This window comes from Epilithonimonas sp. 33E (assembly GCF_059372615.1).
The window spans coordinates 749,730-807,400 of record NZ_CM182009.1; the positions used below are offsets into that span (position 1 = coordinate 749,730).

Sequence of the window (57,671 nt, forward strand, 5' to 3'; positions counted from 1 at the left end):
AATAATCCCGACATTTTTTCCTTTTTCATTGCCCGATAATTCGGCGGCCATTGGCAAAATAACCTGCGCTGCAACGGCAGTCAAACCAAGCAATAAACTGAATAAAAAGATGAAATAATAATTGGAAACAATTCCGATTCCTGCAAGAATACAGAATAATATAGCCAGCAAAATCAGGATCAGTTTTTTACGATTAACTTTATCGCCTAGCGGAACCAAAGTCAATAATCCTGCGCCATAACCGACTTGTCCCAAACCAACCATAATGCCCATTTTACTTTCGGAAACTTTGAATGTCTCTGCAATCTGATGCAGAATCGGCTGTGCGTAATAGATATTGGAAACGCAAATCCCCGCAACGACAGCCATTCCGAGAACCTGAAATTTGGAAAGTTGAGACTCGGAGTTTAAAGAAATGTCGCTCATTATTTTAAAAATTCTTTTAACGGTTGGATGAATCGGTCAAAAACCTCGATGTGTGGCAGATGTCCTACATTGTCCAGTTCCACCAGTTTGGAGCCTTTTATTTTCTGTTGCGTAGCTTTGCCTAACAAGTCGTATCTTCCCATTGAGTCAGCCACTTTTTTATCTTTCACATTGGCTTTTCCAATCGCTGTTCGGTCTCTTGTTCCGATGATTAACAGCGTAGGGACATTCAGGTTTTGAAATTCATAAACCACAGGTTGCGTGAAGATCATGTCAGAAGTTTTGGCGTTCACAAGAGCGACTTTTGGATAATCCGGTGATTTGGTCCAGCCTGTCAAAAGATAAACCCATTCGTCATATTCGGGTTTCCATTGGTTGTCGTAGTAGAAATTACTTTGATATTTTTTGGCAGATTCGTAATCGGCTTTCAGTTCGGTTTCGTAATTTTTATCGATAGAAGTATAAGGCGCAACCAATTTCCAATCTTCCAAACCGATTGGGTTTTCAAGGATTAATTTCTCCACCATTTCAGGATACATCAATGCAAATCTTGTTGCCAGCATTCCGCCCATCGAATGTCCGAGAAGATAGATTTTATCGATTTTCAATTCATCCAAAACTGCTTTCGTATTTTGAGCCAATTGCTGAAAAGTGAATTGATACTCCGTCGGTTTGGACGATTTGCCGAATCCAATCTGGTCAGGAACAACGACCCGAAATCCTTCTTTGGTCAATGCCTGAATCGTTGTTTTCCAATAAGCACCATTGAAGTTTTTGCCGTGAAGCAGAATAACCGTTTTCCCATTGGCTTTTTCCGGTTTGATGTCCATATACGCCATCTTCAAATCCTGATTTTGACTTTTGAAATCAATGAATTGAACTGGATAAGGATATTGATAATTTGTCAGCATAATATCCGGAACCGGACGTTTTTCCTGACTTAATAAAAGAACTGAAATAATAAAGAATGTGAGGGCGAAAAACTTTTTCATAAAGCAATAATAAAGCTTTTCTGCAACAATAATGGTGCCTTGCAGATTGATTAATACATTGCGGATGATTCATAGAATCTAACTCAAGGCTTCAATACATTGTTCGCGGACTTGCCATAATTCTTCCAGGGAATATTGGATTTGAGGATTTTTCGCAAGCCAGTTACTGAGATAATTTTTATGAAATTCGATTTTGAATTGGTTGATTTGATGAGGTTCGATTTCGATTTCCTCCATAAGATCGTCAATAAAATCATTTTCTGACGAATTCTTTTTTGTGAAATCCAGAATCTGATTTTTGAATTTCAGATAATTATGCGCTTCCGGAATGTAATCAAGATTATACGTTTCTAAAACCGATTTGATTTTAGGCGTATTGTTTCCGTTCATCTTGAAAATTCCGAGAATCAATTTAAAATCTGTCTGATTATTTTCTTCTGCTAACGTTTTCAGAATGGCGTGTTTCGTACTGCAAGTTCCACATTCATCAATGAAAACTGTCGCAAGATTATCTTTGTTTAGGTTTCTTCGGTAAGGTAAATTTCTGATAAACTCTGAAGCCGAAAGAAAATTTGAACATTGATTTTTCAGGAACAATTGCGAGATTTCGCCATTAGAATGGATTTCAAAATTGTAATTCATTTGATAATTTAAAAAAAGACACTTCGACTCCGCTCAGTGTGACACTTCTAATATTAAACGTTAATCGATGCCAGGCTGAGCGGAATCAAGGCTTTATATAATGTCAGGCCAGGCTCTCGAAGCCCTCCAAACAAATTACCTTTTAGACTTCATCGCCTTAACCTTTTTCACAGCATCATCTTTCAACAGTTGCTGATATTCCTCCGACTCAGCAGGAATCAAACTGACTTTCGAATCCTCATTATGAAAAATACCGAATCCATTTTTCTTGGTCAATGGCGACGTGCGCAAACAAGCTTGTCCTTTGGAGAAAAACTTTTGTTTTTCTTCCTCCAATTCTGAGGGCGAAATATCATTTCGTTCCGCAAAAATCTCGAACAGCAATTCGTCGGAAGTATATTTCAAAGGATGTTTGGAAAGTTTCTCGTATTGATAATGGGCAATCGTCTTTTTATCATTTTTCACAACCGGAATTACCGATGCAGAAACCGGAGAATCTTCTGCGATTTCTATGAGGGTGTTGGCGTAATTGGTTGTGTGGGTTTTCATTGGTATATGCCTTAATACAATTATTTTAATTTAAATGTCCGCGCAACTTTTTTATAAACATCTAGATTTTTTTCTTTGTCGTCTTTTGCTTGTCCAACAATTAAATAATACTCATTAGTTGGAGTAAATAACATAACTAAATAAATCAGTTGTTTACTGTTATCTTCAGCAACAATTTCATAACCTTCCATATCAGAAATGGAAACCTTATCAATTGTTTTGATTATTGAGTTACTTGCGTCAGGTAATTTTTTTAATCTCTCAACAGAAAACTGTTTGTAGTCAGAATTTACTTTATGTCCTAAAGAATATGAAACTCCTATTAAACCTTTATCCGTCGGAATTTTATCATCTTCACTATATAGTAAAGACCCAGCCAAGGATTTTACAAGTTTATAATCTGTTCCATCAACATTAATTGAAAAATTTACTGATTTCAAAGGCTTTTCAACTAATTGTTCATTTCGTTCAATAGTAAACAATGATTTTTTTATTTCATTCTCACTATCCTTTGATTGTTCAGGATAAATACCATTAACCATAACAGTTATTTTTTTATCACCAAATAATAAAACTTGCTTTAGATAATTAATTCCATTTGCTTTTTGGCTAATTTTAAAAAGCATTGCATCAGAGTTCTTATACTTAACATTTTCTTTGGATAATAAGTCCATTCCCTTGGTTTTTAAGGCGTCTTTTGTAAACCCTTGTAAAAGCGAGGAATAAGAAGTTGGAATATCCATAATCATTATTGAAGCACCAGTTTCATTATTTTGGAATCCAGAAAAACTGGTAGAAAGTGCAAACCCTTCAGGAGGAATAATTGAATATTTTGTTCCAGGAATTAATACTGACGTTGTTTGTCCAAAGTTTATGATTGAAATTAAGAGTAAACTAAAGAGAATGATATTTTTTTTCATAATAATTTTAATAGTAATTTTAATTATTGAATTTCGGCTCTACTTTCAAAGTTGTTAGACCTAACCATCCACAACCCAACAAACGTAAAAAATCCATTCAGGATAATCAGCTCCACACCAATTCTGTAATCCGTGTTATTCGTTACCAGATAATTGATCAGATAAGTCACTACAGGCGCCAAAATCGTCACCGCCAAAATCGAATATTTCTTTGTGATTTGATATTTCGTCAAAATACCGAAAGCAAACAGTCCCAACAGCGGCCCATAAGTATAACCCGCTATTTCCATTATCAGGTAAACAATTGACTTATCATTCAACGCTTTGAAAACCATTATCAAGACAAAGAAAATCACTGTAAAAGTCAAATGAACTTTCATTCTCAAACGTTTCTTTTGTTTCTCGGTTTTTTTCTGGTCTTCGTTCAGGTTTAGCAAGTCCACACAATAAGAACTCGTAACGGCTGTCAAAGCCCCGTCAGCAGAAGGAAACAGCGCCGAAATCAAACCGATGATGAAAATCACAGAAAGTGCCATTGGAAAATGATTCAGAGACAACGCAGGAAATAGATCGTCACCCATTATATTTTTGATTTGACCAGCAGAATCTTTGAAACCAAAAGTATTCGTAACCACTTCTTTTCCATCCACCATCGTCGAGATTTGTCCGTAATCTGCACCGTGCTGCATTGCAAAAAGATAAAGCAGACCGCCTAAAAACAGGAACGCCAGATTCACAAAAAGCAGCGTTCCGGCAAACGTCAGCATATTCTTTTTCGAGTTTTTCAGGTTGTCCACAGAGATATTTTTCTGCATCATTTCCTGGTCCAGACCCGTCATCGCAATCGTGATGAACATCCCGCCCAGAATCGTTTTCAGGAAAAATGTTTTGGAATTAATATCCGTATTGATAAAATGCGTGTACTGCTTCTGCTCCAGAATCGTGAAAGCTTCTCCAAAAGACAGGTTAAGATTGGATAAGATATAAACAATGCACGCAAAAAGACTGATAATCATAAATGACGTCTGCAAAGTATCCGTAATCACAATCGTCTTCACACCACCTTCAAACGTGTAAAGCAGAATCATCAGAAGCAGTACAAAAGCCGTTACCCAAAACGGAACGCCCAGACTTTCAAGTAAGAAAATCTGAAGAATATTCACCACCAGATACAATCGCGCAGTCGCTCCGATCGCTCTCGAAATAATGAAAAATACAGAACCGATTTTATGCGCCTCCACATTGAACCGTTTCCCCAGATAGGTATAGATCGAGGTCAGATTCATCCGGTAATAGAGTGGGAGCAGAATGCCAGCAACAATGAAGTAGCCGATGAAAAACCCGATCACCATCATATAATATTCAAAGCCGCCGTATGGATTTTCGCCTCCCAAAAACTTCCCGACCGTTCCCGGAACCGAAATAAAAGTCACGCCGGAAAGCGACGTCCCGATCATCCCAAACGCCACCAGCCACCATTTACTTTTCTTATTGCCGATAAAAAAAGACTGGTTGTCGGAGTTACGACTCGTAAAATAAGAGATGACCAAAAGCCCGATAAAATAGGCAAAAACGAATAATAATAAAACTGTTCCCGGATTCATTGTTCAGATTTGAGTGGAACAAAAATAGTTTTTTTATTGATTTGTGAAGTAATTAATTACGGAGAACGCATCAGCCTGTGCACAATCCGACCAAATGCCACATCGATCAAATAAAATCTAAAAAGTCAAGACGTAATTTAATATTCTCACGATGCTGCCGGATATTCTCATGATGTTGCCGGATATTCTCGCGATGTTGTCGGATATTTTTACGATGTGATAATATATTCTTCCATTGTAACTGGATATTCTGGCATTGTAAAGAGATATTCTCGTGATGTGAAGTTACATTTTTGCAATGTGATTGAATATTATTATGATGTAAAAGTATATTCTTGTCTTGCGACTGAATATTCTTCCATCCTTAGACAATATTTTCGTTACTGCAAACAATATTCTTACAACTACAGTTGACAAAGTCTTCGAATCAGCTCCATAGGATGGCTCTGTTAATAGAATAACAAAAACCAACAGAATCCCAGCTCCGTAGGAGTGACCTAATAATGATATTCCAAACGAAAAAAAACTAAACAATCATTATCTGTTCGGAAGCATTTTCTTCACAACAATATAAAGAAGAATAGCTGACAAAGCCAGAACCGCAAAAGAACCATACCACAAACTGTCAAATCCGAATCGGCTCACCACATAAGTTCCCAAAAACGGTGTAATGATAAACGAAAACGAAAAAGCAATCCCATTCAGTCCCATATAAGCACCCTTGTTACCACCTTCCGAACGCAGCGCCGTAACGGTTGACATAAACGGAAGCGCCCAGATCTCTCCAACACACAAAACGGTCATCGCCACAATCAGCCAGGAGATATTACTCCCGAATACCATCATCAGGTAAGATAACCCGGACAGAAAAACACCGGCAAACAGAATCTGCGGAATCCTCATTGTCCTTTCAGCAATGCTTACCAAAGGCATTTCCAGCAATACAATGATGAAACCGCTGTAACCCAGGATGAACCCAATCGTGCTCTGGCTCAGCTTGGCAACATCTTTATAAAATAGCGGGATTGTATTGAAAAACTGGAAAAAACAGATCGCAAACACAGTACACAAAAAGCTGTAAACCAAAAACGGATAATCCTTGTAAGGGGATTTTCCTGTTTCTTTAATGACTTCAGCAGTTCCAGATTTTTTTTTCTCCCGGAAGATTTTATTCCGCTTTCGGAAAAAGATAACGTAGATAATTCCTGCAATCATAGCTCCACAGAAGTTCACAACGAAAAGAAAATTATAGGATATCCCGGAAAGGATTCCACCCAAAGCCGGGCCAATAGAGAACCCAAGATTGATGGCCATTCTGTTCAATGAAAAAGCTTTCGTAAGGTTTTCAGGTCTTGCGTATTTGGTAATCGCCACAGAGTTAGCCGGCCGGAAGGTATCACTGATCGTACTTTGAAGAAATATCAGGACAGCCATCATCTCAACACTCGGAAAAAAAGGAATGATGAGGAATATAGGCGCACTGAGAAACAAGCTCCAGGTCTGGATATAATATTCCCCGAATTTATCCGTCAAAAATCCGCCCAACCACGATCCGGCAACAGAACCAATGCCATAAAAGCTTAAAACGATTCCCGCATGTTCCAAAGAAAACTTCAAATGGTCTGTCATATAAACACCCAAAAACGGCAATACCATTGATCCGGAACGGTTGATGAGCATCACAATGGACAGCATCCATGCTTCTCTGGAAAGGCCTTTGAAAGTGTTGATGTAATAGTTGAGGAATTTCACTGGAACAATTTAGATTGCAAAAATATTACTTTGTTCCTACATTCAGAATGAATTTTAAAATAAATAAAAAAGACTTACCAAATTTCGATAAGTCTTCTTTTTCAATTATATAGTTAGTTTTTGGGAATTGTTTTTTTGAATTCTTCCAGGGTAGCTGTGTTTGGCAAACCTTGGCTATTACTTACTTTTGAGATATTAGTTATTATTTTTTTTCTGTTTGGTATACTTGCAAGCATCTCTTCTGTACTGGCAGTATTTGATAGCAGTTTACCGGGAGTGGCTTTCGATACAGAATTTGAATTTTGTTTTTTTTGATCAAGCCCTTGTTGAGAGGCTAATTTTCCATTAGAATCGGATTTCGTTGCTTTTTGAGATTCATTCATCTGGGCAAATTTGCCTAAAGTTTCCTGTATATCGCCTTGCTTTTCCTCCTGCTTGTTTTGCTGTGCAAAAGTTAATGTGCTTCCTGCTAATATTAGAATTGTGATGTATAATGTTTTCATTTTGCTTAATTTTTATTTAATACTTATTAATACTTTGATTTTTCCGATAGACTGCGAATCATAATCCTGAAGCGCTTTACCCAAAACTTGCCCGATTTGTAATTTTTTCGGATCGGCTTTCATTGCAACGCCTGCAATAGATGAGGTTACCAATAGATCTCCTCTTTTGATTGTACCTCCTTCTAAGCAAACTTTTGTAGGAATTACTCCGATGACACCCATTGGAACTTTTCCAGAAATATCGGTGTCGACACTTTCCTCAGTTAAAAGGACACCCGGCTTTGTAGCATAAACACCAGCCACCAGATTAGAATATGGTTGGGATGACTTTTCGACAGTTCTGTCGGAGTCTTGTGAAATTACTAATATGTCTCCAGCTTCATATTGAGAGATATTTCCTTCTACATCAAAAGCTTCTGCAACATCTGCCCCGGAATTTTGTGTTCCACCATTGAAAAAACCTCTTCCTGCCATATTGATACGCGCCATATTTGAGCCCGAAGTCTGGAAAACGGCGAGATTCCCAGAAGCTCCGGTATGATTGACCAAGAGATCACTTCCTGTTCCTGCATTTGTTATTGTAACAGTAGGATTACCGTTAGATGTATTAAAATTTCTAAAATTTCCTGCCTTTCCGGTTCCAAAATTTGGTACCCAACCATAAATTGCCGTTCCTGAACCATCAGTGGTAGCTTCAACAGCATTTCCGTCATTGGCATTGGCAATAATTCCTTCTCCGGTTCCATCTGTGAGTGCAATTAATGCAGGTCTTGGATTGGTTGTATTTGAAATATAAAATAACCCTGCGGTAGCTCCTGTTCCGTCTGCACGACCATATACGCCAGCAGTTCCAAAGTTTGCAAATTTAGAATTAACCACACCCATGACTCCGGCAGAAGTTCCATTCGTATTATCTACAATAAAGTCTCCCGCATTACCATTACCTGTATTAGTTGATGTAACTACTGTATTATTATTGGATGTATTGAAATTTTTAAATTCTGCCGCCTTTCCACCACTGAAAGAAGGTACCCAACCATAAATAGCTCGCCCAGTGCCATCAACATTGGCTTCTACAGCGTCACCATTTTTTCCTGCATTAGCTAGAAAAGCATCGCCGTTTCCATCTGTGATCGCAGTGAGGGCTCTGCCATTTCCATTAGTATTGGACGCGTAGAACAATCCTCCAAATCCTCCAGTTCCTGAAGATACTCCAAAAATACCGGCTGCACCAAAGTTTCCGAAAATGGTTTTAACTTCCCCTCTGACAGCTGCACTTACACTATTCGTATTATTTGAAAGAAAAGATGATACATTTCCTAATGTATTATCAGGAATGTTTCCTAGACTGTTAGACTCTACTTCGAATGTGTTTTTATCATTAGAAGTATTGGTATTTTCAAAACGTCCCGCTCTACCAGTACTACCATTAATCCCAACTTGTCCGTAAACTCCAATTGCGTTGCCAGAAGTATTAGTAGCAACAAATCCTCGCACACCATAACCTCCACCGTCATTCCGTCCTACAACGGCGCCAGCAATATCACTATTTGTTAGACCTACAACAGCCTCACCCGCACCGTTATTACGGCCAATAACACCCGCTGCAGTTTGTGCAGCAGTAGCGGCATCAATTCCTGAACCTCCAGTACTGCTGGATTGTATTGCTGTTCCGTTGCCTGTTGATGAGGCGTTGATTACATTTCCATTACCAACAGTAGATGCATTCAAAGCATTGTTGTTGTTAGCATTATTGAAAACAGCAATACTGGCCGGATTTCCGTTCACGCTGGTTGCTGTAAGACCAGTCCCGGAATTACTATTGGCGTAAACTCCAGTTCCTGCTGCTGAAGAATTACCATAAACTCCTAACCCGCTTGGTGTAACCCCATACACGCCCCAACCAGAACCTGCCTGTGAGCCCCAAACTCCAATTCCTAATCCGCCGGTTCCATTATTGATACCTCTGACTGCTGAAGAAAATCCACCAGGAGCTGTATTGGTTACTTCTCCTCTTATTGCGGAAATACTGGATGTAGTGGTAGAATTTTGCCCGACAATAGAACTACCATCACCATTGTTAGCCAATGTAAAAAGATCAGAAGCATTGGTTAGAGTGTTCGTATATGGCAATGTCACACCGCCTCCGCCACCGGAGGATTTTGCGTATAAAGCATAAGGAACGCTTAATAATTGACTTGTGCCCGTAATAGTATAATTGGTTCCGCCGGCGGGATCGGTTTCGGTTTTGAGATAATAAGAATTTCCACCCCAATTGATGGTGTTGAATGTTCCACTTAAAATTGTTCCGGATCCTATTTCTAGACTAACAAGACCATTAGCGTTTGTCGTTCCTGTTATTCTTTCTGAGTAAACAGCTGTTCCTCCTGCTGAACCTTGTAATACACTTATTCTTACGGCAACATTTTGATTGGTTAAAAGTTGTCCGGAATTATTTCTGATAATAGCCTGATAGCTCATTTTTTCCGGAGCCTGAGCAGAAACCATGTAAGTTCCTAAGGCAAAGGCTGCAATTAATACAATTTTTTTCATAAATATTATTTTTTGATGATTTTAAATGTTTTGATAGTTTGATCGTTCTGGAAAACCCTGATGATATAAACAGAAGAGGGTAACAATGAGAAATCCAGCTCAGATTTTTGTTGATTCAGGTTTCCTTTTTTGATCAGTTTCCCTTGTGAGTCAAATAGGGTATAATTTGAATTTTGATAATTTTTATTACTGAATTCAATCCATAAAAAATCTTTCACAGGATTGGGATATAAGAGTATATTTCGCTCTTTGTTGTTCAAATCTTCTACAGCTAACGTTATGATTTCATAAGCATGCTGAACACCCTCCATTACCTCGGCATTAGCTCCTTTTTGCCGGTAATCTATCTGTCCGACGGTATAGGATGAACTGCCACCGCTTCCAATAGCAGTAATCCCCGTCGAAGCAATTGTTTTTTGTGCTTTTAATAATCCAGTCGGTGCAATGAGCAGAATTAAAAAGCGAATTAATATTTTATTTTTCATAGAGTGAATTTTTCTATTCCAAAGGTAAAATGAGAATGTACTGATGAAAAGATGAAATAGATAAACGACAATTTTAATAGACCAATGACATTTATTAAAAAATAATTGTAGCTTTAATAAGATATTATAAAGTCTTATCGGTGAGGAAAATATGGGTTTTCATAATGTTGAATTTGGTATTGTTTCTATTCTCACAGAAACAACCTGATCTTTTGCAGTATAAAACCAATGATCAAAAGATCAAAGCCTGGGATGCTTACTGTAATTCATTAACAGAAACTGAAAATTATCCTTTATTAATCAAAGAAGCAGATATCGGAATTGCGCTTTCAGAGAATAATAAAAAATACTTGTCAAAATTCTATTTCTACAAAGGCTATGGTTATGAATATACCAATAACCAATACGAAAAAGCAACAGTCTACTTTGAAAAATCACTGCAACTCGCACAAAATAAATATTTGGAGCAAGAAGTTTTAGCATTGATGAGGCTCAATTATATGTATTATTCTATAAAAGAATACAAGAAAGGAGAGGAACTCATCAATTATGTCAAAAAGATTGTCGACACGGTTAAAGCTAAGAACTTAAAAGCCACACTTTTAGGGAGTATCGGAGAATATTATCTGGATAGATCTGAGTTTGAAAATTTCATTAATTATAAGCTGAAAGCTATTGATTATTTGTTGCTGGATAAAAAGAAAAAAGAGACCAGAAATAATATTGGCATCTCATATCTACAGATTGCCGATGCTTATAATGATATGAAACAATATGAAAAGGCTATAGAATACACAAATTATGCTAGCTCTTATCTCAAAGATAGGTCAGATGGAATTGCTTTTTTATACAATACTTATATCGAGGCTTACACCCATTTGGGGAATATCGATTTAGCGAAAAAATACTATTTAGAGTTATATGAAATCGGACAGCACAACCAGATGCTTTTCCTTAATGTAAGCTATGCAAACCGGAATATGTCTGAGTTTTATCTTGAGAAAAACAGATTGGAACTCGCAGATGACTACGCTGATAAGGCCTTGCTTTTCGCCAAAAAATCTAACGATGAAGAGATCCTGATGGAAGCCAATACAGCCAAAGGAAAAGTATTGGTTGGACAAGGAAAATACGCGGAAGCGATTAAAATCCTTAATAAAGCGTTGAACTTTGCTTACATCTATGACAAACGTTTTTTTGCAGAGATCAATAAAAAGTTATCTGAAAGTTACGCCGCTCAAAAACAATGGCACAAGGCCTATCAATATTACAAAGCTTACAGTCAAACCAATGATTCTCTTTCTATAGAATCTGGGAAGCAAAGTCTTGCTAATGCTGAAGCAAAATTTCAAAATAAAAGTAAACAGCAGGAAATCAAATCATTATTGAATGAAAATACTATCCATGAATTGACAATCAAAAATTCTAAAAAACAACGAATTTATCTGATTTCAGGTTTAGTTGCTATTGCTATTATTGGAGGGTTACTTTATTATCAGAGTCGGAACAGAAAGAGAATCAATCAGAAATTAATGTTACTTAATTCAGAATTGGATAAAGCTAATAAAACCAAAATGCAGTTTTTTGGAATTCTGAATCATGACCTACGGAGTCCTGTTATTTCCTTGATTAATTTTCTCCATCTTCGGAAAGAAGCACCCGAAATGATGGACGAAGAAACCAAAGACCGGCTCGAGACACAAACTACAAGAGCAACCGAGCAGCTTCTGGAACAGATGGAAGACCTTTTGCTTTGGAGCAAAGGACAGATGGAAAATTTTGAGCCGTCGTTCAGAAATTATAAGATAGAAGAGATATTTTCCGATGTTAAAAAAGAATTTGTTTGGGTCAATGACATTCGGATTTCCTTTAACTTCTCAGAAAATATGTGGGTTTTTACTGACAAAGAATATTTGAAAACCATCATTCGAAATTTGATCAATAATAGTGTAAAAGTAGTACAGGGAAAACCTGACGCTCATATTATTTGTAAAGCCTGGGAAGAGAATAATGAAAGCTTTATTGAGATCTCCGATAACGGAGGCGGCGCAAATCTTGAAAAATTCAGAGCTTTATACGAAGATCATACAAGTATAGGCATCAAAAAAGGTTTGGGGTTACATGTGATTCGTGATCTTTGTAAATCAATCCGATGTAATATCGAAGTTAAAAGCAATCAATTGATGGGCGAGACTCAAGTCATTTTAAGATTCAAAAAAGCTTAGATTTTCTTTGTAAGCTCTGCCGATTGGTAGATTGATATTACTATTGATAACAACTTCGTAACTGTTTTTTCTGGTAATAAGATGTTTTGGAACGGCGTAGCTTTTATGGATCCTGACAAAATTTGAAAAATGGTCGTCTTTTAAAATCTGACCGATTGATGATAAAACGCAATGTTTTTTTTGTGTAGTGATCAGCCTTGTATAATCTTTCAATGCCTCCAGATAGATGATATCAGAAATTTTTATCTGTACAACATTATGGCCTTCTTTTATTTTTAAAAATTGAGAACCGGTAAGAATATCGAAATATTCAGACTTTTCTTTCATACTGAAAAAATCCAATAACTTATTGATAGAATAATCAAAACGTTCTTTTTTTAAAGGTTTTGAAATGAAGTCCAGTGTGTCGAGCTCAAACGTTTCAATGGCATATTCCGGGTGCGAGCTTATGAAAATGCAGGCAGGAATTTTTTGATAAGATTTTCTGATTTCTATTCCTGACATTTCCGGTAAATCAATATCAAGAAAAAGCAGATCTATTGAATCATCAAGAAAGGGTTTTGCGTTTTCAGCAGAATCAACTGCAGCAACAAGTTCCAGGATACCATGTTGCTTGATGAGATGTTGTAACATCAATCTGTCGATTTCCTGATCTTCTATTACGATGCATCTTATTTTTTTCATACCATTGATATCAACCAAAGTTAGAAAAAATCCATATAAAAAACCCAACCATTCAACAGGTTGGGTTTTTGTTTTTATGTTTTGGAGAATTAAGGCATTTTAAAACCTCTCGTGGTAATTCTGCCGTAGCTGTCTACATATTTTACCTGGACATTACCTTTATATCCGTTCAATATTTTTTCGACATCTTTTTGAGAATTAACAGGTTTTCCATTGATCTCCATTACGATGTAATTATCCACTACACCAATTTTATCCATTTCGCTGCCTTCTATCACATTTTTAGCGATAACACCGCTTTCCAGACCATAATCGGTTTTCACTCTGTCGCTCAGTGGCTCGAATTCCGAACCGATCTTTTCAGTAACAGTCAGGTCTTCTTTACTTCTTGAAGAAGTTCCGCCTTTCTGGTCTTTCAGAGTAACAGTTACTGTGTTTGGTTTCCCGTTTCTGGTATAAGTTACGGACACTTTATCACCAGGTCTTCTACTTCCGATTGCGAAAGATAGGTCTGCAAAGCTGCTGATATCTGTATTATCAATTTTAGTTACAATATCACCTGTTTTGATTCCTGCATCTTCGGCACCACTTTTTCCTGTGACTTCAGTCACATAAACACCGTCACCAACTTTTAAGTTAGCTTTGTTTTTTTGGTTATAAGCTGCAACCTGCATATCATTAGACAGATCTAAGCTTCCGATTCCGAGGAAACCTCTTTGTACCAATCCGAATTTCTTGATATCCTCAACAATTTTTCTTGCTAAGTTGGAAGGAACTGCAAACCCATAACCTTCGTAGTAGCCTGTTTTGGACTGGATTGCTGTATTGATCCCGATCAGATCTCCGTTGACATTGACCAAAGCACCACCACTGTTTCCTGGGTTGATCGCAGCATCCGTCTGGATAAAGCTTTCGATTGGTGTTCTGGATTGCTGGCTCAGGATATCAATACTTCTGCCTTTTGCAGAAACAATTCCTGCTGTAACCGTAGAATTAAGCCCAAGCGGATTACCTACCGCTAAAACCCATTGTCCTACTTCTACCATATCAGAGTTGGCAAAGTTGAGGTAAGGCAGACCTTTTTCTTCGATTTTTAAAAGGGAAATATCCGTGTTGGGATCTGTTCCTATTAATGTTGCGATATAAGATTTTTTATTACTTAGAACCACTTCCAGTTTATTAGCACCAGCAACGACATGATTATTGGAAATAATGTAACCATCTGGTGAGATAATGACTCCTGAACCTAATCCGGAGGGCATATTCTTAGGGGGTTGCTGTTGTTGCCTTTGTTGACCACCACCAAAAGGACTGTTGCCAGGTCCGAAGAAAAAATCAAACATATCATTGTCAGGCATTCTTTGAGTTGCTCTGTCCTGATAATTTTTGATTGTTACAACCGCAGGAACCGTGGTTTTAGAAGCCTTAACGAAGTCGTCTCCAACTGCAGAACTCATTCCGGCAAATGCAGAATTTTTAGAAGCTTTTGTAAAATAAGAGAAATCTTCTCCATTGTTTTCTGAACTGAAATATTGACTCGCTCCGAAAACCGTTGCACCGGAAATAACACCGGTCAATGCAAATGGCATTAGTTTTTTTAATGTATTCTTCATTTTAATATTCTTTTCTTTTTTTGATTTCTGTTAGACAAATTTAATGCTAAATTAGTATGAACTAAAAAATTAGTGTTACAGTTTTAACGAAGTTTAACCAATTTTAAAAATACATTAATAAAAATCTGGTCCAAATAGTAAATTAAATGTTTGAATTGTACTAAAATTAACAGAATTATTGTTGATTTTGTTATTGATTATCAATTTGGTATAATCAGCATTGACAAAATGTCACTTATGTCACTAAAGTTTTCGAATTAATTTGAAACTTCTTAAAATTTTAAAATTCTATTTGGCAACAATTTTGTTTTTCAATTCTTAAAAATGAAAGATATGAAAAACAGTGTAAAAGTAGTTTTAGGTTTTCTTGCAGGCGGAACTTTAATTTTAGCAGGTCAAATCATCAGAAATAAAAGAAACAAGGAAAAGCTTTTTACAGCTCCGGATGGAAATTCTTACAAAGAGAACGAGATGTACAGGAATTCTCAAGGTGAGATTTTCAAAAATGGTAAGCAACTTCATTTTGAAACGCCGGAACTTCTTTCGCAGGCAAATCATCATATTGATACATACCAGAATCAAACTAAGGCTACCCCAGGAAGCCAGCACTTTAAAAATGCCAATTATCATCATAAAGGTGTAAGACACCATTAAGTTGATTTCAAGTAAATGTTAATTACAAAAAATAAATTATGGAATCAGAAAATATTGTAGAAAGACTTACAAAATACGAATTTGAAAATACCAATCTTTACACAGGTTTTAATTCTGTTGGCGAAGCGAAGAAATTTGCAGATGAAAGGAATGGAAGATTAGTCGAAGTTGGTTTTTTGGACGGAAACGATAACCCGGTTGAAGATAATTCTCAGAATCTTATTGCAGAGAATAAATATTATAAAGCTTTCGCAGGACCGGATTACAAGATATTACATTCTTCGGATGAGGGTTTTCAGGAAATTGCTGACAAACTGAAAGAAAGACAGAATGAAGTGACGGAGAAAAGTCCGGACGAGAAATATTTTTCGGATTCGGATCCTCTAATTAAAGAAGATGCGGTTATTGTTCTATACAAAGGCGAAGTTGAAAATGTGACTTCACGAGAAAGGTCAAAATATCTGATGCATGCCAAAGTCTATGAACTGGCTGTAGAAGTTCCAAAATCAAAAAATTAAAAAAATGGCGACTAAAAAATATTCCGATAAAGCCCAGGAAAAAGTGGGCAAAGTCATGAAAGAATTCAAAGAAGGAAAACTGAAATCCGGCTCAGGTGACAAAGTCACAAGCAGGAAACAGGCCATTGCTATCGGTATTTCCGAAGCAAAAGAAGAAGGACTCAAAGTTCCGAAACAAAAGAAATCTAAATAACAGAATCCGGTAAGTCCGGATTTTTTTGTGCTAAGTTCATTATTTGGAAGGGTTGCAATTTTATTAATAACTTTGCAGCCTTATGTCAGATGTTATTTCACAACCGAAAACCGTTGCTTTTCACACACTTGGCTGCAAGCTGAACTTTGCAGAAACTTCTACTATTGCAAGACAATTGACGGATGCGGGTTATCAGAAAGTTAATTTTGATGAGCCGGCACAGGTTTATATTATCAACACCTGTTCTGTAACCGAAAATGCGGATAAAGAATGTAAGCTCCACGTGAAGCGTGCTGCGAAAGCTAATCCCGAAGGTTTGGTTGCAGTTATCGGCTGCTATGCACAGCTGAAACCGGAAGAGATTTCCGGGATTGAAGGTGTTGACCTGGTTTTGGGTGCTAAAGAAAAATTCAATATTCTGAGTTATCTGGATGATTTAGAAAAGTCGGAAAGTTATGCTCAGATCCATTCCTGTGAGATTGACGAAACAGATTTCTTTGTTGGGTCTTATTCTATTGGCGATAGAACGAGAGCTTTCCTGAAGGTTCAGGACGGTTGTGATTACAAATGTACCTATTGCACCATTCCTTTGGCCAGAGGGATTTCCCGCTCCGACACCATCGAGAATGTGATTAATAATGCAAAAGAAATTGCGGCAAAAGATATCAAAGAAATCGTTTTGACAGGTGTTAATATCGGAGATTATGGAAAGGGAGAATTTGGGAACAAAAAACACGAACACACTTTTCTTGATCTGATTTCCGAACTGGACAAAGTAGAAGGCATCGAAAGAATCAGAATTTCCTCCATTGAACCTAATCTTTTGAAAGACGAAAGCATCGATTTGGTTTCCAAAAGCAGAAGTTTTGTCCCGCATTTTCATATTCCACTTCAATCGGGAAGTGATGAATTACTGAAAAAAATGAAACGCCGTTATTTAACGAAGCTTTATTATAATCGGGTTAATAAAATCCGTGAAGTGATGCCAGATGCGGCGATTGGCGTTGATGTGATTGTCGGATTTCCCGGGGAAACTGAAGAATTGTTTATGGAAACATATAATTTCCTGAATGATTTGCCAATAAGCTATCTCCACGTTTTCACTTATTCCGAAAGAGAAAATACCGAGGCTGCTGATATGCAAGGTGCAGTCCCGATCTCTGAAAGAAAGAAAAGAAATAAAATGCTCAGAATCCTTTCCGAAAAAAAGAAAATGGAATTCTACAGAACCCAGTTAGGCAAAAAGCTTCCGGTTCTTTGGGAACATGAAAACAAAAACGGAATGATGTATGGCTTCACGGAAAACTATGTCAGAGTTTCAAAACCTTTTGATGAAAAATCAATTAATCAGATAGAACATATAATCCTGGATAAAATCCAGGAAGACGGAAATGTTTCTGTTAAAGAAACTCAATTTGAGGATTTTCTGGCCAAGGTTTAAAACGAAGCTATATCAAATAAAAAAGCGTGATTCAAATTTGAACCACGCTTTTTTGTTTTGTATGATATTGAGGGTTAATCTTCCCCGGGTTTAACTCTTGTCTTAGTATTATAAAGCTGAAAATTGAAAACAAAACTTCTGTTGGCATATACCGTTCCGTAAATCGAGTTATCTCTTGCATAAGCTGCTCTGGACGGAACAATAATCACGCCCTGCATATTATAATCTGAAGCTACGTCCAGATTGTCATAAGATTTGAAGAACTTTAATGCTTCTTTCAGTCCTTCGATTTCGAAGAAATCTCTGCCTATATTTGTTTTGTTGGTATCGTTATAGTTTTTTATTACAGATGATTTTACATAGTAATAAGCAGGATCTACACTTGGAACACCGGTATTTGTAACATTATTAACAAAAGTAATTTCATTGTTGAAAACAAATTTATCATTAACCTTGGAAGCGGTGTAAGTTTTTGTAACATTGAAAAAACTAATGATGTCATCAGTTGCCATTTCTTTCCCCGGGTCAGGTTGTGCACCAGGTCTTACAATATAAATTACACCAGATGGTAACTTGACATAGTTATAATCTGCCAGTTTTTTTTCATTATTGTCAGTGTCAGTAGTGTCATCAAAAGCAGTGATGACTCCTTTGCTGTTAAGGTAATGTGTATTCAGAAAATCCAGAGCCGCAGCATCGTCATAATCTTTTTGCTCTTCTACAGTAAGCTGTACAACTTCTTCATCATCATTATTGTCTTTCTTGCATCCCTGTAAAACAGCTACAGAAAGAGCAATTCCCAAAAGTATTTTTTTCATTTTTTATTTAATGTTAAATTGCAATTAATTTTAACGTGACAAAAGTATAAAAAATTATGAGAATAGATAAATTTTTATGGAGTGTGAGATTTTATAAAACAAGAAACATCGCAGCGGAAGAGATCAAGAAAAACAGAGTCAGCATTGGAGAAAATGCCGTGAAATCTTCTAAAGAAGTGAAAACCGGCGATCTTATTAAAATTAAAAAAAATCAAATCGAGTATAAAATAAAAGTTACAGATATCCCCAAAAGCAGAGTAGGAGCTAAATTGGTTTCTTTATATGTTATTGATATGACAGAGAAAGAACAGTACGAAATCCTGAAAATGAGAAAGTCCGCTCAGGATTATTACAGACAAAAAGGACTTGGAAGACCTACCAAAAAAGACAGAAGGGAAATGGATGATTTTTCCACGAGCGATGCTTCCTCAGAAATGGATAGTGACGATTGGGATGTTTTTTTCTCAGATAATGATGATGAGAATTAAATTTTCAACAACCTGATGATCTCATCAGAAATCTCACTGGCGGTTTTGGAATCCGTATCGATTGTAAAATGCGACTTTCCATAAAAAGGATTTCGTTCAAAGAGATGTTTGGCAATAAACTCAGGGATGTCATTGTCTTCCAATCTGGCAATCAACGGACGAGAGTTCTTCTGAAGCATGACGCGTTCTGTAAGGGTTTTAACAGAAGCTCTCAGAAAAAAACTTTTTGAGAATTGATTGATCAGATCCATATTATTATAATATACAGGCGTTCCTCCACCAAGACTCAGAATAACATTGCTTCTCTCGTTTAAGATCGATTCCAGAATTCTTTTTTCTTCCTTACGAAAGAAGATTTCTCCTTTATTTTGGAAAATTTCGGGTATGCTAAGCTGATGCTCTTCAGAAATTTTCTGATCAAGATCGATGAGCGGGAAATTTAATTTTTTGCTCAAGTTTTTGGAAACGTGAGATTTACCGCTTCCCATATATCCGAGGAGAGAAATTATCATAATTTTATTTTAAACAAAGTTCTAAAAAAATTTTGAGATTTTAAAAAAAGCCTTATCTTTGCACCACTTTAAAACGGAATAGTAATCTATAAAGTTTTGAATGTGGCCGACCTGGTAGCTCAGCTGGTAGAGCAATACACTTTTAATGTATGGGTCCTGGGTTCGAATCCCAGCCAGGTCACAAGCAGAAAAATCCGTAGTTATACGGTTTTTTTTTGCCTGCGTGGTGAAATTGGTAGACACGCCATCTTGAGGGGGTGGTTTCCTAAGGATGTGCTGGTTCGAGTCCAGTCGCAGGCACAGTACAAACTCTGAAGATATTTTATATTTTCAAGACCTGGTAGCTCAGCTGGTAGAGCAATACACTTTTAATGTATGGGTCCTGGGTTCGAATCCCAGCCAGGTCACAATTTACGCAAGTAAATTTTTTTCATATTAATATTTTGTGATTTGGTGTAGAAGCTTCTTGAAAAAGAAGCTTCTTTTTTATTCCAGATGCATGTTGTCAATCAGTCTTACTTTTCCAACATTCACTACAATGAAAGCACGGTAACTTTTATCTTTCGAAAAAAAATCCACTTCTTTCAATGTGCCTTCATCGGCAATCAGAAAATATTCCAGTTCCATCTGGTTTTGTCGGAAAATTTCTTCCACCCTTTTTTTGATTTCAGGGATTGACACAACCCGAAACCAATCATTCACTTTTTTCAATGTCTTATATATAACAGAAGAAGCTTTCTTTTCTGTGTCAGAAAGACGCATGTTACGAGAACTCATTGCTAATCCGCTTTCTTCTCTATGGATTTTTACGCCGTGGATTTTGATATTCAGATTCAATATATCAACGAGTTTTTCAATAATTTTCAATTGCTGGAAGTCTTTTTCTCCAAAATAAGCATTGTCTGGTTCTACTTGCAGAAATAATTCTTCAACCACAGTTCCGACACCGTCAAAATGTCCCGGTCTGGCAGCGCCTTCCATTTCGTTCTCAATTCCGCCAAAATCGTAATGCTTTTTTTTCATTCCGTTAGGATAGATGTCTTCAACTTTTGGGATGTAAACGGCATCAACCAGTTTTGATGTTTCCAGTTTTTTGATATCATCTTCAATCGTTCGAGGGTATTTTTCCAGATCTTCGAGGTTGTTAAATTGTGTTGGATTGACAAAAATTGATGAAACCACGATGTCATTTTCTTGCCTGGCTTCTTGGTAAAGAGAAATATGTCCCGCATGTAAAGCCCCCATTGTAGGAGCAAATCCTATTATTTTATTTTCCTTTTTTTGTTGGATTATATAGTTGGAAAACGACTGTTTGTCATAAAAAACCTGCATTAGCCTGATAATTTTGAACTCAAAGGTAACGGTTTTTACTTTAATTATAGCTTGTCTTCTGTTTTAACTGTAAATGTGGTTTTTGTCTGGAATTATGCTTTGGGGATTTGAAAAGTTAAAAAAATCATTATTTTTTGATGAGATTTAACATTTATAATTTATTAAGTATTTGATATTTAATAAGTTTTAAACAATAATATTAATATTAATTAAAATAAATGTTTTGATTTAATTTTTTGTAATTTTGCAAAATGAAGTTTTTGTACTTCGTTTAAAGTAAATTTTATGCCTAATCAAAAGATTTTATACGTTACTACGGAAATGTATCCCTACCAAGAAGATACAAATATGGGGAGTTTGGTACACAAAATGGCGCTGAAAATGCATAGTGAAGGTAACGATGTGAGGGTTTTTATGCCTAGATTCGGTCAAATCAGCGAGAGAAAATTTCAGTTGCATGAGGTTATCAGACTTTCTGGGATGAACATCATTATTAATGATCTGGATCAGCCATTAATCATAAAAGTAGCTTCTTTGCCTGGTGAGCGTCTTCAGGTTTATTTTATAGACAACGAAGAGTATTTTAAAAGAAAGCAATATTACTTTGATGACGAAGGTGCGCCTTTTGAAGATAACAATGAAAGGGCTGTTTTCTTTGCCCGAGGTGTTATAGAAACGATCAAGAAACTGAATTGGGTTCCTGATGTCATTCACCTGAATGGCTGGATGGCTTCTCTTATTCCTATTTATTTAAAAACTTATTATAAGGATGATTCTTACTTCAAGGATACCAAAATTGTCCTTTCTGTTTATAATGAAGAAGATATTCCTTTGAAAGAAAATACAAAAGAAATTTTGGAGTTTGATAATATTTCTGATTTAGAATCGTTAGATAATCCAACCTTTCTGAGTTTTGTAAACGATAGTATGAACTATGTGGATGTTATCGTGAAGGGGAATGAATTTTTGGAAGAAAAATTGGATCAGGCCTACGGAAAGGCGGAAGCTGATAAATCCGATTATTTGAACGCAGATTCTATAGCAAAGGTTTATTAATTACTACTATTGTTTATAATGATAAAAATAAAAACATTAATGAAATTATTTCCGCTAGTATTAATGGGAGTAATTGTATTAAATTCTTGTGAGGGTGAGCTAGATAATTTTGGTTCTCAATTAGTGGATGGCAATGCATCTGAAGGTTATGACAAAGCATATAGCTTGATTGCATATAATGTTGATAACCATGATGTGCAGAAAGTTGTTACTTCTCAATATGACAGTGTAAGGATAGGTGCGTTTAACGAAGATGTTTTTGGCGGTCAGAAAGTATCCTATATAACGCAGTTAAGATTAAATACTTATAACCCTGATTTCGGTAAGAATCCAGTAATTGATTCTGTAGTTTTAACGCTTAAGCCAAGATATGAAACCGCTACGGATTCTGTAAAAACTAATACAACTGAAGATTATGTTTATCCGGACGGTAATGTGGCAGCTAAAAAAGTAGTTACAACTTATCCGGTTAGAAAATATGGTAAATATAAAATAGGAAAAGATGTTGCCCCATTAACGATAAAAGTTCACGAGGTAATGGATTTCTTAGGTAGTCCTGCCGATTCTATTAATACTAATAAAACGTTTACTCTTAACACAGATAAAGTTTTAGGATCACAGGCTTTTAATGGAACAGTTAATTCAGTTGTAATTACTAAAGATTCTGATGCTTCAGAGCTATTAAATCGTGCTGTTTCGTTCAGAATGAAATTGGATAATGCTTTTTTTCAAGATAAAATCATTGCAAAACAAGGTAATCAGGTTCTTAAAGATGCTGCTTCATTTATCAGATATTTTAGAGGAATTAGCATTTCTGTAGAACAGAACGATGGTTATTTGTTCTCAATGGCACCTAATGATGCAGGAATTACGATCTATTATAAAAATGATGTTACTGCAACCGATGGTACAGGAAATGTTACAAGAACAAAGCAAGAAACTACGTTGAATCTGGGTTCTTCCAATGTCCATCTGAGTCAGGTAATTTATAGTAGAGCAGGAAGCAACTATGGTGGAGCAATGGTGAAAGCGGTTGATATTAAGAATATTTTAAATCCTATTACATCTGATAAGTTTGCACCTAAATTATATATGCAAGGTATGGGTGGAAGCAGTATAGGAATAAAAATTCCTCAATATACAATCGATGCATTGAAGCAAAAGTATAAAGACGATAAAATTGGGATTGTTTCTGCAAAAATTCGTTTATATAATGATGAATCCTGGGATAATTCTTATAAAAAGCCATCCAGTCTGCTAGTTCAAGAAATTATAAAAGATACAGTGCGTTTTCTTCCGGATATGACAACTTTGTCTTCTGCTGGGTATACTCTTGTGAAAACCACTAATCTTTCTACAAAAGAAGCTTACTATGATATAGGAATAACCGCTTCATTAAAAGATATTATCGAAAAGAATTCTAAGCATGATAATTTTATAATTAATGTTGGAAGTTATTTGAGTAATTCTTCTACCGGAGCTCTTTTGGGACAAACATATAATGACAGGCCTTATAATCCTTTTAGAATCGTACTGAAAGGAATAGATGAAAATAATATAAATAATATTGGGCATGAAATACAAAAATCTAAGAATGCTCAGCTTAGAATAATATATACTAAAAAATAAAAACATATAACTATGTGTGGAATCGTTGGATATACAGGTTTTAGAGATGCGTATGATGTTGTAATTAATGGATTACGTCGTCTGGAATATCGTGGTTATGATAGTGCCGGGGTTATTTTGGAGTCCCAGAATGGTGATTTGGAATTCAAAAAAACCAAAGGAAAAGTTGATGATCTTGTTGCTATTTCAAAAGGTTTAAAAGAAACAGCAAAATTGGGAATGGGGCACACAAGATGGGCGACTCATGGAGTTCCAAGCGATAATAATTCTCATCCACATCTTTCAAACAATGGTAAAATAGCGATTGTTCATAACGGTATTATAGAAAATTATGATACTATAAAAACAATGCTTATCAATAAAGACTACGAGTTCAAATCTGAAACTGATACCGAAGTTCTGGTTAATCTTATTCAATATTTCATGGATAAAGAACCAACTTTGGATTTTTCAGAAGCTGTAAGATATGCTTTGAACGAAGTGTACGGAGCATATGCAATTTCAGTTATGCATCATGATTTTCCCGGACAACTGGTTGTAGCGAGATTAGGTTCTCCTTTGGCTGTCGGTATTGGAGAACATGAATATTTTGTAGCTTCTGATGCTTCACCTTTTGTTGAGTTTACAAAAGAAGCGGTTTATCTTGAAGAAGGTCATATGGCTACAATTTCTTTAGAAAGTGGAATTGATATCAGAACTATAAAGGAAAATGCTAAAATCGAACCGGCTATCCAGGAATTAAGACTAAATCTTGAACAGATAGAAAAGGGAGGTTATGAACACTTTATGCTGAAGGAAATCTTCGAACAACCAAAATCTATTCTTGATACCATGAGAGGTCGTCTTCTAGTAGATGAAGGAATCATTAAAATGGCCGGAATTTGGGATCATTTGGAAAGATTAACTAATGCAGAAAGAATTATCATTATCGCTTGTGGAACTTCTTGGCATGCAGGTCTTATCGGAGAATATCTTATTGAAGAGTTTGCACGTGTTCCTGTAGAAGTAGAGTATGCTTCAGAATTCAGATACAGAAATCCGATCATCAGTTCTAAGGATGTTGTGATTGCGATTTCTCAATCAGGTGAAACTGCCGATACGATGGCTGCAATCAAATTAGCTAAAGAAAAAGGAGCTTTCGTGTATGGAATTTGTAATGTGGTGGATTCATCAATTGCACGTTATACGGATGCGGGTTCTTATACCCATGCTGGACCGGAAATCGGTGTTGCTTCCACAAAAGCTTTTACAGCCCAATTGACTATATTGTCATTAATTGCAATTAAATTAGGTAATCATAATGGAAATCTTGGAAAAGCGGATTTTATGAGATTGATTACCGAACTTGATGCTATTCCTAAAAAAGTTGAAGATGTATTAAATTCTGTTGATCAGACAGTGAAAACTATTGCTTCTAATTTTGCAGACGCAACTAACTTTTTATATTTAGGTAGAGGTTATAATTTCCCTGCAGCTCTGGAAGGAGCACTTAAGCTTAAGGAAATTTCGTATATCCATGCCGAAGGTTATCCTGCAGCAGAGATGAAACACGGACCTATTGCCTTGATCGATGAAAATATGCCGATTGTTATTATTGCGCCTAAGGTTGGACATTACGATAAAATAGTTAGTAATGTTCAGGAGATAAAAGCCAGAAAAGGAAAAGTTATCGCAATTGTGAATAAAGGAGATACTCAGGTTTCTGCAATGGCAGACTATATTATAGAGATTCCTGAGACGTCAGAATGTTTCTCGCCAATTTTAGCTTCTATACCGTTACAGCTTTTATCATATTATATTGCAGTTGCAAGAGGTGCTAATGTTGATCAACCAAGAAACCTTGCAAAATCAGTAACTGTAGAATAATTTTGTAGTTTGTGAAATATTCTTTAACAAATTACGTTTTCATTAAAAATTGATAATTATTCATAAAAAAAATTATATATTTACCGCTTAATTTCTTTAAAATAGGATGAAAAGGATATTACTTATATTATTGTCAGCGTCGGTTGTTATCTCTTGCTCCGGTGGAGGTGGAGGAAAAGGGATAACGGGTAATCCTGGTGTCAAAGGAGAACTTGTCCCAAGAGGATCGTCGAAATCATTTATTGCAGAAAGACCTTACGGGATGGTTCCAATTCCTGGCGGTTCTTTTGTAATGGGTATGGCAGATCAGGATTTCGCAGGTACTCCGGAAAAAGCAATGCCTAAAACAGTGACTGTTTCTTCCTTTTTTATGGATGAAACAGAAGTTACTAATGCAGAATATAGACTTTTTATCAATGCTGTGAGAGATTCCATTGCCAGAGGATTATTGGCTGAAGCTGCCGGAGAAGGCGGTGGTGGCGAAGAGGGAGGCAATGGCGGATCTATTGCTGATTATGCTTATGCATCTAAAAAAACTGGAGAGGAGGCTACACCTTACCAAAAATTTTTGGAATCTCAGGGTGGAAGAGATGGCTATGATGAGTCTAAAAAATTAGATAAAAAAGTACCATTAACTTACAATACTTCCGCCTATCCGGATGAAAAATACGCTGAAGTATTAGAGTCAATGTATTTGCCGGCAGATAAAAGAATTAATAATGAGAGAATTATTGACTGGTCTAAGATAAAATATAATTATCAATGGGAAGACATTGCAAGTGCTGTAAAGGATAAGAATAGAGGTGCTCAATATCTTAAAAAAGAAAGTATTGCTGTTTATCCGGATACTACTGTTTGGGTGAAAGATTTTAGTTATGCTTATAATGAACCGTTGTTTGACCAGTATTTTTGGCATAATGCTTATAAAGAATATCCTGTTGTAGGTGTTACATGGGATCAGGCAAGAGCATATTGTGATTTCAAAACTAAATTAAAGACTGACTATAATAACAGTCTTAAAAAGAAAAAACAAAAATCAATGCGTTTTAGACTGCCAACAGAAGCTGAATGGGAATATGCTGCCAAGGGAGGTATACAAAACGCTACTTATCCATGGGGAGGGCCATACTTGCAAGACGACAGAGGTTGTTATCTGGCAAACTTCAAACCTAAAAGAGGTTCATATATAGAAGATGAGAAAAAAGGTAACTATACTTATACAGCACCTGTTAAAAAGTTCCCGAAAAATGGATTTGGTCTATATGATATGGCAGGTAACGTTTCTGAGTGGACTGAATCTCCATATAGTAATTCAACATATGAATTCTCATCGACTTTAAACCCATACTTGTCAAACCAAGCTTACAGAGAAGTTAAAAAGACTGTTAGAGGTGGATCTTGGAAAGATGCAGGCTATTTATTAATGACTGGCTATAGAGATTGGGAAAGAAAGGACTCAGCTAGGAGTTATATCGGATTCAGAACAATACAAGACATTCCGGCTGGAGCAGGTAAATTTAAAAGAACAACTAAATAATTAACTAACTATTACTAACTAAAAATTCAAAAAAATGTTTAAAACTAAAGAATCAATAACAAATTTTGTTTATTCATTTGGTGCAGCTATCGTAATCCTGGGAGCTTTATTTAAAATGACACACTGGCACGTTGGTCCTATTACAGGTAACGTTGCTCTTGCTGCCGGTTTGATTACAGAAGCATTAATCTTCTTATTTTTCGCGTTTGATCCACCAGCAAAAGAAGAACATTATGCATGGGAAAATGTTTATCCTGAATTGTTGGATGAATCTGCTGAAAGACAACCAAGAAAAGTCGTGAATAAAGTAGAAAATAAAGAACTGGAAGTTTCATTATCTGATAAGCTGGACAAAATGTTGGCTGACGCAAAATTGGATGTGAGTTTATTTGAAAGATTGAGAGGCGGAATTGATAAATTCTCTTCGTCTGTAGATCAAATCAACCAAACAGTTGACGTTTCTGCTTCTACACACAAATATAATGAGCAACTGAATCTTGCCGCTTCTCACCTTGAAAGCATGAATGCACTTTATGCGCTTCAACTTGAGCAAGGTCAAAAGCAATCGGAATTCAGCAAAAAATATGTTGAAGATATTCAGAAATCTGCTGCTCAGTCAGAAAAATTCAATGAGGAATTACAAGGTTTAACTTCTAATCTTAACAACCTTAACAGAGTTTATGGTGGTATGCTTAGCGCAATGAAGTCTTAATCACTATCATTTTAATTATTGTTTAACATTTAAATTATTTTATTAAAATGGCAGGAGGTAAACAGACACCACGTCAGAAGATGATTAACCTGATGTACCTGGTTTTCATTGCGATGCTTGCAATGCAGATCGATCAGGAAATCATCAGATCATATAAAGATACCAATGATTCTTTGACTAATACAAGACAAACGATCGTCGAGAGTAAAAATAAGATTTTCTATGCTACTTTACAGGAAAAAGCTAAAACTTCTCCTGAAACATACGGCCCATTATTATCACAGTATGAGGGTTTATCTGGAAAAACAGATGCCCTTGTTAACCTTATTGAAGGTTATAAAGGTGAGATGAGTAAGCAGGCGGAATACGATCCTAACTTAGCGGTTGAGGAAAGTTTTACTGCTCTTAATAATACAGAACCTGCGACTAATTTATTTTTCAAAGATGGTGATGAAAAAAATATTTCTTCAAAATCTACCGATTTGAAAAGCAAAGTCGATGATCTTAGAAATTTTATTGTTTCTAATTTTGCTAATAATTCTCAATTAAAAGACGTAGCGGCAAGAGCTCAGAAAAATCTTTGGGCAGAATTTCCCAAAGATGATAAAAGAGCTAAAGGAGGTAAAAATTGGTTCCAGTACAAATTTTATAATCAACCTTTAATTGCTGCACTTTCTAATCTTGAATTAATAGAGTCGGAAGCAAGAAATCTTCAAGCTGATGCTATTTCTTCTATGTTACAGGAAAAAGTTGATGCTGATATCAAATTCAATGCTTATGAAGCTTTGGTATCTGGTCCTAGTTCAATCATGAAAGGTGAAACTGGACAGATCAAAGTTGCTATCGGAACATTTGCAAGTAATGTTCCGGGATTGAAAATTACTGGAGTACAAAGAGTTGAGAATGGACAAGGTATTATCACACCTAACACTGGTACAACCGGAGAACAGAAATTTGGTGGTGAAATTTCTTTCACTGATAAAAATGGAAAAGTTATCACATTACCTTATTCTCATACATTAAATGTTGTATCAGGACAAGAAGCTTTGAAAGAGCAAAATGGAGCTATATTGCAAGCTGATAAAATGATGGTACTTTACAGAGGATTACAAAATCCTGTTTCGGGAGCTATTTTGGGAGCAGATCTTTCTGCTACAACATTATCTGCACCGGGAGCTTCTGTAAGCGGTGGCAAAGGGAAGTGGATGGTTACACCTGGTGCTGGAAGTACTGTTAAGTTAACAATTTCTGGAAAAGCACCTAGTGGAAAAGTTATCTCACAAGGATTTGACTTTAGAATTAAAAATATTCCTCCACCAAAAGGACAGATCAGAGGTGCTAGTTATGTTTCTATGCCAGCTCCGTCAATTTCTAAACAGACATTGACAGCGACATTGCCAGACTTTGATTTCCCTGTATCTTTTGACGTAGTAAGTTTCAAAGTTAAAGTATCTGGTAAGCCTGTAATGCCGATTAATGGCAGTTCATTAGGACAGGTAGAATCTTTGACAAAAGGGCTTAGAAGTGGAGATGTTGTTACAATATTTGATATCCAGGCAAAAGCTAACGGATTGAATGGAGTTGTACTTCCAAATATTGGTAACGTTATCATAAACGTATTATAATAAACAACTTTTAATTGCGTTTATAAAAAATATTAAAACTGATTGATTTTATACTTCAATTTTTATTATGAAAAAGATTATATATAGTTTACTTTGTCTTTCCTCAGCAATGGCTTTTGCTCAGAATAGCATTCTAAATGCTGGTTCGCCTCAGAAGTTCAGAGAAGATCGCGAGATCAAGAAAGATAGTCTTGGTACTCCTATCAAGTATGCCTTTATAGAGGATAAAGATATCTTGAGAAGTATGGTTGTGTGGGAAATAATTGATATGAATGATAAAATCAATCAGCCTTTTTATCACAATTCTGACGGTCTTGTATCACAAAATAAATCGCTTTATCAGGTTCTTTTGGATGCAGTTAATAACGGAAAAATAAAAGAAGTCTATCAGAGTGATGATTTTATGACGAGGCTTACTCCTGAGCAAATCGTTTCTGCAACTTCTGCAATTCAGGTTGCGGACTATTTTTCCCAGACTTTGAATGAGAATAAGATTGAAGATGCAACTGCTAACAATTTGAAGAAGTATTTTACTTCGATTATTAATTCTACTGATACCGATATTAGCTCTATCAAGGCTTATTATGGAACAAGATTAGAAGATGTTTTGTTGTATAATGACGGTAGTTCTCCTGTTACAACAGATGAACCTGCTGCAGAGCCGACTACAACTAAAAAAGGTAAGAAGAAAAAAGCCCCTGCAAAAAAGGCCCCTGCTAAAATCAATATAGCACCTAATACAATCCTTGTTAAACTGGACGGAAGCTGGTACAAAATTAACAGAAATGATATCTCTGCTAATGTTGATAAGATTGTAACAGGAACTGAAAAAGTAAAAGCTCTGAAACTAATGGGGATGTGGTACATCGATAAAAGAGATACTCAGCTGAGATACAGATTGCTTGGTATTGCTGCAATGGGTGAAGATCCGAATGCTGCAAAACTGAGAGCATCTCAAGCTCAGGCTTTAGCAGAATCTGGCCAGCCGGTTGATGCAGCCTCTCTTGGTGGAGGTGCTGATGATCTTATAGATCTTTTCTGGATTTACTATCCCGATGCAAGACAGGTTCTATCCAGCAATTATATTTTCAATGCTAAGAATTCAACTTCTGATATTACTTTTGATGACGTTCTTAATGCAAGGAGATTTTCTGCGATCATTTATAAAGCTGATAATGGTTTAGGTAGAGGCGGAAGCGGTGTAATTGATGAATATATTCCGAACGATGCAGAAGGACAATTAGAGGAAAGTGACAGAATCAAAGCCCAGATTCTTCAAATGGAAAATGATATGTGGAATTACTAATATTTCTCATAGTCCAAATAAAAAAACCTGAGTATCTTTACTCAGGTTTTTTATTTTTTATGGAACATGTAGATTACATCATCGTTGGAGCTGGATATGCAGGAGTTTTTTTCGCTCATCAATTGATTAAGAAAAAAAAAACATTTAAGATTTTTTATGATGACAATATTTCTGCTTCCCAAGTTTCAGCAGGTGTCTGCAATCCGGTTATTCTGAAACGGTTCAACACATTTTGGAAGTCTCAGGAACAGATCGATTATCTGAATGTCATCTTCAAAGAAATAGAAGCCTATACTTTCAAAAATTATTTGATTAATGAAAATGTTGTTCGAATCTTTCATAATGAATCCGAGAAAGTGCAATGGACAAAAAATTCTCAAAAAGAAGATCTGAAGTCTTACCTTGACCCGGATTTTATAGAGTTGAAATCCGTTAATAATGCTTTCGAAGCTGGAAAAGTCAATCAATCCTGCAGAGTTGATGTTACAGCATTCTTTAGTGATATGTTTAATTATTTGGATGAAAATAATTATTTAATCAAAGAAAAATTCGATCATCAGTTAATTGATATAAAGGACAATTCTTACAAGAATATTTCATTCAAAAATATAATTTTCTGTGAAGGTGTTGCAACTAATAACAATCCTTTTTTCTGTAACATTCCAATTCAGCCCAACAAAGGCCATTGCCTGAAAATTACGTTGAATGAAGTTCCTGATTCTTACATTATCAAGAAGAAACACTTCTTATTCAATCTTCGAAACGATCTATATTACTACGGTGGAACTTATGACCGTTTTGATAAGACTAATAATATCAATGATGAATCAGTCGAAGAATTAAAATCAGGACTCATGGAGATTTATAAAAATAAATTTGAAATTCAGGATATTAATGTAGCATTTCGTGCAACTGTTGCAGACCGAAGACCAATTTTAGGAAGGCATCAGGAACATCACAACTTTTATATTTTTAACGGACTAGGAGCTCGTGGTGTTTATAATGGAAGTTATTTTTCAAAAGTACTGTTTGATTTTATCGAGAATAATTTGAATCTGGAGTCTGAAATTGATGTTAAAAGATTCTATTGAATTTTTAACGCATTTTAAATTATACTAATTTGGTCAAAATTGAATGAATTGTTACATTTGTACCTGATTACATTGAATGATGGAGAACGATTTAAAAGAAACCTTTCAAAAACTGCTTGACGAGAATATAGAACAGAAATCAATAGAAGAAGTTCTGGAGATTCTGGTACAAACTTTTCCCGATGAAGTTTGCTTTTCTACAAGTTTCAGCTTCGAAGATCAGGTCATAACAGATTTTGTCAAAAACTCTGGGATTAAGATTTTCACACTAGATACGGGTCGATTATTCGAAGAGACTTACAACACATGGAATCTCACAAGGTCAAAGTACAATGTCAATATTAAAGCCTTTTACCCAAATCCTGAAGAACTGGAACCTTTCATTCAGGAAAAAGGACCGGATTCTTTTTACAGGTCTGTAGAGAATAGAAAAACTTGTTGCGATATCAGAAAAGTTCATCCATTGAAAAGAGCTCTTAAAGGTAACAACGTTTGGATTACAGGACTTAGAGCAGAACATTCTGCAGCAAGAGAAAATCTATCCCAATTGGAATGGGACGAGTCCAACCAAATCATCAAGTACCATCCAATTCTTTTCTGGACAACGGAACAGGTGAGAGATTATATCAAACAAAATCAAATTCCTTATAATATTTTGCATGATAAAGGTTTTGTCAGTATTGGTTGTGCACCATGTACAAGAGCTATTCAACCGGGCGAAGATTTTCGTGCAGGTCGCTGGTGGTGGGAAGATGCCAGTAAAAAGGAATGCGGACTTCACGTTCACAAGTAAAATTTCAAAATATCCGTAAAGGAAATTTTATCTTATATAAGCGTTATCGACTTTGTGAACCTAATAAGAATTTAGTTTAAAAATCTTTGTGGGCTTTGGGTTAAAATTTTAAATTATATCAAAAGCTACAATAAATAATTACGATAAAAATGTCAAAATATCATTTGGATTATCTGGAGCAGTTAGAATCCGAAGCCATCCATATTTTCAGGGAAGTTGCTGGCCAGTTCGAGCGTCCGGCTTTGCTTTTCAGTGGCGGAAAAGATAGTATTACACTCGTTCATTTGGCGCTGAAAGCTTTTCGCCCGGGGAAATTTCCATTTCCGTTGGTTCACATTGATACAGGTCATAATTTTCCCGAAGTTCTGGAATTTCGTGACCAGTTAGCTGAGCAGATTGGAGAAAAACTCATCGTCAGAAAAGTAGAAGATACTATCAAAGAAAAAGGATTGAGAGAACCAAAAGGAAAATTGCCGAGCAGAAACGCATTGCAAACTTTTACATTGTTGGATACGGTAGAAGAATTCGAATTCGATTGCTGCATCGGTGGCGGAAGACGTGATGAGGAAAAAGCCAGAGCCAAAGAACGTATTTTCTCCGTTCGTGATGATTTCGGACAATGGGACCCAAAACTTCAGCGTCCAGAACTTTGGAATACATACAATGGTAAAATCCACAAAGGTGAACAGGTTAGAGCTTTTCCAATTAGTAATTGGACAGAATTAGATGTCTGGAGTTACATCCTGAAAGAAAATATCCAATTGCCGTCCATTTATTTCTCTCACGAACGTGAAGTTCTCAATCTTGATAACCAATTCATCGCAATGAACGAGTTCGTCAATCTGGATGAGAACGATGTTGTAACTAAAGAAAAAGTCCGCTACAGAACGGTTGGCGATATGACCTGCACCGCGGCAGTTTTGTCGGAAGCGACCAATCTGGAGCAAGTGATTGCCGAAATTATCACGACCAAAACCAGCGAACGAGGCGAAACAAGAATAGACGACAGAACTTCTGAAGCTGCAATGGAAGACAGAAAAAAAGCAGGTTACTTTTAATTATTAATGATGAATTATAAATGATAAATGATGAGATTGGGAAAAGTTTCTCAAAAGCATTTATCAAGTATCAATTATCGATTATCAAAACAATGGACATATTAAGATTCATCACTGCAGGAAGTGTAGATGACGGAAAAAGCACACTGATAGGCAGATTATTGTACGATAGCAAAAACATTCTGATAGACCAACTGGAAGCCGTTGAACGCGCTAGCAAATTCAAGAATGACGGCGAATTGGATTTGGCTTTGCTGACAGATGGTTTGAGAGCTGAACGTGAACAAGGTATTACCATCGATGTGGCGTACAAATATTTCTCCACACCTAAAAGGAAGTTTATCATCGCAGATGCGCCGGGCCACGTTCAGTACACCCGAAATATGATTACAGGAGCCAGCAATTCCGATTTGATTATCATCCTGATTGACGCCAGAAACGGAATCATCGAGCAAACGAAAAGACATTCGATTATTGCCTCATTGCTCAACATCCCGAATGTTGTTGTGGCGATTAACAAACTGGATTTGGTCAATTACTCCGAAGACATTTTTAAAAATATCAAAAATGACTATTCAAAAATGGCAGAACAGCTGTCTCTGAATAACGTCGTTTACATTCCAATTTCAGCTTTAGACGGTGACAATATCGTTGATAAATCCGAAAACCTAAATTGGTATGAAGGAAAAACCTTACTCGATTATCTGGAATCTGTGGAATTGGCAAATACTATCAATCTGGACAAAGCGAGATTTCCTGTTCAATACGTGATTCGCCCTCAGACAGAAGAACTCCACGATTACCGTGGATATGCAGGGAAAATCTCCAGTGGAATCTACAAAGTTGGAGATTCGGTGACGATTTTACCTTCTGGAACCGAGAGTAAGATTTCAGCCATTGAAATCAACCAGCAAAAAGTAGAAGAAGCTTTTGCGCCTCAAAGTGTGATTTTACATTTGGAAGACGATGTAGATATCAGCCGTGGTGATTTGATTGTAAAATCTGATGACCTTCCAAAACTCGGGCAGGAATTAGAAGTTCTCGCTTGCTGGATGGGCGACAAACCTTTGAAATCAGGAGCAAAATATCTAATTCAAAATAATACAACGCAAGTCAAAGCTGTTATCAAAGAAATTGACTATAAACTGAATGTCAATACTTTAGAAAAGCAAGAGGTAGAGCAGGTTTCGCTCAACGAAATTGTAAAACTTAAGCTCAAAACCGCAAGACCTTTAGCTTACGATTCTTACAAAGATTTGGCTTCCAATGGTGGCATTATCTTTATCGATGAGACAAGTTTTGTAACTGTTGGTGCCGGATTGATTCAGTAAATTTAAAAAGAAAAGAACTTGACATCAAAAATTTCACTTCCGGTTTTCATCAAAGCATCGTCTAACAGAATCCTGATTGTCGGCGGTGGAAAATTGGCATCGGAACAGCTTAATGATTTGATGCAGAATATTCCGGATGCGAATATCAGTGTGGTTGCCAAAAGGCTGTCAGATGATATTAAAATCCTTTTATTGGAAAATACGTCTGTCAGAATTATTAATGATGATTTCAAGGACGAGTATTTGGAATTGGCGGATTTATTCATTGTTGCAACAGAAGATTCGGTTAAAGATCGATTAATCATTTCAAAACTAAGGGAACATAAAAATCTTTATTATGCTCCAAATTTTCCATCAGAAAGTGATTTTTTCTTCGAATCAGATTCTGAACAGAAAGAAGAAAAACTACTCTTCCCAATCAATAATGAACAAAAATGGCGAAGAATTGCTACCTTCTTTTTCCTTGCGTTTGTTCTTCTTTTGATAGTCAATATTCTCTCATTTTACATTGGTTTCAAAGATCTGGAAGTTGCTTATCATTATCTTAATTACAATACGGATGAAAGATTTTTCTGGCTGTTTTTAGTTGGATTTTTAGCACAATTAATTGATGGCGCCCTGGGAATGGGTTATGGTGTGACATGTACAGCGGCACTTTTGTATATTGGTATCCCTTTGCCGGCAATCAGCAGCAGTATTCATACAGCAGAGATGTTTTCAAGCGGTGCTTCGGGATTCAGCCATTACAAATTCGGGAATATTAATAAAAAATTATTCAGGAATATTTTGATTCCGGGCGTCATCGGAGCGGTTTTGGGCGCATTGTTATTATCTTATTTCGGGGAAAAATATTCCGGAATTATCAAACCTATTTTAGCAGCTTATACATTTATTCTCGGGTTGAGAATCCTTTTCAATGCGTTCAGGAAAAATAAAAAAAGGAAAAAAACGAGAAGAGTAGGTTGGCTGGCAGGCGCAGGCGGTTTCCTGGATTCTTTCGGCGGTGGTGGTTGGGGACCATTAGTCACTTCCACTTTAATCTCGAAAGGTAAAACTCCACGCTACATCATCGGAACTGTTAGTTTGACTGAATTTTTCGTAACCTTCGCAAGTGCATTGACTTTCTTTTCCGTCATCGGCATCAGCCATTGGCAATTGATTGTAGCTTTGATTCTGGGTGGTGTTTTAGCAGCGCCAATTGCAGCAAAATTAGCAGGTAGACTACCACTGAAAGTAATGTTCATAGGTGTTGGTTCGCTTGTGATAATTTGGAGTCTGAATGTTTTATTGAAAGTTGTAGATCTTATTTGAGCGATATTTTTGAATACGAGTTCAAATACTATATATAAACTCTTTTATAAAAACAAGCTTCTAGTATCATAAATAACTATCTTATATTATAAAACCTTTATATTCTTTTTATAAAGCTTATTTAAAATTTTAAAGCTACCTACCACTTGTTACGTAAAATCAGAGACTAAATTATGGTAGTTTCGAATCTATTCTAATTCTTATAAGATTAATTTAATTATAGATTTTATTTTATTATTAATACTGAATTTAATCTAATATATTTGCAAATATTCAAAACTAACTATGAAAATACTATTTCTTTTTTTTAATTTAATTTCCACTTTTCTTTTTGCACAAACAAATTTGTGGTCATACTATTGGGGTTATGGACCTACTAAAAAGATACAGCATACTTCCAAAAATATTGGCTATTACTCGATCTATAATGATGATGGATTTTCTACTTCTGATAGTAATAGATTAATAAAGACAACAGATGGTGGTATCTCTTTTATGGAAATCACAATTTTTAAAAATCAAATAAAGGATTTTTACTTCGTCAATGATGATATTGGATATCTTATAGATAATTATAATTTTCTGTATAAAACAAAAGATGGTGGTATAACTTGGCACGACATAAGCCCCAAAACTACAGCATATGGACAAGAAAAATTATGTTTTTTCACCGAAAATATAGGCTATTCAACAGATTCGTCCAATAATGTATTCAAAACATCAGATGGCGGTTTGAAATGGACAAGACTTACAACGATACTTGGAGATCATATTTTTTTTCTAAAGGATAATAAGACAGGATGGATTGGTAATTCTGCTACTGGTAAATTATACAAAACGACAGATGCCGGCACTACCTGGGAGCTGCTATATACCAATAATACTCTCTTTAAGGCCTATACAGAAATGTCTTTTGTGGATTCATTACATGGATGGTTCTTGGCAGGCGACAGCAGTATTTCCGGAGAGTATGGCAAGTTATATAAAACGGATGATGGTGGGTCAAGCTGGGATTTAATTTATAATAACTCTACTGTAAAATTTAATCACTTGGTTTTTAAAAATAGTTCTATTGGCGTTGCTGTTGGCAGAAACGGAATTTATAAAACAGGGAATTCTGGATCTACATGGGATTATGCTTCATCCTATTATCCAGATACCACAAGTGCAGCAGATGTCTTTGATGATGTATTTTATATTTCTGGGATTAATGGACTTCACATGAAAACTGAGAATCCAAGCCAGTGGGATTATTCAATGAGATTAGGTAATTCTTCTAACACCTTTGATCAATATAATACACGGCTTATTTCAGCAGGTGGTTATCTGTATGGAGTGAGTAACGCTTATGATTTTTCTTCACGTCAAACAGAATATTACATTTCTAAAATAAAAAGTGATGGCACGCAGTATGAATTAAAGAAAACGGGGATACCGGTAACAAATTCAGGCAGTGTGATTTCTCAGTTAAATTTTCAAAGCGAGAATTCATATTGGTTTTTAAATACCTTACCGTTTCGTTCAGTAGATAAAGGAAATTCTTGGACTCCTTTATATAATTCTTCACAACCAACACTTAATTACAGATTCATCAGGTCTAAATTTTTTGATGATAATAATGGTATTGCGCTTAGCAATAATTATATAGGTGATCAATATAAAATTTTAAAAACTACTAACTCGGGTACCACATGGGACATAATTAAGCAATTTGAGGAAAATACATTTTACAGCGATGCTCATTTTTTCGACCAAAACAATGGGCTTGTAGTTAATTCTAAAGGTGAAATCTTGAAGACCTATGATGGCGGTGTGACTTGGGCTGTTAAATATGTGAAACCTTCTTTATCCGGCGGAGGATTTAGAAAATTATTTTTTGTGAATAACAGTTTGGGATTTGCACTAGAATACGGAAGCGTTGCCAGAACAAAAGATGGTGGAGAAACTTGGAGTGATATGAATATCGATGCCTTGGGAGGCTGTTCGTTAGAAGATATATACTTTATCAATGATTCTAAAGGCTGGCTTTCTGGAGGATGGGGAATATATAGAACCTCAGATGGCGGAGTAACCTGGACTAAAGAAACTAACAATCAGAATTTTGAGTACGTATATATGTTTAATGAAAAGAGTGGTTTTGCAACAAAAGGACATGCTTATTATCAATACCATCCACAACCTACAGCTACTAACGTAACCAATCCTCTAAACAACCAGACAAATGTTCCTCTGAATACTACATTCAAATGGCAAGCCGTTGATAATGCCCAAGCTTATTATGTAAGTTTAGGTAAAACAAGTTCTTTTGATACTTTTTATAGAACTATTACCAGTAATAATTATTTACAACCATTAACATTATTGGAACCCAACACGACATATTATCTTAATGTAATACCATTTACTTCGGCCAATCAAGCCAGTAATAATGTTACTTACAAATTTACTACGGGTAATGTTTTACAAACTTTGGAAAATGATTTAGACAGAACATTCCAAGTTTCACCGAACCCCAGCAGAAGCATTTTACATATTTACAATAATATAAATACTGATTATAACATTTTTGATTTGACTGGAAAAGTTATATTACAAGGGAAGATTAAAAATAATATAATAGATATAAAAAATATACCGCCGGGTACCTACATTCTTAAAATAGGAAATAGTACAAAAAAAATTGTAAAAGAATAATAGCAGTGCAAATCAATTGTTTTTGTATAATCATCAGAAAATTAATGGAATAAAGGCTTCAGCATTTATGTTGAAGCCAAAATTCTTGGCGACAAAAGCAATTAGTCCATTATAAATCTTACAAAAACGTCAGAATCAAAGCAACCACCAATCCGATTGCTGTAAAAACCATTCCTCTTTTGAACGCTTTTGTTTTCGGATTGAACATCCAGAAGCTGGAAATCACAAAAAAGAATAGTGAGATTCCGAAAAAAGTATTAAGCGGAGACAATGTGTCTTTGGATTGGGACTTGTGGAGTTTCGTCATTTTGTCCAGAACAAAAGGCAATTCTTTCTTCTTATATTTGGCTTCACCAGTTTTGATGTTGTAAGTTCCCTGTTTAAAATACATCACATCGCCTTCTGTTTTTTCTATTTCGAAGCCTTTGATTTTAATTTCCTTACCCAGTTTTTTCTCATCCAGATTGGGTTCAAATTTCTTTTCGTAGCTTTTCTCTTTTTTAAGAAAACCCGTATCACGATAAACTAAAAGCACGCCGCTGATTGCATAGACCGCCATCATCCCGGCAAGAAAATAACCGAGGTAACGGTGTGTGATTCTCATAAAAGTTTTTGTGTTCCTGATTTTATCCATTTTTATTTGTTTTATTAATCTGAAAAGTGGAGACAAATGTATGACTCCACTTCTATTATTAGAAATTTGATTTGATGTTTTTTACAATTTATAGGTCAAAGTCACATAAACGTTTCTCGGCATAATCGGGTTGACGGAATAGTTCTCGTGTACGGTATAATTCAATACATTGAACGCATTACCTAATTTTCCTTGAAGAAGGAATTTTTTATACTGATAAGCGATACTGAAATCAACCTGAGTAAAATCTGTCAACGGAATCATTCTGTCCGTCTTCTGATTACCGTTCGCATCTTTCTGGTTATTCCATCCACCATATCTGCTGCCTGTATAGAATGCAGTAGCTCCAATTTTCAATCCCTTGACATATCTGTCAAATGTATAAAAAACTGATGCATTGGCAGTGTTAAGTGGTGTTCTTACAATTCTTTCTCCTTCTATGAAACTGTTAAGGGTATTTGGAGTATCCAAATATGTCATATGATTATAAGAATAACCGGCAATGATTGATAAATTGGCTAAAGGATTCCCGGTAATATCCAATTCCACACCACGGCTTCTGGTTTTTCCAGTCAGTTCTTTTATATTGGTATTTGTGTTGACATTACCTTGGTCATTAAACGGTGCAGTCTGTGCCAGGTTACTGTTGTCAATTTGATAAGCTGTAGCGTTGAACGCAATAGTATTGGCAAATAAGTTCTTCTTGAATCCAATTTCCCATTGATCTACAATAGATGCATCAAGAGCTTTTAGGTTAACGTCAGTTCCTGTATTTGGTGTAAATGAGTTTGTATAACTTGCAAACGTCATAAAAGTATCATTCCACTGGTAAACTAATCCTAACCTTGGTGAAAGCGCATTTTGGCTTGACTTTCCTTTTTCTCCGCTTTTCCCATAAGCAACGGATGTTATACCTGGTCCTGAGAACTCATAATTTGTGATGATTGGATTGATGTTCTCCAGATATGACCATCTAATACCAGCCAGAACTTTTAATTTTTCTGTAACAGAAATTAAATCCTGAATGTAAACGCCAACACGTCTTGTAGGTGTTCTTGTAAGATTTTTCTTTGCAGTTGAAGGTTCGTAACCGCTTGCCCAAGTAGATTCATCAGCTAGATTGATTGTTGGTGGATTTAACTTGGTTCCGTTAGTACCATTAGTACCATATCCTATAGAACCACTGTTTTCCCAGCTACCATCTTGTTTTTGAAAATAGTAAGTATAATTATCTGATTGAAGATAATCCGCATCGGCACCAAAAAGCAGTTTATGTTTTACTTTTCCGGTACTGAATTCACCATTCAAGTTGGCCTGAATAGAGCCATAATTCTGTTCATTATAAGTTCTTGTCAGATTTCTGTTCCAAAGGTAAGAACCGTTGTTGGGTTGAAACTCCCACTGCATTCTTTCATTTCCGAAAAAATCTTTGGTGTAATTCTGATAAGAACCGACAACATTCAGGTTCCAGTTACTATTGATCTGATGATTTAGAGTAACTGTGCTTGTAGCCATCTGTGTATTCTGATATTGAAAATCAGAACCTGGATTTTTACGAATGTCAATTAAATCATTAATAACAGATCTTGATGTATTTTTATCCAAGACCAATGTACCTACACCAAAATCCGGCGTGAAATAATTTTTGAGATAATCACCCTCAACAATTAATTGCGTTTTATTGGATATATTGAAAAGAAAGCTTGGATTGAAATAGTATTTTTGAGAAGTCACATTATCGCGGAAACTGCCCTTATCTTCAAAAGCGCCATTCACGCGGAAAGCAGAACTTTTTGACAAAGCGTCATAAAAATCCAAAGTAGTTTTGTAATTATCCCAACTTCCTGCGCTCAAGGCAATACTTCCACCTTGGTTAAAAAGCGGTTTTTTAGTCACCATATTTAGGATGCCACCGGGAGCTACATTGCCGTAAAGAATGGCTGCGCCACCTTTCAGCACTTCTACACGCTCCATCCCGGAAACTTCTGGGAAGATTCCGCTATTGACACGGGAACCATTTTTATAAATATTTTCAGCTCCGAATATATAACCTCTTGCACCAAAGCTGTCCTGAGAACCGCCTCTTGCAGAGGTAATGTACATTCCATTGACATTCCTGATCACATCCGAAAGCTGCTGGGCCTGCTGTTGTTCAATAATTTCGTGAGTAACAATTGCAGTAGCCTGTGGATTTTCCATCACATCCAGGTTGGACTTTGTAGTGAAAACCTTTGCACGGTTCGGATTTCCTGCTTTATGAAGTTTGACATCCTCTATGGTTCTTACATTCAAAGAATCAGTTTTTGCCTCTTGAGCGTAACCAAAAACAGATAGTGTGATAAAACCTATAGCAACAGCATTTCTTTTCATAGTTTATTTAGAATATTTAAAAACAGTGCAAAAGTATGGAAAGTGTTAATACTTCCCAATATTATTTTAAATAATTCTAAATAAACCTAACGTTATTATTTTAAAGCATTGATTATTAGTGTTATAAATTATTCTGATTTTTATCAGTTCAATAGTTCTTGTAATTCAAGCCAGCGCATTTCGTATTCTTCCAGTTTTTCAGAAAGCGATTCTAGATCTGCGGATAACTTGGAAATTTTCTCATAATCGCTTTCATTGTTGAGTTGTTCCAGGATTTTGCTTCGCTGTGTTTCCAGTTCTGGCATTTCCTTTTCAATCGTTTCCAGCTCACGCTGTTCCTTGAATGAAAGTTTTTTCTTAGTTGACGATTGTTGATTGATGGCTGTTGGTTTCTCTTCTTTTGCAATAGAAACAGCAGATTCTTGATTCTTGTCTTTTGATTCCTGAGACTTTTTGCTTTCTCTATATTCCGAAAAATTCCCAACAAAATCCTTAATTTTTCCGTCACCTTCAAAAGCTAAAACGTGATCCACAATACGATCCATAAAATAACGATCGTGCGAAACGATAATCAGACTGCCTTGGAAGTTCTGAAGAAAATTTTCCAAAACCGTTAGCGTTGGCAGGTCCAAATCATTCGTGGGCTCATCAAAAATCAAAAAGTTCGGATTCTGATACAGCACATACATTAGGTGCAGACGTCTTTTTTCACCTCCCGAAAGTTTAGATATCGGTGAATATTGCGTTTGGTCATCAAATAAAAATAACCTCAGAAACTGCGAAGCCGAAATGGTTTTTCCGTTGGCTAATGGAAAATTTTCAGAAATTTCTTTGATGAAATCAATCACGCGTTCATCGTCCTTATAAGCTAAACCTTTCTGAGAAAAGTATCCAAATTTTATGGTTTCTCCGGTTTCAATCTCGCCAGAATCTTTAGGCTCAAAACCTTGGATGATATTCAGCAATGTCGATTTTCCGGCACCGTTTTTCCCCACAATCCCGACTTTTTCTCCTCGTTGGAAAGAATAAGAAAAGTCTTTCAGCAAAACATTATTCCCGAATTTTTTATTGATGTCTTTCAGTTCCAGAATTTTATTGCCGAGACGTTTCATTTCGAAATCCAGTTCCAAACCTTCTTTTCTTGTATCGGTTTTAGCAACTTTTTCGGTTTCGTAAAACGCATCGATTCTGGATTTGGATTTCGTTGTTCTCGCTTTCGGTTGGCGTCGCATCCATTCCAATTCTTTTCTGTAGAGATTGTTGGCCTTGTCAATCGTTGCATTCAGATTATCTTCCCGAATCATTTTATTTTCGAGATAAGTCGCATAAGAACCGTTGTGAACGTAGAGATTTTTGTCTTCCATTTCCCAAATGATATCACACACTGAATCCAAAAAATATCGGTCGTGCGTCACCAGAAGAAGCGTGATTTTCGCTTTGCTCAGATAATTTTCCAGCCATTCCACCATTTCCACATCGAGGTGGTTGGTCGGTTCATCCATGATTAGAAGCGTATGTCTGTGTTCCGCCCGGGTTTCGGTTAAAAGTTTGGCGAGTGCAACTCTTTTGATTTGACCTCCGGAAAGTGTTCCCATTTTCAGCGTTAGGTCGGTGATTTTCAGCTGTGACAGAATCTGCTTCATTTCGTTTTCCAAATCCCAGGCTTTCTGGATTTCCATTTCAGCAATGGCCTTTTCCATTTCGTCCGGATTATTGGAAATCAAAGAATGGTGGTATTGTTTCAAAGCCAAAATCGGAGGCGAATTGAGCGTCATCATAAACTCTTCGATTGAGAGATTGGAATCGAAATCAATTTCCTGGTCGAACAGAACCACCTGAATATCTTTATTAATCACTACAGTTCCGCTATCGGCAATCTCTTTTCCCATCAGGATTTTCAGAAGTGTGGATTTTCCACTGCCGTTTTTGGCCACGATGGCAATCTTGTCGCCTTCATTCACATTGAAACTGATATTTTGAAACAAGACTTTGACGCCGTACGATTTGGTAAGATTTTCTGCAGAAACGTAATTCATTATGACAAATGATAATTAATAAAGATAAATGATGTGCGAAAGTACAAAATTGAAAATTCAATAGAGAATAATTTGGGCTGCTTTATCCGCACAAAGTTTATCCTGAGTTTGTCGAAGGTTCTGTTTTTTCAAAAAGAAAAAAGTCCGACCAGATTGGGCTATGTGTAATTCACTGTTTCTATATAATTGTTATGATTATTAAACCAATCTTAGTTTTCTGAAAATTTTAACTAAACAAACATTTCATTTAACCTTTTGTTGAGATAATCGGAATGAAAAATTTCAGAAGTTTGCTCAAAATTAATTCAATGAAAAAACTCAACTTTCCTTTTTTTCTCTTTTTATTTTCAGCATTTCAGGCACAAGTGATTTCCGGAGCTATATTTTCCAAGGAAGAAAACAAGCCGATTCCTTATGTGAAAATTGGGGTTGAAAAAGATAATCTGGGAACAGTTTCTGATGAATCGGGAAAATTCTCTCTGGATTTGTCAAAAACCAATACTAATAAAAATGTCAGAATCGAAGTTTCGGGTTACGAACCTTTTTCTATGAATGTTGGGAATTTTATCAAACAAAATCCTCAACAGATTTTTCTTCAGGAGAAAGTTCAGACCATCAAAGAAGTTAAACTGACACCGAAAAAACTGGTGGATAAAAACTGGGGCGTAAATACCAAAAGCAAAAGTGTTACTTATAGTGTCAATCCGGAATTTGATAAAACCAATTTTCTGGGTGAAACGGCGATACAGTTCAATACCAAAAAAAGAGCAAAACTCAGAACTATTAATCTGAATGTAGCGCAATTTAATTCCAAAGAACCGGTAGTGATGCGCTATACAATTTACAATGATGAGAATGGTTTGCCAGGGAAAAGTCTTTTGGATGAAGAAATCACATTAGAACTAACTTCGGATAAAATAAAAGACGGCGTTTTTTCTTTGGATGTCAACAACCAGAATATTTGGGTGAAAGGAAAATTCTACGTCGGAATCCAGTTTCTGAAAGCTTTTGACGGTAATATAAGAATCAGCGCAGCTTTGTTTAAAACGGGTTATATAAGAGAGTTTTATCAGGATTGGCAGAAAATGTCTATCGCTGCACCAGCCATTAATATTGATGTGAAAGTTGATAAAAGTGCTGTGAACGAGAGTGCAGAAAAAGATGTTTTCGATAATGTTTCTGCTTCACTACAAGATTATACGCTATTTTTGGAAGAAGCCAGAAAATCAGGATTTGGTAAAAATACATTAACAGGAAGAGTTCTTCATTTGAAAGATGCTGATATCTATTATGAGATTTATGGAAAAGGAGAGCCGTTGTTTTTGCTTCACGGTAATGGCGGAAGCATTGACGCCTTCACAAAAGAGATTCCTGAGTTGTCAAAACATTTTCAGGTCATTGCAATGGACACAAGAGCGCAGGGAAAAAGTACAGATACATCAACAGAGCCTTTGACTTATAAAAAATTTGCGGAAGATGTGAAGGCTTTGGCTGACGAATTAAAATTGAAAAAAATCAATATTCTGGGTTGGAGCGATGGTGGTAACACAGCTATTGAATTTGCCATAAAATATCCAAAAATGACAAATAAAATCATAACAAGTGGTGCCAACGTTTTCCCTAATGGTGTCGGAGAGAAAATGGTGGAAGATATGAAGAATGATGTTGCCAGAATGAAAGCAGAACACAAGCCGGAAAGAGATATTCGCCTGGAGCAACTGATGATTGATGAACCTAAAATCACGAAAGAACAACTCAATAAGATAAGTGCGAAAGCGTTAATTGTCGCAGGAGAAAATGATTTGATTCTCCGATCTCACACTGAATATATCGCTAAGGAAATTCCCAATTCCAAAATGAAAATTTACAAAGGCGCATCTCACGGTGTTCCTGTGGAAAGGGCGGAAGAATTGTGCCAGGATGTGATTGATTTTATTAAGAAGTAAAAAATAGTAAATGCCAAAACACAATTTTTTTTAAATCCAACTCTTAATTCAAGTCACAAAGGGCTTAGCAATAAAACTTTGCGACTTTTTTATAATTTTAAAAGAGTGATTACAATTGCGTCTTTGATAAAACTAATCTAATCAATCGTCAGCATTTTCAAACTCCAAAGATTCCCATTGTAAATATCCAAATCGACTTTTGAATTGATGCCGTAAACAATGCCATTTTCTGAAAATTGCCAGAACTGCCATTCATCATCTGGCGAAGGTGTAGGAACATCATTATAATTCGCTAACCAAAGCGGATAATCATCAAATTCGCCTTTCAGGTAATCTTTATAGTAATGGTAATAAGTGTAGATAATCGGTTTTTCGCCGTAGGTATCTTCCATTATTTTTATCCAGACTTTGAGATCGGAAATCAATTGCTCTTTTGATTTTTTCCTTGGATCTTTTTCGATATCGAGAATTGGCGGAAGATCACCGGATTCTAATTTTGCAACAGAAAGGTAAGAATTAGCCTGCATCACGGGGTCTTCATCCGGGCGATAAAAATGATAAGCGCCACGAATCAATTGATGTTGTTTTGCCGTTTCCCAAAAATGATCAAAGTTTTTATCCAGTTTTCGGTTTCCCATACTTGCTCTCAGAACAACGAATTTTAAAGGAATTGTTCTGTTGCCGATGCTCAAGCTATCCCATTGGATATCTTCTTTTCTTTGATAGTGGGAAATATCAAAGCCAAAAGTCTGATTGGAATATAATCCAGTTATTTTTTCGATTCTAAGAGATTCTTTTTCCGGATTTGTAAGGTTTTTGTGCTCAAAATGCTTCCCAAAATAATAAGCGAAATAGTAATTGATTTTTTGTCTCAGATAAAATCCTGTCCCCAATAAAGAAATACAAAGTATTATCAGAAGAATCCAACGTTTCCTGAAAAACGTTTTTTTTCTTTTCCTGTGAATTTTCCTTTTAGAGGCAGGGTTTATTTTGGTCATAAGTTTTGCAAAAATATCGTTTTTACCTTTTGAATGGATAAAAGAAAAATTATTTTTAAAAATTAAAATATGAATGAATATTTTTGGCTCATTTTATGCTAATATTGTATGATCAATTTTAAAATTAAAAAACGATGAAAAAGAGATTATTATCATTAGCGGCAGTTGTATTGGTAGCTGTAGCAATGAACGCTCAAACTGTAAAACAGGAAGTTAAAAAAGATGCAAAAGCAGTTGGCAATGCAGTAGAGAAAGGTGCAAAAGCAACTGGTGAAGGTGTAAAAGATGCTGCAAAATGGACTGGTAAAACAGCTACTAAAGGCGCAAAAGCAACCAAAAAAGGTGTTAAGAACGCTGCAAAATGGACTGAAAAAACAGCCAAAAAAGGCGCTAATGCAGTAAGTGATACCTACAAAGATGTAAAAGACGATATCAAAAAGAAAGATTAGTTTTTAACTTCAATAATTTAAAACAACTTCCATTGGAGAAGTTGTTTTATTTTTTTTGTAACAAAACCTACGAAAGATTAACTAAGAAAAGTATTAGTTCATTGAATTAACTATCTTCGTATAATAAAATTTATAAATTAAAATGAAAAAATTGATTTTGACATTTGCTTTTTCTGTTGCGACAGTAGCAAATATATCTGCTCAAACAGCTAAGCAAGTGATTGATAACTATATTACGGCTCTTGGTGGAAAGCAAAAACTGGAGTCTGTAAAAACTCTTTCCATGAAAAATACCATTAGCGTAATGGGAATGCAAATGGATGGGAAGACGGTTAAAAAAGATAACAAATTCAAGTCCAGCCAAAGTATGATGGGACAAGAAATGGTTCAGGTTTTTGACGGTGAAAAAGGTTTTGCAAATCAAATGGGACAAAAGATTGATTTCCCCGCTGACCAGGTTGCAAAGCTGAAGGAATCAAAGTTGATGGACGCTCTTGGAATGAATCCTGACAAAATGAAAACCGTTGAAAAAAAGCAAATTGATGGTAAGGATTACATCGTTTTATCTTCTGATGACAGCAAATATTATTTTGATGCAAAAACCAATTTGCTTTACAAAACAGAAGGCGATAAAGGAACGATGACGATTAATAAATATGCGGATGTTAATGGAATCAAATTTGTAGAAGAAATGTCTATAGATGCAGCCGGGCAACATGTAGATGTTAAAAATTCCGATATCCAAATCAATCAGCCGGTTTCTGATGACGAATTTAAATAACGGTGTTTGAAAATAAAGTAAAAAGGATTCAAAATTTTGAATCCTTTTTTTGACATGATTAGAATATAATTATCTACGAATTATATTCTTTTTCCCATTCTTCCGCCGCTTCACAAAGTGTTTTGTAAAACTCTTCTCCGTATTTTCTGATAAGTGGCTCTTTCAGAAACTGATAAATTCTTACCTGAAGCTCTTTTCCTAAAGTGCAGGCGTCATTACATATATTCCATTCGTGGTAGTTTAGGGCTACGAAAGTTTTATATTCATTCACGCGGATTGGGTAAAGGTGACACGAGATCGGTTTCTTCCAGTCAATCACGCCGTCTTCATAAGCCTTTTCGATACCACATTTTGTCGTTCCTTTCTCATCGAAAATTACATAGGCACACTCGCTTCCGTTGACCAGGGTTGTGACATAACCGCCATCATAATTATCAATGACCCAGGTTCCTTGTTCTTCAATAGCTTTCACACCTTCAGGTCTTAAGTAAGATTTTATTTTAGGGAATATTTCATCTAAAATGGGAAGCTCATCTTTGTCCAGAGGAGCACCGGTGTCTCCGTCTACACAACAAGCACCTTTACATTTCGTAAGATTACAGACAAAGCTTTCTGCAAAAACATCTTCCGAAATTAATTTATCATCTATTTGAATCATACATCATTAATTTAAAATTTAAAAAATATAGCAATTTTAAAGAATGCAAGTGTAAAGACAATTATCCAAAGTCCCAATTCCTGCATCCAGTATTTTGGTAAAAAGCGTAACATCCTGCTGAGGATAATACTGACCGGCAAAGCTAGTAATAATAAATATTCGTAGTTGTTCCCCATATAAAAAATGATGGTGATAAGCTGGGCCAGGGAAAAAACCAGTACAAAGGTATATTTATATCTGCTGATAGGGCTTTTCTCATTGTAATGTTTGAAATGATCGGAAAGCGAGTATAAAAGCATCAATGCGATCGGAGTCAAGATATACAACGGAAAATAAGAATCCAATAATTCGAATTTCCCGTAGAAAGGTAAATATGTTTTATCCCAAGTTGTGTAATGGATGAGATACATCAACCCAAAATAACTCAGGACAATCAGGATTATACCAAAAAATAATCTGAAAATATTAAGACCTATTCTTCCGGAAGTTCCGATAATATGAAAAATTACAAAAACACCCATTGGCCAGCTTGGTGGAAAAACCAGATAATTAAAAGCCAGAATAGAACCAACAAGCATAAAGGAACTTTTTCTGAGATAATCGTTCTGGCTCGTAAGAATCAAGAGAATAATGGCACTGGTCAAAAAAGTAAATGCTAATCCAACTTCAATCGTTCCGTCATAAAATGAAGCCACAAAAATGGTATAAAGGAATAGTGGAAGATGCGAAAACTGATTGAGCGCAATAGCATTGAATAAAAAATATCCCAAACTGATTCCCATGAATGTAATTATCGCGGGAAATACATCTATATATTTGAAATCTAAAAGATTAAGTGATAAAAATATCAGAAATAAAAACCCGATGTACACGGGAACCGAAAAAATATTGCTTTCTTTAGAAAGTAATCGAAACATTTTTTATAAATTTGTGCAAAGTTAATTTAAAAAAAGAAAAAAGATGACATCTTTCTGGTTAGCCCTAAGCGCAGCTTTCAAATGGTCTTTCGGGTTTTTTGATTTTTCAGCAAACGTACTCAATTGGATATTATTTTTAGTCGCTACAGGATTTTTCTGTTATTGGTGCTATATTTTGGTAGTAACATTAGGTGCTCAGAAGGATAAAGATTATCATTCCCCAACAGAAGGGAAACATCCTTACTATGACCCAAAAATCTACAAAAACGAAGGTTAAATAAATTGATTATATTTATAAAAAACCCGTCTCGTTATTTTAACGAGACGGGTTCTTTTATTTTATTGAATGTTTGATTAATTCTCATCATGACAGGGAACAACTAAAACAGGGATTTTGGACTTCCTGGTAATTTCTTTAGTAAGGCTTCCAATAAAAACATCGTAAACGCCACTTCTGCCATGCGAACCAATGATAATATAATCCGCATTTTTTTCATCAGCGAATTCCAGAATCGTATCACCGGCAACTCCCTGCTTCAAAATATGTGTGCAATTTACTCCCTGTGAGATAACGCGTTGTTCCAGCTTATTTAGTTCTCGCAATTCATATTTGATTTCGTTTTCTTCCACTTCCGGGAAATACTGGAAGCCCATATCACCAATCACAAAACCTATATCAGAAGCAGCAACATGAATCAGAGCAATCTCAGCATTAATGTCTTTTGCAAATCCAACAGCATAATCTACCAATTTATCAGAGCTGTCAGAAAAATCTACGGGTAAGATAATTTTTTTCATAATCGAGATTTATAGTTATAAGAAAGCAAAAATTTAGCCATTATAAAGGTAAAAATAAAAAACTGATAACAATCAATTATCAGTTTAATATTAATGAATGAACATCTTATGATGTTTCTACTGTATTTTAAGAGCGAATAGCTTTTGACCTTCAAGAGAAGCTTCCAATAGGTCGTTTTCAGATACTTTGCCAACGCCTTTCGGTGTTCCTGTGAAAATCAAATCACCAACTCGCAATGTAAAATACTGTGAAGCGAATGCAATAATATCATCAAAGCTGAAAATCATGTCTTTTGTATTGCCGTTTTGGACTTGCTCGTTATTTTTAGTCAAAGAAAAATTCAGATTCTGTAAATCATAACTTTCCTTTGAAACAAAATCCGACAACACGGCCGAACCGTCAAAACCTTTTGCCAGTTCCCATGGAAGACCTTTACCTTTTAGTTTCGATTGTAGATCTCTGGCAGTAAAATCGATGCCAAGACCAATCTCGTCAAAGTGTTTTCCGGCGTTTTCTTTTTGGATGTATTTTCCGCCTTTCGAGATTTTCAAAACCACTTCCAGCTCGTAATGGATGTCATCAGAAAATTCCGGAATGTAAAAATCCGAGCCCTTTTTCAGAATAGCTGTATCGGGTTTCATAAAAATCACTGGATCTTCCGGAACTTCATTTCCCAATTCTTTGGCGTGTTCGCTGTAATTTCTTCCTATGCAGATTATTTTCATAATTAATTACTTTTTAAAAATAAAGTAGACAGCCAAAATCAAAAAGATAAAACCGATGAGGTGATTCATACGGAAACTTTCTTCCTTGAAAAAGACAATGGTAAAAACCGTAAAAACGGTTAGTGTAATCACTTCCTGCATGACTTTCAGCTGCCATAGATTGAATGGGCCTCCGTTTTCTTTGAAGCCGATTCGGTTGGCCGGAACCTGGAAACAATACTCGAAAAAAGCAATTCCCCAGCTTATAAAAATGATAGCAACCAATCCCAGATTATGAAACCAATCCATTTGTTTGAATTTCAAATGGCCATACCATGCTAATGTCATAAATACGTTGGAAATGACGAGTAGTGTTATTGTTAATACGATCTTGCTCATATTTTATAATTTTAAAATCTGGACTTCAACTGGATCTTCGTGAAAATTTTCTTTGTATAAAGCGGGAAATCGGCATTCTGAAGCCAACCATAGTAACCCAGGTCTTTTTGGAAAACTTCTTTTACAACATGGCCTTTATACTTTCCAAAAGCAAAAATCTCCTGATCTTTTTCATTGAAATGAATCATGCCTGCCAAGTCAGCAAATCTGTTCTGTGAGGAGAAATCGCTTAGTTCAGCAATTTCGTTCGGTACATCATCGTATTTTCCGACTTGTGCATCCAGAACTTCGAAAGTTGCCATTACATCCGCTTCTGCAGAGTGGGCATTCTCCAAAGTTTTATTACAATAGAACTGATAAGCTGCGCCAAGATTTCTCGGCTCTTTTTTGAAAAAGATTGTTTGCGCATCTACGAAACGATGTTTGCCAAGATCAAAATCGATATCAGCTCTCAGCATTTCTTCCGCCAAAACAGGAATATCAAACCTGTTGGAATTGAAACCTCCCAGATCCGAATCCTTAATCATTTCCATAATTTTCGGAGCAATATCTTTGAACGTTGGTGCTTCTGCAACATCTTCATCATAAATGCCGTGAATTGCGGAAGATTCTTTTGGGATTGGCATTTCAGGATTAACTTTCCAGGTTTTGCTTTCTCGGGAAGCATCCGGATTGACTTTTAAGATGCAGATTTCTACAATTCTGTCTTTTCCGATATTGGTTCCCGTAGTTTCCAAATCGAAAACACAAAGCGGTTTATAGAGTTTTAAATTCATTTTTATGGTGATGATTTTGAATGACAAATTAGATTACTCATATTTATCATTCATCATTTATATTTATTTAAGTTGTTTTTGAAATATGAGTGAAATCAAAATATAGTAGATAATCATTAACGGAATTCCAACCGTTTTGAAAATCAATAAAATCGAAATTCCGCCAATTAACAAAGCCAGTTTCGGATAATTATCTTTTAATTGTTTCGATTTGAATTTCATCGCAATCATTTTGATCGGAGAGACTAGAAGCCAGGAAGAAATTACCGTGAAAATCAATAAATAAATTTCGTTCTCAAAAAGAAAACTGAAATTGCCGGATTCTTTGTAAGCATAAAATAATCCGAAAATCAAAATGGTGTTACTTGGCGTATTCAAACCTTTGAAGTAATATTTTTGCTCTTCATCCAGATTGAAAATGGCCAGTCGCAGGCAAGAAAAAAGTGTAACCAAAAAACCGAGGTAATAATACCAGGGAAGATCTGTGTATTGATTTCCAACCAAAGCTATAAACATTGTAAAGCCTGGCAAAAATCCGAAACTCACCATATCCGCCAAAGAATCCAATTGTCCGCCAAGATTACTGCTGGAATTCATTGCTCTTGCAATAAAACCGTCAAAGAAATCAAGAATCAAGGAAATGATAATACAAATCGCGGTTGTATGATAATCGCCTGAAAATAAATGAACGATCCCAACACATCCGGAAAAAAGATTCCCTAAAGTAAATGCATTCGCTAGGTTGTTTTTTATGAAATTCATACCGCAAAAATAAGTTTTTTTGTTGGAAGCCTGAAGTTAGAATCCGAAGTTTTGGAACCTCTGAGAAAAATTTGATTCTTCTGACTTCTGACTTCCAACTTTTAGTAATTTTGTAAAATGAAGAATTTGAGATGGCAAGAATTACTTGCGCTTGTTTACAGACTTTTTTTAGTTTTTTTCTTTTACCAGATCGCAAGATTATTGTTCTGGATTTTCAATAAGGATCTTATAAAGGTTGACGGAATATCAGAGTATTTTAGACTATCCTATTATGGAACTGCTTTTGACACAACTGCCATTTTGTACGTCAATTCGGTCTTCATCTTATTAAGTATCATTCCAATAGTTATAAATACAAAAAAGAGTTATCAAAAATTTCTGTTCTACTGGTATTTTATCACAAATGGGCTAACCTATGCATTCAATTTCGGCGATATTGTTTATTATAGATTTAGTCAGGCAAGATTAACTTCTGCTGCGATTGAAGTTGGAAAAAATGAGGATAATCTTGGAAGAGTTTTCTGGAACTCGGTATTACAACATCCATTTGTTTTTATTTGGTTTACGGTTATTATAGTGGTTTGGATTTTTCTTTACAGAAAAGTTAAAGTAAGAGAAGAAAAACCGAACAATTTAATCGCTTATTTTGCTTATTCAATTGTTGTTTTGTGCATCACTGCGACGTTAGTCGTTGGCGGAATCAGAGGTGATTTTAAGCATTCCACGAGACCGATTAACTTGGTTGATGCCAATAAGCATGTCAATAATCCGTTGCAGGCAAACCTGGTTCTCAATAGTGTTTTTTCATTTTTCAGGACCTTTAATACCAACAATTTTAAATTGGTTCATTTTGTTGATGAGAAATTTATTGAGCAAGAAATCAAGCCATATAAATTGTATGAGCGGGAAGTTGAACCAAAACCGAATATTGTCATTTTCATTGTAGAAAGTTTTGCGAAGGAATATTCCGGGGCTTTCAACAGGAATACTACTATCAAAAATTTTGTTTCCTACACGCCATTTTTGGATAGTTTAGCTAATAATAGTTTAATTTTCACTAATGCTTTTGCTAATGGAAGGCAATCAATACATGGGATGAGCTCAGTTCTGGCGGGGATTCCAAGCTTGACTGATGCGTTTACAAGTTCTCCATATTCTAACCAAAAAATTCAGTCAATCGTTTCTGTATGCAATGATATGGGCTATGATACGAGTTTTTATCACGGTGCTCCAAATGGATCTATGGGCTTCCAGGGATTTGGAAATATTTTGGGATTCAAGCATTATTTTGGAAAAAACGAATATAATAATGATCAGGATTTTGATGGTATTTGGGCTATTTGGGATGAACCGTTTTTTCAGTATTTTGCAAAGAGTATAGGTAAAAAACAGCCTTTTATGTCAACTTTGTTTTCTGCTTCTTCTCATGATCCGTTTAAAGTTCCGGAAAAGTATCAGAACAAATTCAAATCGGGTCCGTTACAGATTCACATTCCGATCCAGTATACAGATTATTCTCTGAAAAAATTCTTTGAAACTGCAAGTAAACAACCTTGGTATCAAAACACGATTTTTGTCATAACAGCAGATCATACCAATCAAATTTATTACCCGGAATATCAAAAAGCAATGAATCGATTTGCAATTCCACTGTTGTTTTTCTCTCCCAATCCCAAATATAATCTTAAAGGTGTTGATAACAGATTTGCACAACAGATTGATATATATCCAACTTTAGCAGACCTGACAGGTTACAACAAAAAAATCAGAAGTTGGGGAAGAAGTTTGGTTTCGGATAAGAATGAGGATTATATGATTGTCAATTCGGATGCTATCAATGAACAGATGATTATCGGTAATTATATTTATATCTTTAATGGTAAAGAAGTAACGGGTATTTATGACAAATCAGATCTGGCGTTGTCAAAAAATATTTTGTCAAAGAACCTAAATTCTGAGCAAAAATCAGGTGTTGAAAAAGTCAAAGCGTGGTATCAGGACTATATGGATCGTGTGATCAATAGAAAACTGAGATAAAATAAGGTGTTTAAGATAAGAAAAACACGGTATAACCTGTTATTTATGCTTTGGATAGCAAAAAGTATTGTTTGTTTAAAAAAAAATGATATTTTTAACAATGTTAATTTAACGTTAACAGAGAAAGCCTATCCAAACAAAAACAATTAAAAAATAGAAGACAATGAACAAATTAATCTTAGCATTTGCCTTATTCATCAGTGTTTTATCATTTGCTCAAATCGAAGGAAAATGGAAAACGATTGACGACGAAACCGGAAAAGCGAAATCTATCGTTGAGATCTTTAAAAAATCTGATGGTAAATATTATGGAAAGATATCTCAGTTATTGATAAAACCCGAACATGCTAACTGCGTAGCTTGCAAGGACGACCGTAAAAACAAGCCGCTTTTGGGAATGGAAATTATCCGTGACCTTAAAAAAGATGGTAACGAGTTTACAGGAGGTACAATTACAGATCCTAAAAATGGAAAATCTTATAAATGTACAATCACAAAAGATGGTGATAAACTGAATGTGAGAGGCTATATGGGAATTTCTTTAATCGGAAGAACCCAAACCTGGCTCAAGGCTGACTAGATGAAATTATGATAAATCACAGGCTCCCGTTTGGGAGCTTTTTTTGTTATGCTGATAATAAAAAAATTAATACTTTTGTATTTCGAAATTTTAAATAATACATTTTCAAAATCAATTATCAGATGTAACATCCGATGTTCCACTTGGTAATTAAATTAGTAAACATTATCAAATGAAAGAATATACATTTCGTGAAGTAATTGCTCAGGCCATGAGCGAAGAAATGCGTAAAGACGAATCCATATTTCTTGTAGGAGAAGAAGTTGCGGAATATAACGGAGCTTACAAAGCTTCAAAAGGAATGCTGGATGAATTTGGTGCAAAAAGAATCATTGATGCGCCAATTGCCGAACTTGGATTTACAGGTATCGCTGTAGGAGCTGCAATGAATGGGAATCGTCCGATTGTAGAATTTATGACTTTCAACTTCTCAATGGTTGCTATCGATCAGATTATCAACAACGCTGCTAAGATCTATCAGATGAGTGGCGGGCAATGGAACTGCCCAATCGTATTCCGTGGACCGACAGCTTCTGCGGGTCAGTTGGGAGCAACACACTCTCAGGCTTTCGAAAGCTGGTATGCCAATTGTCCGGGACTTAAGGTTGTTGTACCTTCAAATCCTTACGATGCGAAAGGATTGTTGAAGACAGCAATCCAGGACAACGATCCGGTAATTTTCATGGAGTCTGAGCAGATGTATGGTGACAAAATGGAAATTCCTGAAGAAGAATATTACATCCCAATCGGAAAAGCTGATATCAAAAAAGAAGGTAAAGATGTAACTCTGGTTTCTTTCGGTAAGATTATGAAGCTGGCTTTGCAAGCTGCCGCTGATCTAGAAAAAGAAGGGATTTCTGTTGAGGTGATCGACCTTAGAACCGTTCGTCCTTTGGATTACGACACAGTATTGGAGTCAGTAAAGAAAACCAACAGGCTGGTAATTTTGGAAGAAGCTTGGCCGTTCGCTTCAGTCGCTTCGGAGATTACTTATATGGTTCAGCAAAAAGCATTCGATTATTTGGATGCACCAATCAAGAGAATCACTACGCCGGATGCATCGGCACCTTATTCTGCAGCATTGTTCGCAGAATGGTTCCCGAAGCTGGAAAAAGTGAAAGAAGAGATCAAAAAGGCAATGTACGTCAAAGCATAATAACTAAGCTCCCGAATTGTTCGGGAGTTTTTTTATTTGGAGCAATTCCCGCTATCCACTATATCTTTTTCTTTTTTTGCAAAAAAAGAAAAAGGATGCCGTTCCTATCGGGGCTAGGGATTTTGTCATCCAAACAAAATTCTATATAAAAATAGAATCTTGCTATTCTTTAGAAATTTCGATAGGGATACAAACTTACTTTAATTATGTCTTTGCTGAACGTAAGCACCTTTGCGAACCTTAAAACATTTTTAATAATATCAAAATCTAGCAAGCTTTGTGTTCAAATTATATCCAAGATAAATTTTCAAAATAAAGCCATAAAAATTTGTAGGTTAATAAATTATTCCTATTTTTGCACCTCAAAATGAGATGTAAAATATGTTAATAATTCCAGTAAAAGACGGAGAGTCTATCGACAGAGCTTTAAAAAAGTACAAAAGAAAATTTGATAAAACTAGAGTTGTAAAAGAACTTAGATCTAGACAGCAATTTATCAAGCCTTCAGTAACTTTGAGACAAGCTAAACTTAAAGCAGCTCACAAACAAAGAAACCTGAGCAAAGAAGAACAAGCTTAAGGTTCTTTTTAGCAAAACATAATAAAAATCACTTCCGAATTTCTATATTTGGAAGTGATTTTGCATTTATATATCTATGGTAGAAAGATTCTTGGAGTATATCGAAGTGGAGAAAAGATATTCACCACACACATTGACCAACTACAAAAAAGATTTGTCAGATTTTTCGGCCTTTGT

General features: G+C 35.7%; 54 protein-coding genes and 3 tRNA genes (2 of these 57 cut by a window edge). 31 read left to right on the forward strand and 26 right to left on the reverse strand.

The features are described 5' to 3' along the window. The 10 genes from AC5P2S_RS03585 to AC5P2S_RS03630 form a co-directional block, all read right to left on the reverse strand. Positions 1–426 carry the 5' portion of an MFS transporter gene (locus AC5P2S_RS03585; RefSeq protein ID WP_494556252.1) on the reverse strand. The gene continues 768 nt to the left of window position 1, outside the view, so 426 of the gene's 1,194 nt are visible here — the first part of the coding sequence; it begins with the start codon at positions 424–426; its stop codon lies beyond the left edge, outside the window. Then, entirely contained in the window at positions 426–1,418 is a 993-nt protein-coding gene (locus AC5P2S_RS03590; protein ID WP_494556253.1) for an alpha/beta fold hydrolase, read from the reverse strand. The genes AC5P2S_RS03585 and AC5P2S_RS03590 overlap by 1 nt, the downstream gene beginning before the upstream one ends. Before the next feature lie 78 nt (positions 1,419–1,496). Continuing rightward, entirely contained in the window at positions 1,497–2,060 is a 564-nt protein-coding gene (locus AC5P2S_RS03595) for a hypothetical protein (protein ID WP_494556254.1), read from the reverse strand. 135 nt (positions 2,061–2,195) lie between these two features. Then, positions 2,196–2,609 carry a DUF6157 family protein gene (locus tag AC5P2S_RS03600; protein ID WP_494556255.1) on the reverse strand — a complete coding sequence of 138 codons (414 nt, stop codon included), beginning with the start codon at positions 2,607–2,609 and terminating at the stop codon, positions 2,196–2,198. A gap of 20 nt (positions 2,610–2,629) precedes the next feature. Then, positions 2,630–3,529, reverse strand: coding sequence for a hypothetical protein (locus AC5P2S_RS03605; RefSeq protein ID WP_494556256.1), 900 nt, complete (start codon positions 3,527–3,529; stop codon positions 2,630–2,632). 23 nt (positions 3,530–3,552) lie between these two features. Beyond that, positions 3,553–5,133, reverse strand: a complete 1,581-nt coding sequence (locus tag AC5P2S_RS03610) for a sodium:solute symporter (protein ID WP_494556257.1) — start codon at positions 5,131–5,133, stop codon at positions 3,553–3,555. 537 nt (positions 5,134–5,670) lie between these two features. Continuing rightward, the gene (locus AC5P2S_RS03615) at positions 5,671–6,828 is read right to left on the reverse strand and encodes an MFS transporter (RefSeq protein ID WP_494557000.1); all 1,158 of its coding nucleotides are present in this window, start codon (positions 6,826–6,828) and stop codon (positions 5,671–5,673) included. Positions 6,829–6,998: 170 nt separating this feature from the next. Continuing rightward, positions 6,999–7,388 carry a hypothetical protein gene (locus AC5P2S_RS03620; protein WP_283416402.1) on the reverse strand — a complete coding sequence of 130 codons (390 nt, stop codon included), beginning with the start codon at positions 7,386–7,388 and terminating at the stop codon, positions 6,999–7,001. Between the two features lie 12 nt (positions 7,389–7,400). After that, complete coding sequence (locus AC5P2S_RS03625) at positions 7,401–9,941, reverse strand: beta strand repeat-containing protein (RefSeq protein WP_494556258.1); 2,541 nt, start codon at positions 9,939–9,941, stop codon at positions 7,401–7,403. 5 nt (positions 9,942–9,946) lie between these two features. Beyond that, positions 9,947–10,426: a T9SS type A sorting domain-containing protein gene (locus AC5P2S_RS03630; protein ID WP_494556259.1), complete on the reverse strand. Its 480-nt coding sequence runs from the start codon at positions 10,424–10,426 to the stop codon at positions 9,947–9,949. Positions 10,427–10,590: 164 nt separating this feature from the next. Here AC5P2S_RS03630 and AC5P2S_RS03635 point away from each other — a divergent pair, with 164 nt between their 5' ends. Continuing rightward, positions 10,591–12,651, forward strand: coding sequence for a tetratricopeptide repeat-containing sensor histidine kinase (locus tag AC5P2S_RS03635; protein ID WP_494556260.1), 2,061 nt, complete (start codon positions 10,591–10,593; stop codon positions 12,649–12,651). On the opposite strand, the gene AC5P2S_RS03640 is transcribed toward AC5P2S_RS03635, so the two are convergent. Both AC5P2S_RS03640 and AC5P2S_RS03645 read right to left on the reverse strand, forming a co-directional pair. Further along, positions 12,631–13,335, reverse strand: coding sequence for a LytR/AlgR family response regulator transcription factor (locus AC5P2S_RS03640; RefSeq protein ID WP_494556261.1), 705 nt, complete (start codon positions 13,333–13,335; stop codon positions 12,631–12,633). The genes AC5P2S_RS03635 and AC5P2S_RS03640 overlap by 21 nt on opposite strands. 89 nt (positions 13,336–13,424) lie before the next feature. After that, positions 13,425–14,948: a trypsin-like peptidase domain-containing protein gene (locus AC5P2S_RS03645; protein ID WP_494556262.1), complete on the reverse strand. Its 1,524-nt coding sequence runs from the start codon at positions 14,946–14,948 to the stop codon at positions 13,425–13,427. 333 nt (positions 14,949–15,281) lie between these two features. Here AC5P2S_RS03645 and AC5P2S_RS03650 point away from each other — a divergent pair, with 333 nt between their 5' ends. The 4 genes from AC5P2S_RS03650 (at position 15,282) to mtaB (ending at position 17,754) form a co-directional block, all read left to right on the forward strand. Beyond that, positions 15,282–15,602 carry a hypothetical protein gene (locus tag AC5P2S_RS03650; protein WP_494556263.1) on the forward strand — a complete coding sequence of 107 codons (321 nt, stop codon included), beginning with the start codon at positions 15,282–15,284 and terminating at the stop codon, positions 15,600–15,602. Positions 15,603–15,640: 38 nt separating this feature from the next. Beyond that, on the forward strand, positions 15,641–16,120 hold the full coding sequence (locus AC5P2S_RS03655) for a hypothetical protein (RefSeq protein ID WP_283416409.1): 480 nt from the start codon (positions 15,641–15,643) through the stop codon (positions 16,118–16,120). A gap of 4 nt (positions 16,121–16,124) precedes the next feature. Further along, the gene (locus tag AC5P2S_RS03660) at positions 16,125–16,313 is read left to right on the forward strand and encodes a DUF6496 domain-containing protein (RefSeq protein WP_283416410.1); all 189 of its coding nucleotides are present in this window, start codon (positions 16,125–16,127) and stop codon (positions 16,311–16,313) included. An 82-nt stretch (positions 16,314–16,395) separates the two neighbouring features. Continuing rightward, entirely contained in the window at positions 16,396–17,754 is a 1,359-nt protein-coding gene (mtaB, locus tag AC5P2S_RS03665; RefSeq protein ID WP_494556264.1) for a tRNA (N(6)-L-threonylcarbamoyladenosine(37)-C(2))-methylthiotransferase MtaB, read from the forward strand. A gap of 74 nt (positions 17,755–17,828) precedes the next feature. Here mtaB and AC5P2S_RS03670 read toward each other — a convergent pair whose 3' ends face one another. Then, positions 17,829–18,572: a hypothetical protein gene (locus AC5P2S_RS03670; RefSeq protein ID WP_283416412.1), complete on the reverse strand. Its 744-nt coding sequence runs from the start codon at positions 18,570–18,572 to the stop codon at positions 17,829–17,831. Between the two features lie 56 nt (positions 18,573–18,628). Between AC5P2S_RS03670 and AC5P2S_RS03675 the strand changes: the two genes are divergently transcribed. After that, positions 18,629–19,060, forward strand: coding sequence for an RNA-binding S4 domain-containing protein (locus AC5P2S_RS03675; RefSeq protein ID WP_494556265.1), 432 nt, complete (start codon positions 18,629–18,631; stop codon positions 19,058–19,060). Here AC5P2S_RS03675 and AC5P2S_RS03680 read toward each other — a convergent pair. Beyond that, a complete protein-coding gene (locus tag AC5P2S_RS03680) occupies positions 19,057–19,572 on the reverse strand; it encodes a shikimate kinase (RefSeq protein WP_494556266.1) in 516 nt (171 codons plus the stop codon). The two genes, AC5P2S_RS03675 and AC5P2S_RS03680, sit on opposite strands and share 4 nt — an antisense overlap. Before the next feature lie 108 nt (positions 19,573–19,680). Here AC5P2S_RS03680 and AC5P2S_RS03685 point away from each other — a divergent pair. The 3 genes from AC5P2S_RS03685 (at position 19,681) to AC5P2S_RS03695 (ending at position 19,979) form a co-directional block, all read left to right on the forward strand. After that, a tRNA-Lys gene (locus AC5P2S_RS03685) sits at positions 19,681–19,753 on the forward strand. 36 nt (positions 19,754–19,789) lie between these two features. After that, positions 19,790–19,872 (forward strand) — tRNA-Leu (locus AC5P2S_RS03690). A 34-nt stretch (positions 19,873–19,906) separates the two neighbouring features. Further along, positions 19,907–19,979: transfer RNA gene (locus AC5P2S_RS03695), tRNA-Lys, on the forward strand. Positions 19,980–20,058: 79 nt separating this feature from the next. On the opposite strand, the gene panC is transcribed toward AC5P2S_RS03695, so the two are convergent. Next, entirely contained in the window at positions 20,059–20,904 is an 846-nt protein-coding gene (gene panC / locus AC5P2S_RS03700) for a pantoate--beta-alanine ligase (RefSeq protein WP_494556267.1), read from the reverse strand. Positions 20,905–21,189: 285 nt separating this feature from the next. Here panC and AC5P2S_RS03705 point away from each other — a divergent pair, with 285 nt between their 5' ends. The 13 genes from AC5P2S_RS03705 (at position 21,190) to AC5P2S_RS03765 (ending at position 38,913) form a co-directional block, all read left to right on the forward strand. Further along, positions 21,190–21,960 (forward strand): glycogen/starch synthase, encoded by a 771-nt coding sequence (locus AC5P2S_RS03705; protein ID WP_283416416.1) that lies wholly within the window; start codon positions 21,190–21,192, stop codon positions 21,958–21,960. A gap of 63 nt (positions 21,961–22,023) precedes the next feature. Further along, the gene (locus tag AC5P2S_RS03710; RefSeq protein WP_494556268.1) at positions 22,024–23,589 is read left to right on the forward strand and encodes a DUF4270 family protein; all 1,566 of its coding nucleotides are present in this window, start codon (positions 22,024–22,026) and stop codon (positions 23,587–23,589) included. 12 nt (positions 23,590–23,601) lie between these two features. Continuing rightward, positions 23,602–25,455 (forward strand): glutamine--fructose-6-phosphate transaminase (isomerizing), encoded by a 1,854-nt coding sequence (glmS, locus tag AC5P2S_RS03715; protein WP_494556269.1) that lies wholly within the window; start codon positions 23,602–23,604, stop codon positions 25,453–25,455. 106 nt (positions 25,456–25,561) lie between these two features. Continuing rightward, positions 25,562–26,992, forward strand: coding sequence for a T9SS ring complex lipoprotein PorK/GldK (porK, locus tag AC5P2S_RS03720; RefSeq protein ID WP_494556270.1), 1,431 nt, complete (start codon positions 25,562–25,564; stop codon positions 26,990–26,992). 34 nt (positions 26,993–27,026) lie between these two features. Continuing rightward, entirely contained in the window at positions 27,027–27,704 is a 678-nt protein-coding gene (porL, locus tag AC5P2S_RS03725) for a type IX secretion system motor protein PorL/GldL (protein ID WP_283416420.1), read from the forward strand. Between the two features lie 47 nt (positions 27,705–27,751). Next, entirely contained in the window at positions 27,752–29,329 is a 1,578-nt protein-coding gene (porM, locus tag AC5P2S_RS03730) for a type IX secretion system motor protein PorM/GldM (RefSeq protein ID WP_283416421.1), read from the forward strand. A gap of 67 nt (positions 29,330–29,396) precedes the next feature. Then, positions 29,397–30,635, forward strand: a complete 1,239-nt coding sequence (porN, locus tag AC5P2S_RS03735; RefSeq protein WP_283416422.1) for a type IX secretion system ring subunit PorN/GldN — start codon at positions 29,397–29,399, stop codon at positions 30,633–30,635. A gap of 59 nt (positions 30,636–30,694) precedes the next feature. Next, complete coding sequence (locus AC5P2S_RS03740; protein WP_494556271.1) at positions 30,695–31,726, forward strand: NAD(P)/FAD-dependent oxidoreductase; 1,032 nt, start codon at positions 30,695–30,697, stop codon at positions 31,724–31,726. Positions 31,727–31,805: 79 nt separating this feature from the next. Next, positions 31,806–32,519, forward strand: coding sequence for a phosphoadenylyl-sulfate reductase (locus AC5P2S_RS03745; RefSeq protein WP_494556272.1), 714 nt, complete (start codon positions 31,806–31,808; stop codon positions 32,517–32,519). Positions 32,520–32,668: 149 nt separating this feature from the next. After that, positions 32,669–33,577: a sulfate adenylyltransferase subunit CysD gene (gene cysD, locus AC5P2S_RS03750; protein ID WP_283416424.1), complete on the forward strand. Its 909-nt coding sequence runs from the start codon at positions 32,669–32,671 to the stop codon at positions 33,575–33,577. A gap of 92 nt (positions 33,578–33,669) precedes the next feature. Then, positions 33,670–34,908 carry a sulfate adenylyltransferase subunit 1 gene (locus AC5P2S_RS03755; protein WP_494556273.1) on the forward strand — a complete coding sequence of 413 codons (1,239 nt, stop codon included), beginning with the start codon at positions 33,670–33,672 and terminating at the stop codon, positions 34,906–34,908. An 18-nt stretch (positions 34,909–34,926) separates the two neighbouring features. Then, positions 34,927–36,219 (forward strand): TSUP family transporter, encoded by a 1,293-nt coding sequence (locus AC5P2S_RS03760; RefSeq protein WP_494556274.1) that lies wholly within the window; start codon positions 34,927–34,929, stop codon positions 36,217–36,219. Positions 36,220–36,504: 285 nt separating this feature from the next. Further along, the gene (locus AC5P2S_RS03765) at positions 36,505–38,913 is read left to right on the forward strand and encodes a YCF48-related protein (protein ID WP_494556275.1); all 2,409 of its coding nucleotides are present in this window, start codon (positions 36,505–36,507) and stop codon (positions 38,911–38,913) included. A gap of 118 nt (positions 38,914–39,031) precedes the next feature. On the opposite strand, the gene AC5P2S_RS03770 is transcribed toward AC5P2S_RS03765, so the two are convergent. The 3 genes from AC5P2S_RS03770 to AC5P2S_RS03780 form a co-directional block, all read right to left on the reverse strand. Continuing rightward, on the reverse strand, positions 39,032–39,547 hold the full coding sequence (locus AC5P2S_RS03770) for a hypothetical protein (RefSeq protein ID WP_494556276.1): 516 nt from the start codon (positions 39,545–39,547) through the stop codon (positions 39,032–39,034). 81 nt (positions 39,548–39,628) lie between these two features. Continuing rightward, a complete protein-coding gene (locus AC5P2S_RS03775; protein WP_494556277.1) occupies positions 39,629–41,917 on the reverse strand; it encodes a TonB-dependent siderophore receptor in 2,289 nt (762 codons plus the stop codon). A gap of 143 nt (positions 41,918–42,060) precedes the next feature. Continuing rightward, positions 42,061–43,953: an ABC-F family ATP-binding cassette domain-containing protein gene (locus AC5P2S_RS03780; protein WP_494556278.1), complete on the reverse strand. Its 1,893-nt coding sequence runs from the start codon at positions 43,951–43,953 to the stop codon at positions 42,061–42,063. Positions 43,954–44,261: 308 nt separating this feature from the next. Here AC5P2S_RS03780 and AC5P2S_RS03785 point away from each other — a divergent pair, with 308 nt between their 5' ends. Further along, positions 44,262–45,899: an alpha/beta fold hydrolase gene (locus tag AC5P2S_RS03785; protein WP_494556279.1), complete on the forward strand. Its 1,638-nt coding sequence runs from the start codon at positions 44,262–44,264 to the stop codon at positions 45,897–45,899. Between the two features lie 137 nt (positions 45,900–46,036). Here the strand turns inward: AC5P2S_RS03785 and AC5P2S_RS03790 are convergent, their stop codons facing one another. Next, the gene (locus AC5P2S_RS03790) at positions 46,037–46,897 is read right to left on the reverse strand and encodes a GH25 family lysozyme (protein ID WP_494556280.1); all 861 of its coding nucleotides are present in this window, start codon (positions 46,895–46,897) and stop codon (positions 46,037–46,039) included. 134 nt (positions 46,898–47,031) lie between these two features. On the opposite strand from AC5P2S_RS03790, the gene AC5P2S_RS03795 reads away from it, so the two are divergent. Then, positions 47,032–47,346, forward strand: a complete 315-nt coding sequence (locus AC5P2S_RS03795; protein ID WP_494556281.1) for a hypothetical protein — start codon at positions 47,032–47,034, stop codon at positions 47,344–47,346. A gap of 142 nt (positions 47,347–47,488) precedes the next feature. Further along, positions 47,489–48,127 carry a hypothetical protein gene (locus AC5P2S_RS03800; protein WP_494556282.1) on the forward strand — a complete coding sequence of 213 codons (639 nt, stop codon included), beginning with the start codon at positions 47,489–47,491 and terminating at the stop codon, positions 48,125–48,127. A gap of 73 nt (positions 48,128–48,200) precedes the next feature. Here the strand turns inward: AC5P2S_RS03800 and AC5P2S_RS03805 are convergent, their stop codons facing one another. Together AC5P2S_RS03805 and AC5P2S_RS03810 are read right to left on the reverse strand one after the other, a co-directional pair. After that, positions 48,201–48,785, reverse strand: coding sequence for a DUF3109 family protein (locus tag AC5P2S_RS03805; protein WP_494556283.1), 585 nt, complete (start codon positions 48,783–48,785; stop codon positions 48,201–48,203). A gap of 11 nt (positions 48,786–48,796) precedes the next feature. After that, the gene (locus tag AC5P2S_RS03810; RefSeq protein WP_494556284.1) at positions 48,797–49,702 is read right to left on the reverse strand and encodes a DUF6427 family protein; all 906 of its coding nucleotides are present in this window, start codon (positions 49,700–49,702) and stop codon (positions 48,797–48,799) included. A 43-nt stretch (positions 49,703–49,745) separates the two neighbouring features. Between AC5P2S_RS03810 and AC5P2S_RS03815 the strand changes: the two genes are divergently transcribed. Further along, entirely contained in the window at positions 49,746–49,979 is a 234-nt protein-coding gene (locus AC5P2S_RS03815) for a DUF6341 family protein (RefSeq protein ID WP_283416437.1), read from the forward strand. 77 nt (positions 49,980–50,056) lie between these two features. On the opposite strand, the gene AC5P2S_RS03820 is transcribed toward AC5P2S_RS03815, so the two are convergent. The 5 genes from AC5P2S_RS03820 to AC5P2S_RS03840 form a co-directional block, all read right to left on the reverse strand. Next, the gene (locus tag AC5P2S_RS03820; RefSeq protein WP_283416438.1) at positions 50,057–50,500 is read right to left on the reverse strand and encodes a universal stress protein; all 444 of its coding nucleotides are present in this window, start codon (positions 50,498–50,500) and stop codon (positions 50,057–50,059) included. Positions 50,501–50,617: 117 nt separating this feature from the next. Next, positions 50,618–51,226, reverse strand: a complete 609-nt coding sequence (locus AC5P2S_RS03825; protein ID WP_494556285.1) for a fumarylacetoacetate hydrolase family protein — start codon at positions 51,224–51,226, stop codon at positions 50,618–50,620. A 6-nt stretch (positions 51,227–51,232) separates the two neighbouring features. Continuing rightward, positions 51,233–51,604, reverse strand: coding sequence for a DMT family protein (locus AC5P2S_RS03830; protein WP_283416440.1), 372 nt, complete (start codon positions 51,602–51,604; stop codon positions 51,233–51,235). 11 nt (positions 51,605–51,615) lie between these two features. Then, positions 51,616–52,380 carry an exonuclease domain-containing protein gene (locus AC5P2S_RS03835; RefSeq protein WP_494556286.1) on the reverse strand — a complete coding sequence of 255 codons (765 nt, stop codon included), beginning with the start codon at positions 52,378–52,380 and terminating at the stop codon, positions 51,616–51,618. A 63-nt stretch (positions 52,381–52,443) separates the two neighbouring features. Beyond that, positions 52,444–53,142 (reverse strand): CDP-alcohol phosphatidyltransferase family protein, encoded by a 699-nt coding sequence (locus tag AC5P2S_RS03840; RefSeq protein ID WP_494556287.1) that lies wholly within the window; start codon positions 53,140–53,142, stop codon positions 52,444–52,446. A 117-nt stretch (positions 53,143–53,259) separates the two neighbouring features. Here AC5P2S_RS03840 and AC5P2S_RS03845 point away from each other — a divergent pair, with 117 nt between their 5' ends. The 5 genes from AC5P2S_RS03845 to AC5P2S_RS03865 all read left to right on the forward strand — a co-directional run. Next, a complete protein-coding gene (locus tag AC5P2S_RS03845) occupies positions 53,260–55,179 on the forward strand; it encodes an LTA synthase family protein (RefSeq protein WP_494556288.1) in 1,920 nt (639 codons plus the stop codon). 163 nt (positions 55,180–55,342) lie between these two features. After that, positions 55,343–55,759, forward strand: a complete 417-nt coding sequence (locus AC5P2S_RS03850) for a DUF2147 domain-containing protein (RefSeq protein WP_494556289.1) — start codon at positions 55,343–55,345, stop codon at positions 55,757–55,759. 172 nt (positions 55,760–55,931) lie between these two features. After that, entirely contained in the window at positions 55,932–56,915 is a 984-nt protein-coding gene (locus AC5P2S_RS03855) for a pyruvate dehydrogenase complex E1 component subunit beta (RefSeq protein ID WP_494556290.1), read from the forward strand. Between the two features lie 381 nt (positions 56,916–57,296). Beyond that, positions 57,297–57,494, forward strand: a complete 198-nt coding sequence (gene rpsU / locus AC5P2S_RS03860) for a 30S ribosomal protein S21 (RefSeq protein WP_120213418.1) — start codon at positions 57,297–57,299, stop codon at positions 57,492–57,494. Between the two features lie 76 nt (positions 57,495–57,570). Continuing rightward, positions 57,571–57,671, forward strand: the start of a protein-coding gene (locus AC5P2S_RS03865) for a phage lytic cycle repressor MrpR family protein (protein ID WP_494556291.1). The gene runs 781 nt beyond the window's last position; only the first 101 of its 882 coding nucleotides appear in the window; its start codon is at positions 57,571–57,573; its stop codon lies off the right edge, out of view.

What these genes read in the sequence shown, in the direction of transcription:
- AC5P2S_RS03590 (WP_494556253.1), bottom strand. Translation starts at nt 1,418, where the DNA reads ATGAAAAAGTTTTTCGCCCTCACATTCTTTATTATTTCAGTTCTTTTA.
- AC5P2S_RS03595 (WP_494556254.1), bottom strand. Translation starts at nt 2,060, where the DNA reads ATGAATTACAATTTTGAAATCCATTCTAATGGCGAAATCTCGCAATTG.
- AC5P2S_RS03600 (WP_494556255.1), bottom strand. Translation starts at nt 2,609, where the DNA reads ATGAAAACCCACACAACCAATTACGCCAACACCCTCATAGAAATCGCA.
- AC5P2S_RS03605 (WP_494556256.1), bottom strand. Translation starts at nt 3,529, where the DNA reads ATGAAAAAAAATATCATTCTCTTTAGTTTACTCTTAATTTCAATCATA.
- AC5P2S_RS03610 (WP_494556257.1), bottom strand. Translation starts at nt 5,133, where the DNA reads ATGAATCCGGGAACAGTTTTATTATTATTCGTTTTTGCCTATTTTATC.
- AC5P2S_RS03615 (WP_494557000.1), bottom strand. Translation starts at nt 6,828, where the DNA reads ATGCTGTCCATTGTGATGCTCATCAACCGTTCCGGATCAATGGTATTG.
- AC5P2S_RS03620 (WP_283416402.1), bottom strand. Translation starts at nt 7,388, where the DNA reads ATGAAAACATTATACATCACAATTCTAATATTAGCAGGAAGCACATTA.
- AC5P2S_RS03625 (WP_494556258.1), bottom strand. Translation starts at nt 9,941, where the DNA reads ATGAAAAAAATTGTATTAATTGCAGCCTTTGCCTTAGGAACTTACATG.
- AC5P2S_RS03630 (WP_494556259.1), bottom strand. Translation starts at nt 10,426, where the DNA reads ATGAAAAATAAAATATTAATTCGCTTTTTAATTCTGCTCATTGCACCG.
- AC5P2S_RS03635 (WP_494556260.1), top strand. Translation starts at nt 10,591, where the DNA reads ATGTTGAATTTGGTATTGTTTCTATTCTCACAGAAACAACCTGATCTT.
- AC5P2S_RS03640 (WP_494556261.1), bottom strand. Translation starts at nt 13,335, where the DNA reads ATGAAAAAAATAAGATGCATCGTAATAGAAGATCAGGAAATCGACAGA.
- AC5P2S_RS03645 (WP_494556262.1), bottom strand. Translation starts at nt 14,948, where the DNA reads ATGAAGAATACATTAAAAAAACTAATGCCATTTGCATTGACCGGTGTT.
- AC5P2S_RS03650 (WP_494556263.1), top strand. Translation starts at nt 15,282, where the DNA reads ATGAAAAACAGTGTAAAAGTAGTTTTAGGTTTTCTTGCAGGCGGAACT.
- AC5P2S_RS03655 (WP_283416409.1), top strand. Translation starts at nt 15,641, where the DNA reads ATGGAATCAGAAAATATTGTAGAAAGACTTACAAAATACGAATTTGAA.
- AC5P2S_RS03660 (WP_283416410.1), top strand. Translation starts at nt 16,125, where the DNA reads ATGGCGACTAAAAAATATTCCGATAAAGCCCAGGAAAAAGTGGGCAAA.
- mtaB (WP_494556264.1), top strand. Translation starts at nt 16,396, where the DNA reads ATGTCAGATGTTATTTCACAACCGAAAACCGTTGCTTTTCACACACTT.
- AC5P2S_RS03670 (WP_283416412.1), bottom strand. Translation starts at nt 18,572, where the DNA reads ATGAAAAAAATACTTTTGGGAATTGCTCTTTCTGTAGCTGTTTTACAG.
- AC5P2S_RS03675 (WP_494556265.1), top strand. Translation starts at nt 18,629, where the DNA reads ATGAGAATAGATAAATTTTTATGGAGTGTGAGATTTTATAAAACAAGA.
- AC5P2S_RS03680 (WP_494556266.1), bottom strand. Translation starts at nt 19,572, where the DNA reads ATGATAATTTCTCTCCTCGGATATATGGGAAGCGGTAAATCTCACGTT.
- panC (WP_494556267.1), bottom strand. Translation starts at nt 20,904, where the DNA reads ATGCAGGTTTTTTATGACAAACAGTCGTTTTCCAACTATATAATCCAA.
- AC5P2S_RS03705 (WP_283416416.1), top strand. Translation starts at nt 21,190, where the DNA reads ATGCCTAATCAAAAGATTTTATACGTTACTACGGAAATGTATCCCTAC.
- AC5P2S_RS03710 (WP_494556268.1), top strand. Translation starts at nt 22,024, where the DNA reads ATGGGAGTAATTGTATTAAATTCTTGTGAGGGTGAGCTAGATAATTTT.
- glmS (WP_494556269.1), top strand. Translation starts at nt 23,602, where the DNA reads ATGTGTGGAATCGTTGGATATACAGGTTTTAGAGATGCGTATGATGTT.
- porK (WP_494556270.1), top strand. Translation starts at nt 25,562, where the DNA reads ATGAAAAGGATATTACTTATATTATTGTCAGCGTCGGTTGTTATCTCT.
- porL (WP_283416420.1), top strand. Translation starts at nt 27,027, where the DNA reads ATGTTTAAAACTAAAGAATCAATAACAAATTTTGTTTATTCATTTGGT.
- porM (WP_283416421.1), top strand. Translation starts at nt 27,752, where the DNA reads ATGGCAGGAGGTAAACAGACACCACGTCAGAAGATGATTAACCTGATG.
- porN (WP_283416422.1), top strand. Translation starts at nt 29,397, where the DNA reads ATGAAAAAGATTATATATAGTTTACTTTGTCTTTCCTCAGCAATGGCT.
- AC5P2S_RS03740 (WP_494556271.1), top strand. Translation starts at nt 30,695, where the DNA reads ATGGAACATGTAGATTACATCATCGTTGGAGCTGGATATGCAGGAGTT.
- AC5P2S_RS03745 (WP_494556272.1), top strand. Translation starts at nt 31,806, where the DNA reads ATGGAGAACGATTTAAAAGAAACCTTTCAAAAACTGCTTGACGAGAAT.
- cysD (WP_283416424.1), top strand. Translation starts at nt 32,669, where the DNA reads ATGTCAAAATATCATTTGGATTATCTGGAGCAGTTAGAATCCGAAGCC.
- AC5P2S_RS03755 (WP_494556273.1), top strand. Translation starts at nt 33,670, where the DNA reads ATGGACATATTAAGATTCATCACTGCAGGAAGTGTAGATGACGGAAAA.
- AC5P2S_RS03765 (WP_494556275.1), top strand. Translation starts at nt 36,505, where the DNA reads ATGAAAATACTATTTCTTTTTTTTAATTTAATTTCCACTTTTCTTTTT.
- AC5P2S_RS03770 (WP_494556276.1), bottom strand. Translation starts at nt 39,547, where the DNA reads ATGGATAAAATCAGGAACACAAAAACTTTTATGAGAATCACACACCGT.
- AC5P2S_RS03775 (WP_494556277.1), bottom strand. Translation starts at nt 41,917, where the DNA reads ATGAAAAGAAATGCTGTTGCTATAGGTTTTATCACACTATCTGTTTTT.
- AC5P2S_RS03780 (WP_494556278.1), bottom strand. Translation starts at nt 43,953, where the DNA reads ATGAATTACGTTTCTGCAGAAAATCTTACCAAATCGTACGGCGTCAAA.
- AC5P2S_RS03785 (WP_494556279.1), top strand. Translation starts at nt 44,262, where the DNA reads ATGAAAAAACTCAACTTTCCTTTTTTTCTCTTTTTATTTTCAGCATTT.
- AC5P2S_RS03790 (WP_494556280.1), bottom strand. Translation starts at nt 46,897, where the DNA reads ATGACCAAAATAAACCCTGCCTCTAAAAGGAAAATTCACAGGAAAAGA.
- AC5P2S_RS03795 (WP_494556281.1), top strand. Translation starts at nt 47,032, where the DNA reads ATGAAAAAGAGATTATTATCATTAGCGGCAGTTGTATTGGTAGCTGTA.
- AC5P2S_RS03800 (WP_494556282.1), top strand. Translation starts at nt 47,489, where the DNA reads ATGAAAAAATTGATTTTGACATTTGCTTTTTCTGTTGCGACAGTAGCA.
- AC5P2S_RS03805 (WP_494556283.1), bottom strand. Translation starts at nt 48,785, where the DNA reads ATGATTCAAATAGATGATAAATTAATTTCGGAAGATGTTTTTGCAGAA.
- AC5P2S_RS03810 (WP_494556284.1), bottom strand. Translation starts at nt 49,702, where the DNA reads ATGTTTCGATTACTTTCTAAAGAAAGCAATATTTTTTCGGTTCCCGTG.
- AC5P2S_RS03815 (WP_283416437.1), top strand. Translation starts at nt 49,746, where the DNA reads ATGACATCTTTCTGGTTAGCCCTAAGCGCAGCTTTCAAATGGTCTTTC.
- AC5P2S_RS03820 (WP_283416438.1), bottom strand. Translation starts at nt 50,500, where the DNA reads ATGAAAAAAATTATCTTACCCGTAGATTTTTCTGACAGCTCTGATAAA.
- AC5P2S_RS03825 (WP_494556285.1), bottom strand. Translation starts at nt 51,226, where the DNA reads ATGAAAATAATCTGCATAGGAAGAAATTACAGCGAACACGCCAAAGAA.
- AC5P2S_RS03830 (WP_283416440.1), bottom strand. Translation starts at nt 51,604, where the DNA reads ATGAGCAAGATCGTATTAACAATAACACTACTCGTCATTTCCAACGTA.
- AC5P2S_RS03835 (WP_494556286.1), bottom strand. Translation starts at nt 52,380, where the DNA reads ATGAATTTAAAACTCTATAAACCGCTTTGTGTTTTCGATTTGGAAACT.
- AC5P2S_RS03840 (WP_494556287.1), bottom strand. Translation starts at nt 53,142, where the DNA reads ATGAATTTCATAAAAAACAACCTAGCGAATGCATTTACTTTAGGGAAT.
- AC5P2S_RS03845 (WP_494556288.1), top strand. Translation starts at nt 53,260, where the DNA reads ATGAAGAATTTGAGATGGCAAGAATTACTTGCGCTTGTTTACAGACTT.
- AC5P2S_RS03850 (WP_494556289.1), top strand. Translation starts at nt 55,343, where the DNA reads ATGAACAAATTAATCTTAGCATTTGCCTTATTCATCAGTGTTTTATCA.
- AC5P2S_RS03855 (WP_494556290.1), top strand. Translation starts at nt 55,932, where the DNA reads ATGAAAGAATATACATTTCGTGAAGTAATTGCTCAGGCCATGAGCGAA.
- rpsU (WP_120213418.1), top strand. Translation starts at nt 57,297, where the DNA reads ATGTTAATAATTCCAGTAAAAGACGGAGAGTCTATCGACAGAGCTTTA.